Annotated in this window: 57 protein-coding genes (1 of these 57 running past the window's edge); 32 read left to right on the forward strand and 25 right to left on the reverse strand. The window is 46.2% G+C overall.

Annotated features, from left to right (window positions below; genetic code table 11):
• Positions 1-182: 182 nt before the first annotated feature.
• The 3 genes from NC996_RS01250 to NC996_RS01260 are packed head-to-tail and all read right to left on the reverse strand — an operon-like array spanning position 183 to position 1,981.
• A complete protein-coding gene (locus NC996_RS01250) occupies positions 183-1,124 on the reverse strand; it encodes a putative 2-dehydropantoate 2-reductase (protein ID WP_190685480.1) in 942 nt (313 codons plus the stop codon).
• Between the two features lie 6 nt (positions 1,125-1,130).
• Positions 1,131-1,307, reverse strand: coding sequence for a hypothetical protein (locus NC996_RS01255; protein ID WP_190685483.1), 177 nt, complete (start codon positions 1,305-1,307; stop codon positions 1,131-1,133).
• Between the two features lie 35 nt (positions 1,308-1,342).
• Entirely contained in the window at positions 1,343-1,981 is a 639-nt protein-coding gene (locus NC996_RS01260; protein ID WP_190685486.1) for a hypothetical protein, read from the reverse strand.
• 131 nt (positions 1,982-2,112) lie between these two features.
• On the opposite strand from NC996_RS01260, the gene NC996_RS01265 reads away from it, so the two are divergent.
• Both NC996_RS01265 and NC996_RS01270 read left to right on the forward strand, forming a co-directional pair.
• Positions 2,113-3,093 (forward strand): ABC transporter ATP-binding protein, encoded by a 981-nt coding sequence (locus NC996_RS01265; RefSeq protein WP_190685489.1) that lies wholly within the window; start codon positions 2,113-2,115, stop codon positions 3,091-3,093.
• Positions 3,094-3,269: 176 nt separating this feature from the next.
• Positions 3,270-3,686 (forward strand): fasciclin domain-containing protein, encoded by a 417-nt coding sequence (locus tag NC996_RS01270; protein ID WP_190685492.1) that lies wholly within the window; start codon positions 3,270-3,272, stop codon positions 3,684-3,686.
• Positions 3,687-3,888: 202 nt separating this feature from the next.
• On the opposite strand, the gene NC996_RS01275 is transcribed toward NC996_RS01270, so the two are convergent.
• Complete coding sequence (locus NC996_RS01275) at positions 3,889-5,349, reverse strand: glycoside hydrolase family 13 protein (protein ID WP_190685494.1); 1,461 nt, start codon at positions 5,347-5,349, stop codon at positions 3,889-3,891.
• Between the two features lie 773 nt (positions 5,350-6,122).
• On the opposite strand from NC996_RS01275, the gene NC996_RS01280 reads away from it, so the two are divergent.
• Entirely contained in the window at positions 6,123-6,296 is a 174-nt protein-coding gene (locus NC996_RS01280; protein WP_190685496.1) for a hypothetical protein, read from the forward strand.
• Positions 6,297-6,471: 175 nt separating this feature from the next.
• Positions 6,472-6,870, forward strand: coding sequence for a response regulator transcription factor (locus tag NC996_RS01285; protein WP_190410507.1), 399 nt, complete (start codon positions 6,472-6,474; stop codon positions 6,868-6,870).
• Positions 6,871-6,945: 75 nt separating this feature from the next.
• On the opposite strand, the gene NC996_RS01290 is transcribed toward NC996_RS01285, so the two are convergent.
• Positions 6,946-7,128, reverse strand: coding sequence for a hypothetical protein (locus tag NC996_RS01290; protein ID WP_190410508.1), 183 nt, complete (start codon positions 7,126-7,128; stop codon positions 6,946-6,948).
• A 42-nt stretch (positions 7,129-7,170) separates the two neighbouring features.
• Positions 7,171-7,431: a hypothetical protein gene (locus NC996_RS01295; protein WP_190428356.1), complete on the reverse strand. Its 261-nt coding sequence runs from the start codon at positions 7,429-7,431 to the stop codon at positions 7,171-7,173.
• Positions 7,432-7,731: 300 nt separating this feature from the next.
• Between NC996_RS01295 and NC996_RS01300 the strand changes: the two genes are divergently transcribed.
• The gene (locus NC996_RS01300) at positions 7,732-8,283 is read left to right on the forward strand and encodes a DUF2854 domain-containing protein (RefSeq protein WP_190685500.1); all 552 of its coding nucleotides are present in this window, start codon (positions 7,732-7,734) and stop codon (positions 8,281-8,283) included.
• 19 nt (positions 8,284-8,302) lie between these two features.
• Here the strand turns inward: NC996_RS01300 and NC996_RS01305 are convergent, their stop codons facing one another.
• Positions 8,303-8,560: a chlororespiratory reduction protein 7 gene (locus NC996_RS01305; protein WP_190410511.1), complete on the reverse strand. Its 258-nt coding sequence runs from the start codon at positions 8,558-8,560 to the stop codon at positions 8,303-8,305.
• Positions 8,561-8,836: 276 nt separating this feature from the next.
• Entirely contained in the window at positions 8,837-9,349 is a 513-nt protein-coding gene (locus tag NC996_RS01310) for an Hsp20/alpha crystallin family protein (RefSeq protein ID WP_190685503.1), read from the reverse strand.
• Between the two features lie 31 nt (positions 9,350-9,380).
• Between NC996_RS01310 and NC996_RS01315 the strand changes: the two genes are divergently transcribed.
• Complete coding sequence (locus NC996_RS01315) at positions 9,381-9,560, forward strand: hypothetical protein (protein WP_190667526.1); 180 nt, start codon at positions 9,381-9,383, stop codon at positions 9,558-9,560.
• Between the two features lie 45 nt (positions 9,561-9,605).
• Here NC996_RS01315 and NC996_RS01320 read toward each other — a convergent pair whose 3' ends face one another.
• The gene (locus tag NC996_RS01320; protein WP_190667528.1) at positions 9,606-10,139 is read right to left on the reverse strand and encodes an Hsp20/alpha crystallin family protein; all 534 of its coding nucleotides are present in this window, start codon (positions 10,137-10,139) and stop codon (positions 9,606-9,608) included.
• Positions 10,140-10,443: 304 nt separating this feature from the next.
• Between NC996_RS01320 and psaC the strand changes: the two genes are divergently transcribed.
• Together psaC and glmS are read left to right on the forward strand one after the other, a co-directional pair.
• Positions 10,444-10,692, forward strand: a complete 249-nt coding sequence (gene psaC / locus NC996_RS01325) for a photosystem I iron-sulfur center protein PsaC (protein WP_089128523.1) — start codon at positions 10,444-10,446, stop codon at positions 10,690-10,692.
• Positions 10,693-10,875: 183 nt separating this feature from the next.
• Positions 10,876-13,029 (forward strand): glutamine--fructose-6-phosphate transaminase (isomerizing), encoded by a 2,154-nt coding sequence (glmS, locus tag NC996_RS01330; RefSeq protein WP_242030476.1) that lies wholly within the window; start codon positions 10,876-10,878, stop codon positions 13,027-13,029.
• Between the two features lie 346 nt (positions 13,030-13,375).
• Here the strand turns inward: glmS and NC996_RS01335 are convergent, their stop codons facing one another.
• Positions 13,376-15,982 carry a type I restriction enzyme HsdR N-terminal domain-containing protein gene (locus tag NC996_RS01335; RefSeq protein WP_190685511.1) on the reverse strand — a complete coding sequence of 869 codons (2,607 nt, stop codon included), beginning with the start codon at positions 15,980-15,982 and terminating at the stop codon, positions 13,376-13,378.
• A gap of 95 nt (positions 15,983-16,077) precedes the next feature.
• On the opposite strand from NC996_RS01335, the gene NC996_RS01340 reads away from it, so the two are divergent.
• A complete protein-coding gene (locus NC996_RS01340) occupies positions 16,078-16,887 on the forward strand; it encodes a methyltransferase domain-containing protein (protein ID WP_190685514.1) in 810 nt (269 codons plus the stop codon).
• Between the two features lie 35 nt (positions 16,888-16,922).
• On the opposite strand, the gene dxr is transcribed toward NC996_RS01340, so the two are convergent.
• Entirely contained in the window at positions 16,923-18,119 is a 1,197-nt protein-coding gene (gene dxr, locus NC996_RS01345) for a 1-deoxy-D-xylulose-5-phosphate reductoisomerase (protein ID WP_190440443.1), read from the reverse strand.
• Between the two features lie 176 nt (positions 18,120-18,295).
• Between dxr and NC996_RS01350 the strand changes: the two genes are divergently transcribed.
• The 4 genes from NC996_RS01350 (at position 18,296) to NC996_RS01365 (ending at position 23,153) form a co-directional block, all read left to right on the forward strand.
• The gene (locus NC996_RS01350; RefSeq protein WP_199303074.1) at positions 18,296-19,585 is read left to right on the forward strand and encodes a mannosyltransferase family protein; all 1,290 of its coding nucleotides are present in this window, start codon (positions 18,296-18,298) and stop codon (positions 19,583-19,585) included.
• Positions 19,586-19,923: 338 nt separating this feature from the next.
• Positions 19,924-20,904: a methyltransferase domain-containing protein gene (locus NC996_RS01355; RefSeq protein WP_190685517.1), complete on the forward strand. Its 981-nt coding sequence runs from the start codon at positions 19,924-19,926 to the stop codon at positions 20,902-20,904.
• A 134-nt stretch (positions 20,905-21,038) separates the two neighbouring features.
• Positions 21,039-22,442, forward strand: a complete 1,404-nt coding sequence (locus tag NC996_RS01360; protein WP_242037535.1) for a DUF2079 domain-containing protein — start codon at positions 21,039-21,041, stop codon at positions 22,440-22,442.
• 30 nt (positions 22,443-22,472) lie between these two features.
• Positions 22,473-23,153, forward strand: a complete 681-nt coding sequence (locus tag NC996_RS01365) for an acetoacetate decarboxylase family protein (protein WP_190440412.1) — start codon at positions 22,473-22,475, stop codon at positions 23,151-23,153.
• 269 nt (positions 23,154-23,422) lie between these two features.
• Here the strand turns inward: NC996_RS01365 and NC996_RS01370 are convergent, their stop codons facing one another.
• Positions 23,423-23,902, reverse strand: coding sequence for an orange carotenoid protein N-terminal domain-containing protein (locus NC996_RS01370; protein ID WP_190410531.1), 480 nt, complete (start codon positions 23,900-23,902; stop codon positions 23,423-23,425).
• A 236-nt stretch (positions 23,903-24,138) separates the two neighbouring features.
• Here NC996_RS01370 and NC996_RS01375 point away from each other — a divergent pair, with 236 nt between their 5' ends.
• Entirely contained in the window at positions 24,139-24,330 is a 192-nt protein-coding gene (locus tag NC996_RS01375) for a hypothetical protein (RefSeq protein WP_190685520.1), read from the forward strand.
• Between the two features lie 12 nt (positions 24,331-24,342).
• On the opposite strand, the gene NC996_RS01380 is transcribed toward NC996_RS01375, so the two are convergent.
• A complete protein-coding gene (locus tag NC996_RS01380; RefSeq protein WP_190440419.1) occupies positions 24,343-25,776 on the reverse strand; it encodes a 1-acyl-sn-glycerol-3-phosphate acyltransferase in 1,434 nt (477 codons plus the stop codon).
• 78 nt (positions 25,777-25,854) lie between these two features.
• Between NC996_RS01380 and NC996_RS01385 the strand changes: the two genes are divergently transcribed.
• The 3 genes from NC996_RS01385 to NC996_RS01395 all read left to right on the forward strand — a co-directional run bounded on the left by NC996_RS01385 (position 25,855) and on the right by NC996_RS01395 (position 29,416).
• A complete protein-coding gene (locus NC996_RS01385; RefSeq protein ID WP_190440422.1) occupies positions 25,855-27,663 on the forward strand; it encodes a proline--tRNA ligase in 1,809 nt (602 codons plus the stop codon).
• Positions 27,664-27,857: 194 nt separating this feature from the next.
• Positions 27,858-28,676 carry a DUF2993 domain-containing protein gene (locus NC996_RS01390; RefSeq protein WP_190440425.1) on the forward strand — a complete coding sequence of 273 codons (819 nt, stop codon included), beginning with the start codon at positions 27,858-27,860 and terminating at the stop codon, positions 28,674-28,676.
• An 89-nt stretch (positions 28,677-28,765) separates the two neighbouring features.
• Complete coding sequence (locus tag NC996_RS01395; RefSeq protein WP_190440428.1) at positions 28,766-29,416, forward strand: GerMN domain-containing protein; 651 nt, start codon at positions 28,766-28,768, stop codon at positions 29,414-29,416.
• A gap of 8 nt (positions 29,417-29,424) precedes the next feature.
• Here the strand turns inward: NC996_RS01395 and NC996_RS01400 are convergent, their stop codons facing one another.
• The 3 genes from NC996_RS01400 to efp form a co-directional block, all read right to left on the reverse strand.
• Complete coding sequence (locus tag NC996_RS01400; RefSeq protein WP_190410537.1) at positions 29,425-29,778, reverse strand: metalloregulator ArsR/SmtB family transcription factor; 354 nt, start codon at positions 29,776-29,778, stop codon at positions 29,425-29,427.
• A gap of 327 nt (positions 29,779-30,105) precedes the next feature.
• Positions 30,106-30,624 (reverse strand): acetyl-CoA carboxylase biotin carboxyl carrier protein, encoded by a 519-nt coding sequence (gene accB, locus NC996_RS01405; protein WP_190534991.1) that lies wholly within the window; start codon positions 30,622-30,624, stop codon positions 30,106-30,108.
• Positions 30,625-30,769: 145 nt separating this feature from the next.
• Entirely contained in the window at positions 30,770-31,327 is a 558-nt protein-coding gene (gene efp / locus NC996_RS01410; protein WP_190410539.1) for an elongation factor P, read from the reverse strand.
• 195 nt (positions 31,328-31,522) lie between these two features.
• Here efp and NC996_RS01415 point away from each other — a divergent pair, with 195 nt between their 5' ends.
• The gene (locus tag NC996_RS01415) at positions 31,523-32,659 is read left to right on the forward strand and encodes a peptidylprolyl isomerase (RefSeq protein WP_190410540.1); all 1,137 of its coding nucleotides are present in this window, start codon (positions 31,523-31,525) and stop codon (positions 32,657-32,659) included.
• A gap of 36 nt (positions 32,660-32,695) precedes the next feature.
• Positions 32,696-33,070 (forward strand): hypothetical protein, encoded by a 375-nt coding sequence (locus NC996_RS01420; RefSeq protein ID WP_348259965.1) that lies wholly within the window; start codon positions 32,696-32,698, stop codon positions 33,068-33,070.
• Positions 33,071-33,424: 354 nt separating this feature from the next.
• Here NC996_RS01420 and NC996_RS01425 read toward each other — a convergent pair whose 3' ends face one another.
• The 4 genes from NC996_RS01425 to tyrS all read right to left on the reverse strand — a co-directional run bounded on the left by NC996_RS01425 (position 33,425) and on the right by tyrS (position 37,532).
• Complete coding sequence (locus NC996_RS01425) at positions 33,425-34,279, reverse strand: exosortase-dependent surface protein XDP2 (RefSeq protein WP_190685526.1); 855 nt, start codon at positions 34,277-34,279, stop codon at positions 33,425-33,427.
• 604 nt (positions 34,280-34,883) lie between these two features.
• A complete protein-coding gene (locus tag NC996_RS01430) occupies positions 34,884-35,507 on the reverse strand; it encodes a hypothetical protein (protein ID WP_199300529.1) in 624 nt (207 codons plus the stop codon).
• Entirely contained in the window at positions 35,504-36,256 is a 753-nt protein-coding gene (gene pyrF, locus NC996_RS01435; protein ID WP_190685529.1) for an orotidine-5'-phosphate decarboxylase, read from the reverse strand. Before pyrF ends, NC996_RS01430 begins: the two co-directional genes overlap by 4 nt.
• Before the next feature lie 67 nt (positions 36,257-36,323).
• A complete protein-coding gene (tyrS, locus tag NC996_RS01440) occupies positions 36,324-37,532 on the reverse strand; it encodes a tyrosine--tRNA ligase (RefSeq protein ID WP_190530204.1) in 1,209 nt (402 codons plus the stop codon).
• 324 nt (positions 37,533-37,856) lie between these two features.
• On the opposite strand from tyrS, the gene NC996_RS01445 reads away from it, so the two are divergent.
• Positions 37,857-39,776: a PBP1A family penicillin-binding protein gene (locus tag NC996_RS01445; protein ID WP_190410545.1), complete on the forward strand. Its 1,920-nt coding sequence runs from the start codon at positions 37,857-37,859 to the stop codon at positions 39,774-39,776.
• Positions 39,777-39,819: 43 nt separating this feature from the next.
• Here NC996_RS01445 and NC996_RS01450 read toward each other — a convergent pair whose 3' ends face one another.
• Both NC996_RS01450 and NC996_RS01455 read right to left on the reverse strand, forming a co-directional pair.
• Positions 39,820-40,143: a DUF1825 family protein gene (locus NC996_RS01450; RefSeq protein WP_190410546.1), complete on the reverse strand. Its 324-nt coding sequence runs from the start codon at positions 40,141-40,143 to the stop codon at positions 39,820-39,822.
• Between the two features lie 107 nt (positions 40,144-40,250).
• Positions 40,251-40,565, reverse strand: coding sequence for a hypothetical protein (locus NC996_RS01455; protein WP_190685532.1), 315 nt, complete (start codon positions 40,563-40,565; stop codon positions 40,251-40,253).
• Positions 40,566-40,823: 258 nt separating this feature from the next.
• On the opposite strand from NC996_RS01455, the gene NC996_RS01460 reads away from it, so the two are divergent.
• Positions 40,824-41,207, forward strand: a complete 384-nt coding sequence (locus tag NC996_RS01460) for an NINE protein (protein WP_190429123.1) — start codon at positions 40,824-40,826, stop codon at positions 41,205-41,207.
• 31 nt (positions 41,208-41,238) lie between these two features.
• Entirely contained in the window at positions 41,239-41,787 is a 549-nt protein-coding gene (locus tag NC996_RS01465; RefSeq protein WP_190436667.1) for a ComEA family DNA-binding protein, read from the forward strand.
• A gap of 76 nt (positions 41,788-41,863) precedes the next feature.
• On the opposite strand, the gene lepB is transcribed toward NC996_RS01465, so the two are convergent.
• A complete protein-coding gene (gene lepB, locus NC996_RS01470) occupies positions 41,864-42,388 on the reverse strand; it encodes a signal peptidase I (protein WP_347277787.1) in 525 nt (174 codons plus the stop codon).
• A 589-nt stretch (positions 42,389-42,977) separates the two neighbouring features.
• Between lepB and NC996_RS01475 the strand changes: the two genes are divergently transcribed.
• The 9 genes from NC996_RS01475 (at position 42,978) to thiL (ending at position 54,035) form a co-directional block, all read left to right on the forward strand.
• Positions 42,978-43,823: an XDD3 family exosortase-dependent surface protein gene (locus NC996_RS01475; RefSeq protein ID WP_190685537.1), complete on the forward strand. Its 846-nt coding sequence runs from the start codon at positions 42,978-42,980 to the stop codon at positions 43,821-43,823.
• 182 nt (positions 43,824-44,005) lie between these two features.
• Entirely contained in the window at positions 44,006-45,469 is a 1,464-nt protein-coding gene (locus tag NC996_RS01480) for an S-layer homology domain-containing protein (protein WP_348259966.1), read from the forward strand.
• Positions 45,470-45,780: 311 nt separating this feature from the next.
• A complete protein-coding gene (locus NC996_RS01485) occupies positions 45,781-46,824 on the forward strand; it encodes an SGNH/GDSL hydrolase family protein (RefSeq protein WP_190685543.1) in 1,044 nt (347 codons plus the stop codon).
• 808 nt (positions 46,825-47,632) lie between these two features.
• Positions 47,633-48,757 (forward strand): SGNH/GDSL hydrolase family protein, encoded by a 1,125-nt coding sequence (locus NC996_RS01490; protein WP_190685545.1) that lies wholly within the window; start codon positions 47,633-47,635, stop codon positions 48,755-48,757.
• A gap of 87 nt (positions 48,758-48,844) precedes the next feature.
• On the forward strand, positions 48,845-49,918 hold the full coding sequence (locus NC996_RS01495; RefSeq protein WP_190685548.1) for a M20/M25/M40 family metallo-hydrolase: 1,074 nt from the start codon (positions 48,845-48,847) through the stop codon (positions 49,916-49,918).
• Between the two features lie 70 nt (positions 49,919-49,988).
• Positions 49,989-50,453 (forward strand): CBS domain-containing protein, encoded by a 465-nt coding sequence (locus tag NC996_RS01500; protein WP_190410554.1) that lies wholly within the window; start codon positions 49,989-49,991, stop codon positions 50,451-50,453.
• Between the two features lie 96 nt (positions 50,454-50,549).
• Positions 50,550-51,215: a phycobilisome degradation protein NblB gene (nblB, locus tag NC996_RS01505; RefSeq protein ID WP_190429129.1), complete on the forward strand. Its 666-nt coding sequence runs from the start codon at positions 50,550-50,552 to the stop codon at positions 51,213-51,215.
• A gap of 710 nt (positions 51,216-51,925) precedes the next feature.
• Positions 51,926-52,768: an exosortase-dependent surface protein XDP2 gene (locus NC996_RS01510; RefSeq protein ID WP_190685550.1), complete on the forward strand. Its 843-nt coding sequence runs from the start codon at positions 51,926-51,928 to the stop codon at positions 52,766-52,768.
• A 250-nt stretch (positions 52,769-53,018) separates the two neighbouring features.
• On the forward strand, positions 53,019-54,035 hold the full coding sequence (gene thiL, locus NC996_RS01515; protein WP_190685553.1) for a thiamine-phosphate kinase: 1,017 nt from the start codon (positions 53,019-53,021) through the stop codon (positions 54,033-54,035).
• On the opposite strand, the gene NC996_RS01520 is transcribed toward thiL, so the two are convergent.
• A complete protein-coding gene (locus tag NC996_RS01520; protein WP_190410558.1) occupies positions 54,032-55,045 on the reverse strand; it encodes a type I glyceraldehyde-3-phosphate dehydrogenase in 1,014 nt (337 codons plus the stop codon). The genes thiL and NC996_RS01520 overlap by 4 nt on opposite strands.
• A 920-nt stretch (positions 55,046-55,965) precedes the next feature.
• Positions 55,966-56,604 (reverse strand): nicotinate (nicotinamide) nucleotide adenylyltransferase, encoded by a 639-nt coding sequence (gene nadD / locus NC996_RS01525; protein ID WP_190436699.1) that lies wholly within the window; start codon positions 56,602-56,604, stop codon positions 55,966-55,968.
• 329 nt (positions 56,605-56,933) lie between these two features.
• On the opposite strand from nadD, the gene murC reads away from it, so the two are divergent.
• Positions 56,934-57,671, forward strand: the 5' portion of a protein-coding gene (gene murC, locus NC996_RS01530; RefSeq protein ID WP_190410561.1) for a UDP-N-acetylmuramate--L-alanine ligase. It continues 804 nt past the right edge of the window; 738 of the gene's 1,542 nt are visible here — the first part of the coding sequence; the start codon lies at positions 56,934-56,936; its stop codon lies beyond the right edge, outside the window.

Consider the following 57,671-nt stretch of genomic DNA (forward strand, 5'->3'; position numbering starts at 1 on the left):
TCATCGACAGAGCAAAAAAGTTCTTCTAGACTAAGCATGGGACGAGCCTGTAAAGCTGTTGTGTGATGACTTTTAGCTTACTCGCTTGTCCCTTCCTTATCCCGAACTCAGGTTATTTAAGGTTTTTTTTCAGGGTGTCAGGTATATTTAAGTCATGAAAAATCGGATGCCAAAAGAACATACTATTTGTGGCGATTTCTAGCATCCAAGAATTTTAGCTGCTGGTAAAGCATCGCAATTTTTGGCAAATCAACACCTGCTGCTTGTGCAGTTCGTAGGGGATTACCGAACATGGTTTCCACCTCTAGAGGACGCCCTTCGTCATAGTCGATTTTCATACTGGTGCGGTACGGCTTCATCTTTGCCGTGTGATCGAGCATCTTTTCGACAAAGCTATCAGGAATCTTCCGACCAAAAGCAGATGCACCTACCAGCACTTCACTCATTAACTGCTCGACTAATAATCGCGTGTGAAGATCGCTCATCAGCTCATCTGTTGTGGCGTCAAGAACCACAGAAAGCCCGTTGTATGGGATATTCCACACCAATTTCTGCCAACGAGCAAACAGCAAGTCTTCAGCAAGTTGGATAGGGATGTCAGCACTTTCAAAGTCACCCGCAATCTGACGCATTCGCTCGGTAATCCCGGCGGGTTGATAATCGGGGGTATATTCGCCGAGTGTAATCGCTTTATAGTCTAGATGGCGGATGTGTCCTGGTCCCACTTTATTAGAGCAGAGAAAGCACAAGCCTCCCATTACTCGTTCCGAACCAACAATTTTGGCGACTTTCTCTTCAACGCCTAGACCATTTTGCAGTACCAAGACGACGCCACCTTCCTTGATCGCAAATGGCAGCATTTCTGGTAGCAGGTGGTTTTGCGTCGTTTTCAGCGCCACAACCACCACATCGCAAGGTGGCATTTTGTTAGCGTCAGGGTAGGCGTTAACGTGGGGGAGGGTAAAATCGCCGTCTGGGGACTCAATGACTAAACCCTGTTGACAGACTTGTTCGTAATCGCTGTGCAACAGGAAGTGGACATTCAGCCCCGCTCGTTGTAGTTTAGCTCCGTAGTAGCCCCCCAGCGCTCCTGTTCCGAGGATGGCGTAACTCCGATTAGACATTGCTCTCTATAAAAGCTGAATCGCGGATATTTGGGCAACTTGCACGACTGGCGGCAATTGACTTGTGGGCGCGGGTATCATTTCACCCCGGAAGTCTAGTAACTGAACCAGCAGCAGATAGGCGATCGCTAAAATTATAGAAATTGCCCCAGTGATAATTGCAACTATTTTGGGTCTATCCATTCGTTTCTCTTCCATTAAAAACTCCTAAATCCAGTCTAAGTGAATAGAAGTTCAGAACTGTATTTGCGCCAGATAGACTTTAAGCCTGCTTCTCTGAGCATGGTTTTTGCGGTTTCTCGTCCGTAAATCTGCGTTAATAATCCCGGTAGCCAAGTTACATCAGCACACTGACCTTGGCTATACCAGTATTTCCAATAATCGAGGAAACTATACACCTGGCGATCGAGGTCTGGTATGAGCCGACGAATTTCTCCCATAAACTCGTGCGTACCAGCCAGTAAACCGTGATGCTCGTGAGACATCATAACTCCCCATTTTCCTTGGGGCGAGTAGAGAACATTCTCCGAAACTAAAGCATTGTTAAACACTTTGCCATCGCCTGCGATGTAAGCTGAAATCTCGGAAAAAGGGATATACCAGTGATTGGGGCGTTCGGGTTGTTCTTTGTTACGCCATAGATTTGAGAGGTAACAACCAGTGTCTCCCACACGGGAAGCAGCCGCAACTACAGCATCTAGGAGCGGTGGCTCTATGCGGTAGAAATACTCGTAGATTATCCTTCGCGCTGGGACATCCGGTGCAAAACGCTGGTTAAACGGGTCGTCGTTCAGAAAAACCCGGCGCAGGGAGGATTCTGCCGATTCTCGAAACTCGGCTTCCGTTAAGATAAGCATCCGCCTAGTTGATCCCTAAGAACTAGAACAGGTCGAGGACTCATATCATCCATGATTCCAAACTGATAAGAAACTCGGCAAAATAGGGAATCAATAATATTGTAGAGAATGCGATCGCTTGCCGAACTAATATGAATTCTGTTGAAGATAAGTCAGGGGAACCGATTACCGTTTACCGTCAATCGGTAGTACAGACTTTTGAACTGCGAAAGGTTTATCGCACCGGATTTTGGCTAAATCAAAAAATTGAATCTCTCAAAAGCTGCACGCTGTCGGTGTTTGAGGGGGAAACATTTGGACTGCTAGGACCGAATGGGGCTGGGAAAACGACGCTGTTAAAGACGCTTTTGGGAATAGTACGCCCTACAGGTGGACGAGGGGTACTACTGGGAAAACCTTTGGGCGATCGCGAAGTGAAACAACGCATCGGTTATTTACCAGAAAACGCCTATTTCTACGACTTTCTCACCGGCTGGGAGTTTTTGCAATTTACGGCTGGATTATTTCAAATCCCGAAATCAGTGCAACGCCAACGCATCCCCCAACTACTGGAATTAGTCGGATTGGCTCAATCTGCTGCCCGTAAAAAGCAGATGCGTCAGTATTCTAAAGGGATGCTGCAACGGGTGGGCATGGCTCAAGCGCTGATTAACGATCCAGAACTGGTATTTTTGGATGAGCCGATGTCGGGTCTTGACCCAATGGGGCGCTACCAGATGCGAGAGATTATTCTATCCCTCAAGAAGCAGGGAAAGACGATTTTCTTTAATAGTCATGTTCTGGCGGAAGTGGAGCAGATATGCGATCGCGTCGCTATCCTTGCCCAAGGTGAGCTAATTTGCGTCGGCTCCCTCGATGAACTCCTTGGCACCGCTGAATCCTACCACGTCAAAGGCAAAGACGGGAACCTGGAGGTTCTCAAACGCTGGATACCAGATTTGGCTTTTGAGCATAATGGCTGGCATGGTCACTTACAAGGCGAACCCCAAGAGTTTCTGGCTAGCCTCCGTTTGATGGGTGCTCATCTGACGACAATGAACCTCTCCCGTCCTTCTCTAGAAGACTTTTTTATTCAGCAGCTACAACAACGTGGCATTCGTTCCAGTAGTTGAGTTGTGTAAGGGGGTTGGGGGATTCTGATGAGTGGCTGCACGCTAGCGAAATGAGATTGAATGGGTAGCGGTGCTAACCTAATAGCGATCGCGTCTTCAATACTTTTGAAGGATGCACTGCCGCTCTCCTAGCGAGTATCCCTAAACAGGACACTCATTTAAAATTATCAAAACACATGGCTGACCTTTTAGAAACTGCCACTAATGAAGGCTCTTTCAAAACTCTGGTTAATGCTCTTGAGGCTGCTGGTCTGTTTGAGATTCTCAAGAGTCCAGGACCTTATACTGTCTTTGCTCCAACCGACGAAGCATTTGCCAAAATTCCAAAGGATACATTAGCTTCTTGGATGGACAACATCCCCAAGCTGAAGCAAATTTTAATGTATCACGTCCTGTTTGGGGATGTTAGAACCGATAACTTCGTCGAGATAGATTCCGCTGAGACAGTTGAGGGCGGCATTCTGGGGATTGATAGCACCGACGACGGTTTTAAAGTGAATGATGCAAAGGTGCTAAAAACAGATATCCTTACCGATAACGGCGTCATCCATGTTATTGATTCCGTACTTACACCAACGATAATGTCTAAATAGGCACTAATTTTTGCTATTGCCTGCTGTCTTTAGACAGAATTTATTGGTCAAAAACTGGGTAATGGTAAGACAAAAGCAAATTTGGAGTCAGTGCGATCTAAACGACATCGTAAAAATTTAAAATTCGATTTGCTGACATAAAAAAGGAGGCACCTTTGCAAAGGTGCCTCCTTTTGATTTGGGCGATCGCTTAGCGATTCGTTCAACCCAGGATGCATCCACTACGCGCTGGCAGATGCAAGGACAGATGGTTGGATTCTCCCTCACTGCTCCATGACACCTCGGCGGTACCATACAGTAGCTGATTCGGCTTGGATTGTAGCCCCGCCACCTCAAAATTCACATGATCTGCCGGTGCCGTCCCCACGTTAATAGCAACAATCAGTTCCTCATCTCCCAATTTCCGAGCAAAGACGTAAACGGTTCCTTCAGCAAACAGAACGTGGTAAGAACCTGTACGCAAGGCAGGATATTGGTGACGCAGGGCGATGAGTTGCTTGTGATAATTTAGAACATCACGTTCCCAGTGAGCTTCCATCGGAAAACCCCGACGCGAGTCCGGATCGAGTTTTCCCGGTAATCCCACTTCATCACCATAGTAGATGCTGGGCGCACCGGGATAAGTCAATAGCAGCAATGTTGCTAGTTGAACACTCTCCTTGTCGCCGCCTGCAATAGAAATCAGCCGCGCCGTATCGTGGCTAGCTAGCAAATTCAACTGAGTCAGTTGAATATCCCACGGATAAAATTCCAACAATTGCTGGATTTTTTCGGCATACTCTGGCGCAAAGAGGGGAGGATAAGGATGGTAAGAGCGATCTTTCACTTGGTCAATGTCTACGCGATCGCCTGCGGCAAAAGCAATCGTCGGCGCAGCAAATAAATAGTTCATTACCCCGTCAAACTGAGTCCCATCCAGCCACTCGCGGGAATCTCCCCAGACTTCCCCCACGATGTAGGCTTCCGGGTTAATGGCTTTTACGCGATCGCGAAATTCTTGCCAAAATCCTTGAGCCTTAATCTCAAAGGGCACATCCAAGCGCCAGCCATCGATGCCGAATTTAATCCAATATTCGGCAATCTCCATAATATATTCCCGCACTTCCGGATTTTCATGGTTGAACACTGGCAGCGCCCGATTTCCGTCCCAGCCCTCATAATTCGCCGGAAAATCGCCGTTATACGCCGATAAAGGCCAGCCTTCAATCTTGAACCAATCCACCCAAGGCGAATGGGGGCCATTTTCCAGAACATCGTGGAAAAAGAAAAAGCCCCGGCTAGAGTGATTAAACACCCCATCCAGTACAACTTTGATATCCCGTTCGTGGGCAGCTTCCAGCAACTCCCGAAAAGCGCCATTCCCCCCCAACATCGGATCGACTTGGTAATAGTCGTGGGTGTGATAGCGGTGATTGCTAGCCGATTGAAAGATGGGGGTAAAGTAAATCGCATTAATCCCTACATCCTGCAAGTAATCCAGCTGTTCCATCACCCCCCACAAATCACCGCCCTTGTACCCTTGAAGCGTCGGTATTTCGTGCCAATCTTCCCATCGGGTATCCTTCAAAAGCCGCTTGTGAGAATGCTTCGTTTTAGCAAAGCGATCCGGAAAAATCTGGTAAAAAACCGCGTGTTTAACCCAATCTGGCGTCTGTATCTGCATAAACTCCTTCCTAGCCCTTCACCGCTAAGTTACAGCCCCTGGCAGCTTTTCGCTTCTCACCTCTGGAAGATAATCCTTAGTTACAGAATGCCCAACAGCGAAATCCAACTTTATCCTTTTTGTACTCTTTAGGCATCAGATATTTCTGCCTAAATTTTAATATGCGTTACTAAAATACAAAATTCCTGTTTGATTTTAAGCAGATTTTAGTTTTACCAAGTCTCTATTCAACCTTAAAAAGCCAACATCTCATTAAATTAGCAGTGGAGTTGAAATAATGGAAATTACAGGAAATAATATCGGTGGGGACATAGCTAGTAGGGATGAAAGACATAAAACAAGGTAGATAAGGTCACGAGTGGTGGCGATTTTACAGGTGCTAGCATTGTGGACAATGTTATCGTTCAGGTAACAAATACTATTCCGCAACTCCAGGAAATTAATACTGCTGATAGCAATAATTTGGAGAAGATTTTGGCAGAATTGTAACAATCAATTAAAACTGATTTCACCCTTTCTAACAATGCAAAGAAAGATGTTTTGGACGCTGTGGGAACTATAGAATAAGAGGCGAACAAGCCACCGGAAGACGGGGGCTTAACTTTGCTCGATGGCTGTGAATGTCCTTAAGGGTGTTGCTAGTGCTGTTACGGATGCCAGTAAACTAGCTGAAGTCCTCAAAACTTATCTGCCAACTCTTACAGGAATTCTAAGCATTTAGACTATTTTGAAGTTCCTGTCAGTTTTGAATTCTTAAATCAGAAACTTCAAAGATGCGATCGCACTCTCTACCCAATCAAGAGCGCGATCGCTCTTTCAGTCTATCCCTCCAGATGGAGAGGACAGCCCGAAAAAGTCTTGGTATCCTAGAGAGCGAATGGCTGAAACTCAAGAGCGATCGCGTTAGAAAGTCAAACGCGAAATGGGTGGCTGTTCAATTTGTATAAACACATAAAAACTAAAATTCCGTATTCCTTTATAAATATTTAAACTTTATAAAATTATCTACTTTAGTTTGGAGGTAAAATGAGTATTTCTTGCAGCAGTTCGCTCGGATGGTAGAGGGACATTTGTATCCTATGCCCCTAAACTAGAACCGTCAGATGATATAGTTATCCTCTTATGTTGTCCTGTCAGCACCCCCTTCTTCGTGTTCTTGTTGTTGATGACCACGAGCTAACTCGTTTTAGCCTGAAATTAGCATTCCAGAGTCAGGCAAACATCGAGTTAGTTGGATTGGCTAGTAACGGTCAAGAAGCCGTTGAGATGGTCGAGCGTCACCACCCTGATGTGATTATTCTCGATCTACAAATGCCAGTTTTAGACGGTTTGAGCGCATCTACCCAGATCAAGCACATCGATCCGCACGCTCAGATTATTGCCTATTCCTCAGTCGAAGACCCGCAGATTGAGGTGATGAGCCAAACCGCCAGAATTGATGCTTTCTGTAAAAAAGATACCGCTACTCAAGAGCTGATTGCTCTAGTCAAGCAGCTTGGGCAGCGGGCAGTCAGTCATTAGAAAGGGGCGCAATTAGTGATTGGTGTCCTTGCCGTAGCCTCTTGGCTAGAGTTTAGCTCGGCAAGGCGTTAGTTTCTAGTTGGCATCTGCCTCTGGGAAGGTGCGCCGAAATTCATCAATCAGGTCGTCAATTTCTTCGAGTGCCTGATTAACATCAATTCGTAGAGTTCCCAGGTTTGGTTCCTCCAGGAGCCTTACCAGTGACTCACGCTTGAGTTCAATCTGGCTAATCCATTGCTTGAGTGTTTGTGGGTCCATTATTTGCTTCCTCTGTCGATTATTTATTTACAATAATTAATCCTAGCGAAGGAAAGGAGGACGTTTCGGATCGGTAGGCTTATTTTTAATCACTTCAGAAATAAACCGCTTCAGCGCCTTCTCCCGATTTTTCATAAAAGCCGACCAAAATCCTGGTTGAAACTCATCCATTGTTTTGGCTAAAGCCCAAACATCTACAGCCAAGATGTTATAAAGCGTTTCATCTTCCTGCTTCAGCGTTTTGAGTTGATCCAGGATGGCTTTACTCTTTTTTGTAGCCCCGGAATTGTCTTCTTGAATCATTTTATTATCTCAGTTATGAATTGATGGCGGCGGACAACAGCGACTTATTTTGATAATAGGGGTTCCTTTTGTAAACGCCCTGAGTTCTGAATTACCGTTGGTTGATGGGCTACTTTACAGACTCTGCACTCATTCGTCAAGAGCTATCAAATTAGCGAGACTTCTTCAGCTTCGTGCTTCCCAATCGCGACCCAAAGCAAGGCACGTAGTTTTATCAAAAATCTCACCCATACTAGAGATGTTACCCAGCGCCAAGGATAATAAAGCTGAAGAGATTGTCAATTGGGTATCCTAATTAAAATGTTACGTCAAACTTCTTTGGGAACATTGGGTTTAAGTGTTGGTGGCGTTTTATTTCTGGCGGGACTGGTCGCTTACGTTACCGACAACCCAACGCTGAATTTAGCCGGATTCTTTTATGGGGTTCCCCTGTTGCTGGGAGGACTTGCCCTCAAAGCCTCAGAACTTACGCCTGTACCGTTCAGCAAACCGACTTCCAAGGACATACTGGCACTCCGAGAACAGCAAGCAACCGCAACTCAAAACCAAATTCGTCTAGATGTCACCCGCTATCGCTACGGTCAAGATGCTCATCTCGATAGCTCTTTGAGCAGCTTGGGGCTGAGTCCAACCGATGAAGAAAGACCTGTGCTAACAGGATTACACGAAACTGCGATCGATGGGGCTTACGCTTTGGTGTTGGAATTTGAGTCGCCGCTCTTCCCTCTAGAGGTTTGGCAACAGAAGCGGGAGAAAATAGAAGGGTTTTTTGGCCCTGGTGTGCGCGTAACCGTGACTCAACCAGCTGAACAACGTGTTGATGTGGCGCTAATTGCTACACCCTCAACGTAGGGGCGGAGGAACTCCGCTCTTATTTTTCTAAACGCACGACATACCACTGTAAAAATTGTCCTGGCCCCATATCTAATTCGCAGGACGTTTCTAGCAGGTATTCAGCTTGAGCTTCTACTGAAGGAAATTTTTGCAAATCTGGCGGTAGGTTATCTTGGCGAGTTGCCAAAATTGCCTTCAGTTTTTCTAACATTTCTGCGGGAGTGAGGAATTGCTCTGGTTGGTTGGGTTCCAGAACAACGAAGGCATCTTGTCGATACATCAAGGAATCTGGCATTTTGAGTTTTTTCCCAAAGAAGGCATCTTGCACAAGTGTATCGTCCTTGACGATAGCTAAAAAGATGACATTGTCCAATTAGGAGATGGTTTTTCCTAGGGGCAATCTACTGAGGGATTGTCTCTAAAATAAATAGTTTTTCAAGGTGCAACGCCAAAAAAATAGCCGCTGAGTGGAGGGTAGGATTCTACTGAAGACCACTCAGCGGTTAGATAACTAAATTAAGCTATTGTTTCTTACCTCGGCTCAAGACCCTTCAGGAGGGCAAGGGCAAGATTAGTTCACGCTAGCGTGGTTGGCTTCAGGAGTTGACTGACTGGTCAACTCTGGAGTCGTATTGGTGCCGCCTAAATTGAGTTTGACGACGGTACGCCGCGCTTCTGTGACTTTCGGTAGGGTCAAAGTCAGAATGCCATTCTGGAAGTCAGCCTTGGCTTGGTCGTTTTGAATGGGCACTGGCAGCGGAATCACGCGCTGGAAACTACCATAGCGGAACTCGGAGCGGAAGAAGCCTTTTTCTTCATTCTTCTTCTCAAAACGATGTTCGCCGCTAATGGCGATCGCTTCACGAGTGATTTGGACATCAATGTCCTTGCCTTCTACGCCTGGAATTTCAGCCCGCAGGATCAGATGGTCTTCAGTGTCTTGGAGTTCAATGGCAGGCTTCCAAGTTTTGCTGTACTGGCGAGAAGCTACGCGATCGCTTCCGGCAAGTTCATCAAACATTTGATCCATTTGACGACGTAGAGTTTCCATTTCTTGGAAGGGTTGCCAACGAATCAGTGCCATAAAACAGTTACCTCCAATTTGCAGTGACTAAATGCTTGAATTGAAATTTGTTCAATGGGATGAAGCTTTTAGTTCCCACGTTTTTATAATGTCAAAACAGTCTGGTTACGTCAGTGAGGAAAACCGAATTGCCTTTTGGGGGATTTTCCCGACTTCTAGAAGAAGGCGAAAAAATAACCGCCTTGCTGATGCTCAGCGGTTGAGTGGTTAGACTAAGAAGTTTTCGCGGCTACGGATTAACCGAAAATTATCTGGATTAATCCCAGACGCTAGCCGGTTCAGCACTCTCAGTTGCTTCGGGCTTCTTCACATCAGCAACGGGTGCGTCAGTGACTTCTGGAGTCGCGCTGGTACTATCTGCTAGATTGAGCTTAACTACGCGATCGCGAACTGACGTTACTTTGGGCAGCGTCAGCATCAGGACACCATCCTTAAATTCAGACTGGACGCGGTCGTTCTCAATCGCAACTGGCAGAGAAATCACTCGCTGAAAGTTTCCGTAGCGGAACTCAGAACGGACGTAACCGCCTTCTTGTTCTTTCTTTTCGTAGCGGCGTTCGCCTGTAATCACGACCGCTTCACGAGAAATGCGGATATCAAGGTCTTTGGCTTCGATACCAGGAATTTGTGCCCGCAGAATTAGGCTGTCCTCTGTATCTTGCAGCTCAATCGCAGGCTTCCAGGTGATTGGAGCATCCCGATTAACAGTTGCCAGTTCGCCAAACATTCGATCCATTTGACGGCGCAGGGTTTCCATTTCTTGTAGAGGTTGCCAACGAATCAGTGTCATAGTCGATTCCCCAGGATTAAAACTTCTGTGTGTCGAACGTTTGAATGAAATTTTGTTCACCTGAGTGAAGCCTTTTGTTCACACTTCTTTATGATGTCGGAGGCACCCTGGCTTTGCCGGTGAGGCAAACCGCCTTGAGACAGAGGGATTTCCCCGCCTCTGTCGGAAAGTCGCAATTAGGGGCAATCTATTACAGAGTTTGAAGTTCTGTGGCCTTTTGCAGAGGCGTCTATGCGCCTGCGGTAAACTAAGCCTTGATTCTAGTGTCATTAGTAGAGAACACTCAGAAAGGAGCCGTTTTTCGATGTCTCATACCGTTAAAATCTATGACACCTGCATTGGATGCACCCAATGCGTTCGCGCTTGCCCAACGGACGTCCTAGAGATGGTTCCCTGGGATGGCTGTAAAGCTCAACAGATTGCCTCATCTCCTCGGACTGAAGATTGTGTAGGTTGCAAGCGGTGCGAAACTGCCTGTCCTACCGACTTTTTGAGCATCCGAGTTTATTTGAGCAATGCTGAAACGACTCGCAGCATGGGCTTGGCATACTAACAAGCTGGCTTGAAAACACTTTTTATCATTCCGATTCCAAGGCATTGAGGGGGCAAATTGCTCCCTCTTTTTTACGGAATCAGAGCGCGATCGCCCGTAACCAATACAATGTTGTTGACCTTGACGTTCCTGGGATAGCCCAGTAGCTTTTTAGTTTAAGTGTGAACAGGAGTGTTGTGATATATGTGCGGAATCGTTGGCTATATTGGCACTCAAGCGGCGACAGAGATTTTGCTGGCAGGCTTGGAAAAACTGGAGTATCGGGGCTACGATTCTGCCGGTATCGCCACAGTCTTGGAAGGTGATATCCATTGCGTGCGGGCAAAGGGCAAACTCTACAACCTGCGCGAAAAGCTACAACGAGAAGTTAATCCGGCGACGATTGGCATTGGACACACCCGTTGGGCGACTCACGGCAAGCCAGAAGAATACAACGCCCATCCCCACACAGATACGGCGAAGCGAATCGCGGTAGTCCAAAACGGGATTATTGAAAATTATCGGGAATTGCGAGAAGAACTCAAAGCCAAGGGACACGAGTTTCGCTCAGAGACGGATACCGAGGTGATTCCCCACTTAATCGCCGAATTAATGGCCCAGCAAGCGCAGCAAGCAGCGGCGACCGCTCAACCGTTTCCGTTTTTAGAGGCGGTGCGGCAGGCGGTGACGAAAACTGGGACGGACACGGAGTTGATTCCCCAGTTAATCGCTGAATTAATGGCACAGCAAGTACACAACTCAGCTTCGATGCCTCAACAGTTTCCGTTTTTAGAGGCAGTGCGGCAAGCAGTCACGAAGGCGGGGACAGACACGGAGGCAATCCCCCAATTAATGGCTGAAGTGATGTCACAGCAGGTGCAAAACTCAGCGGCGACAAGCCAGCATTCTTCCTTTTTAGAAGCGGTACGGCAGGCAGTGAATAAACTGGAGGGAGCGTTTGCGATCGCGGTTATCTGTGCCGACTATCCCGATGAATTGATTGTGGCACGGCAACAAGCTCCCCTCACCATTGGTTTCGGTCAAGGAGAATTTTTCTGTGCCTCTGATACCCCGGCACTGGTTCCCCACACTCGTGCCGTCCTGACGCTGGAAAATGGCGAATTGGCAAGAATGACCCCGATTGGGGTTGAGGTGTACAATTTTGCAGGCGATAGGCTCAAAAAAAGTCCCCGGACGTTGAGTTGGAATCCCGTACAGGTGGAAAAACAGGGATTCAAACACTTTATGCTCAAGGAAATTTATGAGCAACCGGGAGTGGTTCGCGCTTGTTTAGAAGCTTACCTAAACGCAGACTGGAACGCCGACTCTGGTCAATCTCCAATCAAACTGAATTTACCCGCGTCACTCTACGAAAATTTAGAACACGTTCAAATTCTTGCTTGCGGTACCAGTTGGCACGCCGGACTGGTAGGTAAATACCTGCTGGAACAGTTAGCGGGAATTCCGACCATCGTGCAGTACGCCTCTGAGTTTCGCTATGCACCCGCGCCTCTCACTGCGAATACGCTGACCATTGGCGTAACCCAATCTGGAGAAACAGCGGATACGCTGGCGGCTTTGGCAATGGAATCCCAGCGTCGTGCCACTCAGCCGTCCCAATTTCAGACGCGATTGCTGGGGATTACCAATCGTCCAGAAAGCACTTTGGGGACGATGGTGCCCCAGATTATCGAAACCCATGCGGGAATTGAAATTGGAGTGGCGGCGACGAAAACTTTTGTTGCCCAGCTGATGGCGTTTTACTGTTTGGCGCTAGATTTAGCTTATCGGCGTCAGACGGTATCGGCAATTCGGTTAGAGCAAATTTTAATTGGCTTACGACAGTTGCCAGCGCAGATTGAACTGATTTTAGAAAGTCAGGAGCGTTATATTGAGCATCTGACTCACGATTTTGCCGAAACAAAAGATTTTATTTTTTTAGGACGGGGGATTAATTTCCCGATTGCCTTGGAAGGGGCGCTGAAACTGAAAGAAATCAGCTATATCCACGCCGAAGGTTATCCGGCTGGAGAGATGAAACACGGCCCGATTGCATTGTTGGATGCGAAAGTGCCCGTAGTAGCGATCGCCATGCCGGGGACTGTCTACGAAAAAGTCCTCTCGAATGCCCAGGAAGCGAAGGCGCGGGATTCCCGCTTGATTGGCGTGACGCCCATGAATGACCCAGAAGCAGCGGAAACGTTTGATGATTTGTTGCCCGTTCCTGCTGTGGAAGAGTTGCTGTCTCCCATCCTCACGGTCATTCCATTACAACTGTTGGCTTATCACATTGCGGCGCTTCGTGGCTTAGATGTAGATCAGCCTCGTAATTTGGCGAAGTCAGTAACAGTTGAATAAGCTGTTATAACGTTTCTTAGTCTTGTGTACAACAATAAAAAAGTCGTATAAAAAATAAAAAAGTCATACGACTTTTTTGTTATTGTACACTTCAGTGCGATCTCCATATTTACGATCTCCACTGCTAGTCTTAAGGCTGAATGGTTTGTCGTCTGGTGCGATCGCTTCTTTGTAGGAAAGGCAATCGCCGGAGGTAGCTGAAGTGCCTGGAAGACGGCTGTGCCAAGTTAAAGGGACACAAAGTAGTGTCCCATAAAGATGTTGAACATTAGCAAATGAAGTTGGTGTGAGCAGCAAAGCGACGAAGAACTTGCTGCTGATGAATGGTTGAAGCTAACCTGAGTCCTCAAGCATTTCCATTAGGCTCCAAATCATCAAGTGGTAGACTCAGTTGAACTATATTTTCATCAAACACACTTTGACCTGAATAAGGCCTATTCTCAGATGCATTCTCATAAACTGTTTCATCTGGTGCAATTGAATTTAAGAACTCTAAAAGCTTTTTTCCACATTCTTCTTGCCAATAGAACTTGATTATTGGCATACAAAGTTTATACATTTCCTCATGCTCCGCAATATGCTCTTCAGGTGCGGAGTTGAGTAGGTATTCTAGATGTCCTGGACACATCGAACCGTAATATATTTCACCAATACTATCTAAGGCTAGGTCTAGACCACCTATGTAATCCTTTGCGATTTCATATCCTACTTTGTATAAGCCAATTTTATAAGTTAATGTCTGAAACAATAGCTTAGGTTCAATATAGCCAAGAGCTTTCGCAGCTCCAATTCTGACAGTAGATGAGTAATGTTGCATTAAATGACTTAGAATATCTGTTATCTCTGAGCCTTCATCTGAACTAGCTTCCCAATGCAGTTGCCTCAGAGCATCAAGAATAATTTGCCCTACATTACCTAAACTTAAAGAATATTCTTCATCAACTTCTAATAAATCGACAACTAAGTTTCTTAAGTCTTGTACGTCAGCAAGAATCGAAGCTAGCCAGTCTTCATTGTAAGCTAGCTTTGTTATCAATTTAGCAGTTTCTGCTCTAACAAGCTTACTAGAGTCATTTGCACTTTTTTTAATAATATCTGTCAACACTTTGTCAGTGAACCGAGTTAAATTACTATGTATTAATGACAGGATACCTCTTTTTATAAGAGGGTCACACTGTTCATGAAAAATTTGTGCAGTAAACTCAAGATAAATAAAATTTTGTGGTTGTTTTAAAAACCAGTATATAGCATCAATTTCAACTGAATTGCAAACTGAAGTGGCAAGCTTAGACATAAAAACATTGAATTCATGCGGTGACTTTTTGAACCAATTTCTCATCCAGCAAGCGATGACAAAATCTCTCTCTCGACCATAGTAAAAGTCTAATCCTGGCACATTTTTTTCAGTATATACTTTAGACAGTAGTGCTGCTTCAAACAAGCCTTTCGGTAACTCGCTGGCAGTGGGAATATTCCATCGTTTTCTGGCTAAGACTTGACTAACTGGAGCATCATGTACAACCATTTCATCCGCAAGCTCTGATAGAAGTGAGATGGCAACATCTTCGCTTAAATCTACAGCACGAGATATTTTGGAAAATATACTCTTTTCTAGTAGCGAAGGTTCATCGAGAGATTCGGGCAAGGACTTTTCAGTAAAAAGCTCCATTCCAATCCTAAGTAGGAAGGGATCGTTTACCTGTTGATGTGAATGAGGTACTTGAACTTTATAAATATTTGAATAGGTGTCATAGGCTCTTTTAATTTCTCCAGGGTTGTACTTCCTAATCTCCATGACACTAGAGTTGCTATACTCTAACTTTTCTGGGCTAATCTCAAGTAGTGGAACTGAACCACTATTAAGCAAAGCGGATTCAGCTATATGAGAGGGATTGCCTACTTTATCTAGTAACAAGCGACGTGCCGCTACGTCAGTTAAACTGATAATTATTTGAATCTCATCGCAAGAGAGCCTTGCACTACTAGAATCGATTGTTTGTGCTGACTCTTGGCTAGCTTCATTCCAACCATCAATGAAGATATTAAGACTTTGATTAGTGCGTCGAAGAATGTGAGTTAACTTATTAACTATTTGATGAGATGCACTACTATCTTTGAAAATCCAACCAAAGTCTTCGTTGATTTCATCAACTAAACTTCCTTGCATTCCAATAGCTGGATAGAAGAGACAAGGAACTCCTTTCTCAAGTCTTTTCTCTACGGCATGACAAATAAAGTTTGTTTTGCCAACTTGTGGTGAACCAAATAAAACTAAAGTTTGACGCTTTTCCTCATCTATAAGGTGATTTAGCTGCCTTTTTGCATCCTCTCGTTCTATATACAAGCTAGGAATATACTTCTTGCCACTAAACGGATCATCACTTCGCAAAAGCCGCATTCGATAACTAACCTGAGTCCGGCAAAACTCAAGTAAGTTTTCTGAAGAAAGAGAAACAAATGTCTCTAATGCCTCTGTTCGCAGGTCAATATCATTAACATTGACTCGGAAACCATTCTGTACATGACGATGATTCGTGGGGACTTGAGTATCCCTAATTAATTCGCCAGAGATGCTGTCATAGATTCGGGTTTCATGACCGTTGGTTAAGACTACAAACGGGGCAATCCCTCCATTTCGTAAGAGACGAGCGTAGGAAATACCTTGCTCCTTAGCATCATCGTTTAGAATTTCATTGGGTGCTTTGACTTCGACTATCAGCAAATTGCGTCCATCACAGCTACGCACCAAAACATCTGCACGAGGTCTACGCACTGACGAACGAATAGGTGCATTCTCCCCTACCCTATAAGCGTTTCTACCAAGCCGTAACTCGAAGGAAAACTCAACAGAAATACTCTCAGCAGTAAAACCGTGATCGGCTAACCAAGTAGCTACGACCCTTGTCCTAATGTCCTCTTCCGAAAATTGAGGTGGGTGGCTGTTTGATGTCATACCTTGCGTTGTCTGAGCCTTTAAGGGTGATTGAGGTTTGTGGCTTGAACTTCACATTCGGTTATACTCGCATAAATTACCAATTTCATTAAATTATGAATATTTATAAGCAACAGGTAATTGAATTTTATAATTCTAGAACTACCTACGATTTCGAGGAAGGGACTCGCCATCCACTTGAAGCCAATATCCTACTGGAATTCGTCCCAATTCAAAAGGGAGATAAAATTCTTGATGTTGCCACTGGAACGGGTTTAGTAGCGATTCCTGCCGCTCAGAAAGTGGGTTCGGAAGGCAATGTCATTGGCATAGATATGTCTCCGGGAATGCTCTATCAAGCTAGAGTTAAAGTTGAAGCAGCTTGCTTACAAAACATCGAGTTGATTGAGGCGGATGCAGAATCCATCGACTTTAATGAGGGTAGTTTTGATGCTATTTTTTGCTGTGAGGCAATTGTACTTTTTACTGATATTCCTGCTAGCTTGCAAAAGTGGTATCGTTTCCTGAAAACTGGAGGGTTTGTTGCGTTTACGTGTCCTCCTGAAACAGCTTATCTGGGAGCTATTTATCAGAATATCTGCGCTAGAGTGTTGGGGATATCGCTACCACACATCCTCGAAACACTCGGTACTCCAGAAAAGTGCCGCAATTTGCTACAACAAGCAGGTTTTAGAGATATCGAAATCAAAATTGAGCCGTCTGGACGGTATCGCCATCTAAGGGATGACGAATTATCCTGGAAGGGGATGAATTTAAGTTTTAAAGGCAATCCGCTGCTGGCAAAACTATCACCGGAACAATTAGAGCAGTTCCAAGTTGAGTACAGAGCGGAAATTGATAAATCAGCAACCGAGCGAGGAGTCTGGGAAGATACGACAAAATTCTTCGTTCGGGGTAGAAAATGAGCTGGTGAGTGATGAAAGGAAGGCTAGGAAATCTCCTAACGCACGACTGCGGCGCTACTACCTTTGTGCAACTGCTGACTCACCTCAAGCGCTTCCTGCCTTGCCCATTTGTCTGCGGCAATGATGTCATCGAGAGTAGGCGTTGAGCGATTTTGGGAAGTAAAGCGATCGCAAACTGATTCGATGCAACGGGGAATATCCAAAAATTGAATTTTTTCTTCTAAAAATAGCGCCACTGCCTGTTCGTTCGCTGCATTCAAGACCGCAGGCATCGAACCCCCGGCACGACCCGCCGCATACGCCAATTGCATACAAGGATACTTCTCATGGTCGGGTTCCTTGAAAGTGAGATTCCCAGCTTTCACTAAATCTAGCTGTTCCCAGTCGGTATAGATTCGCTCAGGCCAGGATAGGGCATAGAGTAGCGGCAAACGCATATCAGGCCAACCCAACTGAGCTAAGACTGACGTATCTTGCAACTCAATCAGCGAGTGAATAATGCTTTGGGGATGGATGACAATCTCGATGCCATCGTAATCCATGCCAAAGAGGAAGTGCGCCTCAATCACTTCCAGCCCCTTATTCATCAACGTGGCGGAGTCGATGGTGATTTTGCGACCCATCGACCAATTGGGATGCTTCAGGGCGTCTGCAACCGTGACTGAGGCTAATTTCTCGACAGGCAAATCGCGGAAGGAACCACCAGAAGCCGTGAGCAGAATTCGTCGCAAGCCGCCTTTGGGGACGCCTTGGAGACACTGAAAAATTGCAGAATGCTCAGAGTCCGCTGGCAACAGCTTCACGCCGTGTTTCTCTACCAGCGGCAGCACTACGGGGGCACCCGCAATCAAAGTTTCCTTATTCGCCAAAGCAATATCTTTCCCGGCTTCAATCGCGGCAATGGTCGGTAATAACCCCGCACAGCCGACAATTCCGGTAACGACCGTTTCCGCATTGCCGTAGCGGGCGACTTCAACGACCCCAGTTTCCCCACTTAACAGGATTGGTTGGGGGTCGAGGTCTGCGATCGCTTCTTTCAGTTCAGACAATTTGTCTTCTTGACAGATAGCGGCTATTTCCGGTCGGAACTGCCGAATCTGTGCGGCAAGCATTGGCACGTTGCGCCCTGCTGCCAACCCCACGATTTTGAACTTTTCCGGGTTTTGAGCCACAATATCTAGCGTCTGAGTCCCGATAGAGCCAGTGGAGCCAAGGAGAGTAATCGCTTTCACAATCATTTAAGGATTCAGGGGCAATTCCACTATAAATTGCTTGGGGTTCATCCTTAACATCTCATCTGAGCGGATTGATAAAGATCGGGGTATTATTACTGACCATAAGCCCTCAATAGGTGGGCTGGGTGAGTGTTAATCAATAGGATTGGGAAGATCAACTGAGTGGGGCATCTATGCAAAAATACGCTGCAACTGTGGAAACCACTGCTGTTGAAAAAAAGGAGATATGGGCGAATGGGTTCGTCTTTGCAACGGCAATGTGGCTAAGCAGCCGACTCATCATTGCGATCGCAATGATGGCTGTCGCGCCTGCACTTCCAAGTCCCTCAAACATAATGCCTACATCTGGCTGGGGAGTTTTTGAGGGCTGGGATAGCATTCATTATCGAGCGATCGCTGTCTCTGGTTACGAATACGCGAATGACGGACAAGGACATAATGTTGCTTTTTTCCCCGTTTTCCCTTTACTCATCCGGGGAGTGATGACCCTCGGCTTGCCGTTTGAAGTCGCAGGCACGCTCGTAAATAATTTGGCATTATTAGGAGCGATCGCTCTTGTATACTTTTGGGTTGAAGAACGTCATGGTAGAAGTGCTGCACGCTGGGCAAGTGCCGTATTGGCTTGGTGTCCGTTTTCCCTCTTTGGAACGGTAATTTACACGGAAGGGCTATTTTTATTCTTCAGCACTGCGGCTTTACGAGCCTTCGATAAACGCCAATATGCCTGGTTATCCCTGTGTGGTGCATTAGCAACTGCCACCCGTCCCACCGGAATTGCCCTCATCCCCGCCTTTCTGATTGCAGCGTGGAAAGAACGCAGACCTCTTATCGCCTACGTTGCCAGTCTAGCGACTGCGGGAGGGTTGCTTCTATTTAGTTTGTATTGCTGGATTCGATTTGCAGACCCTTTCGCGTTTATTCAAGCACAGCGAGGATGGCGACCTTCAGTTGGTTTCGATTGGCAGGGTTGGTGGAAAATGCTGATGCAAATTTCGATTGGTACAGCGAATTGGAAGTATGGCGGGATTAAAGATCCTTGGCATCCGCTACTGTTTTTAATCCTTGTCGGCTGTGCCTATTTGCTGTGGCGATTCCGTCAAAAATTAGGTTCGGTTAAAGTCGGATACGGCTTTTGTGTTTTATGGTTAATTTTGTGGTTACAAGCAGGCGATCCGTTGATTAATACGGTTTCGTTAGTAGGGGGTGGCTACTTGTTATGGCACTTCCGGAATCAACTCAGTTTAGTGACCGTAATTTATGGATTTTGCGGCTTGGGGTTAATTTTGTCCTCCGGAGGAACTTGGTCGATTGGGCGGATTGCTTACGGCATTGTGTCACTTGCGATCGCGCTTGGCTTATTACTTTCCCGTCACCCGCGTTGGGGATATGCCACGATCGGCTTCTTTACCGTCTTACTTATTCCGCTATCGATTCGATTTGCCCAACACCTTTGGGCAGGATAAGAAAAAACCAAAAGGCAAAAGGAGGGGTGAAATCTTCGCCCTTACAAATGCGATCGTCCAGCTATTAAGTTTCCCTAAAATGCTGTAATTTTTGCACTATCAAAATCAAATCAACTTTCACTAAACCAAGTTTTACAAGAACCACGACCAGTATGCTAAATTCACAATAAACTAATCCGATGGCTTTATATAGCAATCCTGAAAATTTGCGACCTTCTATAGAGATGCGATTAATCGCGTCTCTATTAAGGCGAATATTAGCGTACAACTCAAATAAAGTTGCTATATATCTCTAATTTTCATTCTAAATTATTTTCGATTAATATTTGATTCAAAATATGGAAAACTCATTACAAAACAAAAAGCTTCTAGCGTTTAAAGTTTTTAGGTATGTAATATTTTATCCCTTCGACTTACTTTTAATTTCAATTTTTTTAATGGTTAATTCCTTATATCAGCTAACTAAAATCAAAGTAAATAATGAAAACTATATAATTAACCTTTATAAATATTTGATTAATTCACCTCCTTTAGATGAAGAAGTTCAATTTTATTTAAAAAAGCTAGATTCCGGTGAAATAACACGGACATCATTAGTCTTTTCATTTTTGATGATTCCTGCTGAAACTGAAAGAAAGTTATTCAAAACGAATGGAATTCTTTCCCACCATTTAGCGCGTTTAACCCTTGTCCGAGAACACCTTCCTCCTGCTAAGGTCATATTGGATCTTGGGGGTGCTGCTGGTCATCTCATAGAAGGAAGCTTACTAGCGATGGGGTATCCTTCTATTCCCGATCGAGTCCACATTATTGATTTGCCTCCTGAACAAAGAATGTTCGGTTCCGCTATCCTACCTACAAATGAAGTAACAACGCTTCAAGGCACTAAAGTAACTTATTATTATCAATCCATGACGGATTTATCTAATTTTGAAAATGAAATAATTGATCTCGTTTGGTCAGGACAGAGTATTGAACACATTACAGAAAACGAAGCGGAAAAAGTATATATGGAGGTTCATCGGGTCCTAAAACCGGGAGGCTATTTTTGTCTAGATACTCCCAATCGAAAACTTACTCGTTTACAAGTTAGAATGGGTTTTGTTCATCCAGAACATAAAATCGAATACTGTCCAGAAGAATTAATTAACGACATAGAAAAATTTGGATTTAAAGTCGTAGATAAAAAGGCTGTCTCCCCGATGCCTTTTAGTTTAAGAACGGGAAGATTTAGTCGCCTAGAACTGATTGATGCAGTTGGACTGAGTGAATCTCCTGATGAAGGATATTCTTTTTATTTAAAGTGTCAAAAGATTTAGCGTCTAACTAAGGATATTATTTCTATTTAAAATGTCAAAAAATTCAGCTTTTCACTTTTAGGTTGGGTTTAGATTAGGACGTAAAGTAACCAGCAATCGCTAATTCTCTGCGTTCTCTGCGGGAAAAATATCTTATGAAAGAAACACGAATCAAGCCGAGTGCCCTGTCATTGATGATTGGCACAAGTGCCGTAATATTATTCGCGTGCAGTAGCCTACGACACTCCATGTTTCAATCAGGAGCTTATGACTTGGGAATTTATGACCAAGTGGTTTATTTAATGAGTCAGGGACAGCCGCCAATTTCTTCGATTCTTGGCTTTCATCACATGGGAAACCATGCTGCTTGGGCAGTTTATCTATTGTCTTTCCTGTACAAAATTTATCCCAATGTTCATTGGTTGTTAGTAGTACAAGCCATCGCTTTGTCTTTAGGTGCTTTACCAATGTGGCACCTAGCGCGTCAAGCGGGATTGAAAGAATCGCAAGCAATCACAATATCAGCAGTCTACTTGCTTTACCCGCTGATTTTTAATGCAAATTTATTTGAATTCCATCCAGAAGTGATGGCGGTTCCCGCATTTTTAGCAGCGGTATGGTGTGCTAGACAAAATCGAATTGGCTGGTTTTGTGTCAGTATTATTTTTATTTTGGGGTGTAAAGCTGTTTTATCCCTTACTGTCACAGCAATGGGGATTTGGCTGCTGATGTTTGAGAAGCGGCGTTTATGTGGTGCATTTGCTCTTTCTGCTGGTATCGCTTGGTTCCTAATTGCAACTCAGCTAATTATTCCATCTTTCAGCGGTAGCGAAGTAGCTGCCGTTTCACGTTACAGCTATCTCGGTAACTCAGTTCTAGATATTGCTAGAAATCTCCTGTTTAAGCCTGAGTTGATATTGGGAAGAATTTTCTCATTTAAGACACTCGAATATCTGGCACTGTTGGTTTTGCCAGTAATTTGGGGACTTTCTCCCCGACACATGACTCCTCTAGTAAGTGCGATTCCCGCGTTGGCGTTAAACATTCTTTCCGACAAACCACACCAACGGGATTTACTCCACCAATATTCTTTGCCAATTCTGCCTTTTTTGATGCTGGCTGTCATTTCCAGCCTTGCCGCAAATCGAAGTTGGTTGCGAGACAAACGGGCAATAATTGTGTGGTCGATAGTGGCTTTCTTAGCATTAGGAAAGTATGGCTATTTTTGGTCGAAATATCAAAATTCTGTTGATACTTGGCAAGCAGCGCGAGAAGCGATCGCTCAAGTTCAAACGAAAGGCGGTGTGTTAACCACCAATCGGATTGCACCTCATTTAACTCACCGCCAGACGATCAAATTAGTGGACGATCTGAGTCCGCTCCCTGCCGATCTATCTCCTTTTGAGGATATATTGCTCAATGTGCGTTATCCAGGCGGTGCTGGCGGGACTGGTAGCCAAGAGTTCGCTGCCAAGCTGGCAAATCAACTAAAAAATACCCCAGGATTTCAATTAACCTATCAACGTGATGATGTTTATTTGTTTAGGAAAAAGTCTTAATAAAAATGAATATGATTGTAGGAGTTGAAAATGTCATATCCACAAGCACCTTGGACACTCCAGGGTTACGCGCTACAAACCCTGCACTTGATAGATGTTGAGCGATCGCGTCCCTTCATCCCTCCAGAGTTAGAAATTGTCTCAGTTTTTCCTGGCAAAACCCTAGGCGGGGTTTATCTTTCCTACTACGGATCGGGTTCCGTGTTGGAGTATAGCGAGTTAATTGTTATCCCAGCGATGGTCAAATATGAAGACAAGTTCGGCGGTTGGGTGTCCCACATCTATGTAGATAATGCCGATTCTGTTGCTGGTGGGAGAAGAATCTGGGGTTTACCGAAGGAACTTGCTGAGTTTACCTGGGAAAAAGGCGATCGCGCTGGTGTCACCGTCCGTCAAGGGGATCGGTTACTATGCAGTCTCAGTTACACAGACGCCCTATTGCCCATCTCTACATGGTGGCGACAGCCATTAATCGGAACTGCGTTTAGTAGCCAAAATTACGATTTGCTTTTCTTCAAAAGTCAGCTTGAATCTCAACTAAAGGCAATGAGTGGCAAGCTAGAAATCCCAGCAGAAAGCCCTTTTTCCCAGTTAAACTTAGGTCAGCCTTTACTAACTGTTTACTGCGACGAGATGAATTTAGTAGTCGGTGCGCCAGAAGCAGTAGGCACAACAGTAACAGCCAGGGAAGTTGAATTTAGCTACCCTTAAAAACTAAACTTCTTGCGAAACTTGCTGTAGCTCACACATTACAACTTGGAGCTACACAAACGAATCGGCCTCTCGGAATTCATCTGGGCTAAAATTCCAAAGTCTCAAAGCTTCAAGTCCATTTTGATGGACTTGAGCTGTTACCCCGGAATTTGAATTTCGAGTAGGCTACCGGATTCGTGCAAAATATCAGTAAAAAAACCCGCTAATTGCTTAACAACATAGCGGGGGTATAAAGGAGGAATTCAACAGGAAATTAAATATTCTTTCTAGATGTCAGAACCCCCAGCAGCCTCAGCACCCATCGGTAGCACCGCACCGCGTAGAAAATCGATTTGGTGCTGGAAGTCCATTCCTTCAATTTTCGCTAGCAAGTCTTTTCCAGCTTGGGAAAGTTCATAGTTAGGAGGCATCGGAATGATGGTACCACTATCCATTCCTTGCGCTAAAAAGTACCAAAACGCTAGTTTGGTTTCTGGACTCAGAGAACCATATTCGCGGCTAATTTGTGTATTCGCTTTAGAAGCAATGTCACGCTGAACTTGCAGCTGTTCTTCATGGGATAGTTCCTTAACTTGATTGAACAATCCCTGAGCAATCTCAGAACCAGAAGCACCTGGAGCGGCTGGTGTAACAGATTTACCCATCTTGGTGTACACAAACCACAGCACGGCAAGCTGCTGATCTACATCCATGCCTTGAAAAGCTTGTTTCCCTTGATCGTATGCGTGTAAAGTGCCTGATGTCATACTTAACCCTCCGGAAAATTAATAATTGCTTTGTCTCTTTTGTTCAAGAAACAGGTTTTCACTTACTTAAAGAAAATTAACGAATAAATCATGGAAGTTTAACCCCGCTAGAGACAGATATGATCCCCATTAGAAATCCATCAATAAGATGGCAAAGATATCACAAGATTTCTAACTAAAGGAAGACGTAAGCAGAGCAGTCGTCATTCGCTATTAAGTAGCCGGATGGAATAAACTTGGAGATTTTCGCAGGTTGGGAAAACACCAGGAAACTCAACGCTGAAATTCTTTTTCAGCATTTATTGCAAAAATTAATTGGGTTTGTCCTGAGTACAGCCGTTATGAATAATTTGGATGAAATTATTACTCGCGATCCGCAAGATTTTATAAATGCCATCCTGCGGATTTTTACGAGCCAACTTATTTAAGAACTGGGGATTTCATCCAGCCGAAGCAATCAAACCTTCCATCGCGTGTTGCAAATCTTTAGTCAAATCAGTTACTGCAAGTCTCGCACCGTGGCGATTTGCCTGATAGACTGGGTAGCGTTCTGAAACCGAGATGGGTTGCCCTACACTCATCTCTACCCGTTGCTTACCTAATCGAGGACGCTGGAAGGGATTGCTGCCTTTGATTCGAGTTACCATATCCCATAAAAGTAAGGTAGTTTCGGCAAAACGCTCTACGGTTGGTTTTTCTAGAACATATTGTCCAGTTACGGCTACAAAAGTTTCTACCAACCGCATATGCCATATCCGAAGGCTGGCTTCCTCAGCAATTCGATTCGCCAATCCGCGTTCTAAGGGAGACAGCGCTTTAATATTCTTCAGGTCTTCTCGATAGATATAATTCCAGCCAGCCGCCTCTAGACGACGACAACGGTCAATCACACTTCCCTTGGATGGCAGGTTAAAATACTCTTCTGCCACTTTTAACGCCACGTTCAGTAGTGCTTGAAGTCGAATCGCCAAAGCTTCATTCGCATTGTTCTGTGACGCTTCTACAGTTGGCAAATTTTGATGATAAAACCGAGTGTAAAACTCCTCCATCAAAGAGAGTAAATGTTCGCCTAGACGACACAGCCGCTGGTAGAGAGAAGCTTGGAAAGGTTGCAGGTTAGCAGATGAATTCAAACCTTCACCCTTCAACTCTTGTTCGCCCTTCAACTTCCCTTCTGGCAAACCGCTCGCTACTTCCAATTCGCCTAAAAGCTTTTCTATCTCTTTCCAGGGAGCTTCGACGTAACGGTATTTAATGCCCACTGGCACAATTAAAACTTGCTCCCCTCGTCCAGCCTTCTGCAAATCTTCAGCACACCAAAAGCCTAATTGTGCGATTCCGGGTTCTAGAGGGCTGATAATCTCATTGTGACCATTGGTGGCTCCTTCTGGGGAAGCGGTTATCGGAAACCGAGCATTGGTAAACAGGTCACGCGCCGAACGCAATCCCATCCAGTCTGCCTTACCGCGATGGATAGGGGTACCACCTAAGCGAGAATAGAGCCAGCCCATGTGCGCTCCCGCCCATAAAGGAATCCCTCGGTCATAAAGAAAGTGGGCATGAATCGGGTGCTGTAGTGAGATACCCTTTTCTCGTGCCAGCCGCGGTACTAATTTCCAAAGCAGATAGCTCATGCACAGCGGATCTTCAACTCTGGGATGGCGAAATGCCATCATAAAGCGGATCTTCCCATCCTGAAATTGGCGATATAAATCGACTAAAATCTCAACGTTTTCTGCTTGAATTTGGGTAATCGCTGTTTGGGAACGTATGCAGCCAGGTAGCACTTGTTGGGCGGCTCGTAAAACCAGGGGGTTGAGCGCCGGTGGAATAAATTCTAGAGGAGGCTGAGCCGCACTCATTAAATCGGGCAAAGTGGTTTTCTTGTGAACTTGTGGACATTCTAGACTTAACTGAGATATCGATTATCCAATCTGTAGAGGGAACCAGCGATGCGACTGTCACAAATGTTTTTTGTCACTCTGCGGGAAGAACCGGCGGAAGCGGAAATCCCCAGCCATAAATTACTGCTCCGTGCAGGCTACATTCGTCGCATCGGGAGCGGTATCTACGCCTATTTACCCTTCATGTGGCGGGTGTTGCAAAAAATCTCTCAGATTGTGCGGGAAGAGATGAATGCAACCGGCGCACAAGAGTGTCTACTCCCGCAACTACAACCCGCTGAATTGTGGCAGCAGTCGGGGCGCTGGGATACTTATACCAAAGCTGAAGGGATCATGTTCGCCCTGACAGACCGCCGAGAGCAGGAACTGGGGCTGGGGCCAACGCATGAGGAAGTGATTACAGCGATCGCTCGTGATATGATTCGCTCCTACCGCCAGTTGCCTCTGCACCTCTACCAAATTCAAACTAAGTTTCGGGATGAAATTCGCCCAAGATTTGGTTTGATGCGAGGACGGGAATTCATCATGAAGGATGGCTATTCGTTCCACGTCGATGAAGAAAGCTTGAAAAAAACTTATCAGGATATGCACCATGCTTACAGCAAGATGTTAAGCCGGACTGGTTTAGCCTTCCGTGCTGTAGAAGCTGATTCCGGTGCGATTGGGGGGTCTGGTTCTCAAGAATTTATGGTACTGGCTGAAGCCGGGGAAGATGAAGTTCTCTACACCGAAGATGGCAAGTACGCCGCCAATGTGGAAAAAGCGGTTTCTTTACCTGCTGACATCGAACCATCTCCGTTTAACACTTATGAGAAGCGGAAGACGCCGGACGCCGATACCATTGATAAACTCTGTCGATTCCTCAAGTGTTCGCCGACTCAAGTGGTGAAAAACGTCCTCTACCAGGCAGTTTATGACAACGGCTTGACGGTGCTGGTACTGATTAGTATCCGGGGCGACCAAGAAGTTAATGAGGTAAAGTTGCACAACGCTCTGACAAAATTGGCACCGGAATACCAAGCCAAAACAGTGCTATCTGTAGAGGTTCCAGCGGCGGCGCTTCAGCAACTGTGGGCGACGAGACCTCTACCTTTGGGCTATATCGCCCCCGACATTGCAGACGATTACATCTGTTCGGCTAAAAATTTAGCTCCCCGGTTTTTGCGGTTTGTCGATAAAACTGCGGTCGAGCTAAAAAACTTCGTCACAGGTTCTAACGACTTGGAATACCATGTTGTCGGTGCTAATTGGGGCAAGCAGTTTAAGTTACCAGAAGGAGTCGTAGATATCCGCAAGGCACGACCGGGCGATCGCGCAACTCACGATCCCGCTCAAACACTCCGTACTGCCCGTGGCATTGAAGTGGGGCACATTTTCCAGCTAGGTAACAAGTATTCTCAAGCAATGGGAGCCACTTACACCAGCGAACAAGGTGAGGAAATTCCCCTGATAATGGGTTGTTATGGTCTGGGTGTTTCGCGGTTAGCGCAGGCAGCCGTAGAGCAATCTTATGACAAAGATGGAATTATCTGGCCTGTTGCGATCGCGCCCTATCACGTCATCATCTCAGTTCCCAACACCAGCGACGCCCAACAAGTGGAAGTTGCCGAAAAACTATACACCCAGCTGAATCAAGCGGGAATCGAAACCCTTTTAGATGACCGCGATGAACGAGCGGGAGTAAAGTTCAAAGATGCCGATTTAATCGGGATACCCTATCGAATCGTAACCGGGCGATCGCTCAATAGCGGTAAAGTGGAAGTCGTTGAACGGGCGACTCGCAAATCTCAGGAAATTCCTGTGGAGGAAGTCGCGACCACTTTAAAGCAGCGGATTGATGCTGCTTTAAATCAATAACAATTCACCCCAAAGGCACAAAGACACGAGGTTCTCATTCTGTGTCTTTGTGCCTTTACGCTTCAAAAAAACCTTGGATGAGCATTTGATGCCAAGGCGCTTTTATCACTTTTATCACTCCTAAAAACTTTGCGTCTGTGCGCGTGAATTTAGAAAATCACGTAATTGTGCACCAGAAAATTTAAGCGACAACTATGGAATTTATAGCAATTTTTTTATCTGGTTTGCTTGTTCTCGTTTCCCCTGTTAATTTTGCCATTGACCGCATCGCTGCAAATGCCATTCGTTCACGGTTTGATAAAGTGGAGCAGTTGCAAGTCCGCGTTGACAATGCTCCAAATTTCCAAATCGTGCGAGGAAAAGTTGAGCGAGTGCGGATTGGTGGGCGAGGGTTGTGGGTAACGCCAGAATTCCGGATTGCAGAGCTGGAAATAGAAACCGACCCCATTAACCTGGATGTGGCGCGTCTCCGGCAGAAGCGAGTGCGACCGACCGAATTGTTGAAGGAACCTTTACAAGCTGGGGTGCGTTTGGTGATTACCCAGCAAGATATTAATCAAGCTTTACAGTCACCCGCCGTTAGCGCTCAATTGCGTAAACTGGGAAGCCGCATTCTTGGCAGCAACGCTGATATGCTGGTTCAGCGCTATGAGTTTGTCAATCCTCAAGTGGAATTTCTGGGAGATAACCGGCTGCGTTTCCAGTTGGAATTGCAGGAGCCGGAAAATGCAGATAAACTGGTTGTCTCGGTGGAATCAGGGCTAGGTATCGTGTCTGAGCATCAGTTGCAATTGATCGAGCCAAATGTCTTGGTCAATGGGATGCCAGTGCCACCCCTCCTGGTTGCCTCCTTCGTGTCCGGTCTCAATAGCCGCTTGGATCTACGCACCTTGGAAGATAGAGGGATTGCTGCCCGACTCCTAAAATTAGATTTAAATCAGGAACAACTAGAGTTAGCTGCATTTGTGAGGGTAGAAAAGCCAGACACAGCTTCCGCATCTACGCCGCGTTAGAATTATCCGGAGCAGCGCTCGTCTTCACTGTATTCCTCAACAAAACCTCCTCACCAGCATCCAAATAAATTTTAAGGAGGGAAATTGATATGAAAATTCAACAACCAGGCCGTCGAATCGGGATTGGCATCGCCGTTAGTGTTTTGGCGATGGCTTTGGCGGCTTGTAGCCCAGGGGAACAACAGGCAGCAAAGAGAGACTCTTCACCAACACCATCAGCTACGGCTATCCAACCGACTACTTCGCCTCAGGCGTCTGTGCAGCCATCTGTGCAACCCTCTGTGCAGCCGTCCGCTCAGCAACTATCTAGTCAGAAGACGGTTCAAGTTTACTGGCTCAAGAGTAGTGGTAGCAAGATTGAGGTGGTGCCCGCTCCGGTCAAAATACAGGCAGGAGTTAAGTCTGAGAACATTCTAGAAGGTGCGTTCAATCGTTTGTTGGCAGGCCCGAACGATCCGGCTTACAGCAGCACGATTCCCAAGGGAACGCAGCTACGAAATCTGGATGTTCGGGAGGATGGTGTTCACGTAGATTTGTCCCAAGAATTTACTGCTGGTGGCGGTAGTGCCTCGATGACAGGTCGCGTGGCGCAAATCCTCTATACAGCCACCAGTATCAATCCCAATACCAATGTTTGGATTGATGTAGAGGGAAAAAGGTTGGAAGTTTTGGGCGGTGAAGGGTTGGAACTCAATCAGCCTCTGACTCGCCAAAACTTTGAGAAAAATTTTGATTTATAGGGCTTTGTTTACTTTCTCGCGCTTAAGCTAAAGTCACGGAAGTGACGGGCTTGCTGTTCAATCCGAGCGGCAAGGCGATCGCAAACTAAGTTACATAATTCAAAAATCAACTCATCTTCCACTTTGTAATAAGCCGATGTCCCTTCGCTGCGGCGACTCAGGATACCGGCTTGCAGCATCACTTTTAAATGCTTAGAAACGTTAGCCTGACTGGTTTGTGTTGCCTCAACCAATTCTTGTACGCATTTCTCGTCGTCGCGCAGGAAGTTCAAAATCCGCAACCGCATTGGTTCGCTCAAGATGCTGAAATACTCTGCAAGTTGTTGTACAACTTCTGGTGGTACAGACAAAGCTTGTCGCATGAGACTAACCAGAAATGATAGTTCATCCTGATTATATATGATGTTTTTTGCTTAATAACTATTTAGTAATTGTTAAATTTCTTTTGTTGATTAATATTGTAAACCGGGTAACTTTAGATACGATTTCTTAAAGGAAACTTCGTAGAATTAAATAATGGAAATATGCGTATTTAGCAAAATTAATCGATATTTCCATTATTTAGAAGGAATTTTTTAGACAATTAAATTATACAAAAAAGTTTACTCCAAAAATAGAAAAATTTTGGAAATAAACTTTTTGGGCGATTCATGGCAGATGCCTCCGCGCAACGTTGACAAACGCTAAAGTTATTCGGGGTTAATCCGCATCAGCGGTTGACCATACTCAACAGGTTCGCCGTTTTGAACCAAAACTTCTATCACCGTACCGGACACCTCGGCTTCAATTTCATTCATCAGCTTCATTGCCTCAATGATGCAGACGGTTTGGCCGGTACGGATGCGATCTCCCACTTCCACAAATGGAGAATCATCCGGTGAGGGAGCGCGATAAAACGTCCCCACCATCGGTGATTTGACATCTTCGAGTCTTCTATCAATGGGAGAACCAGCAGCGGTCGGCGGGGCAGTTCGTGGCACCGCCTCTAAGTTCGGGCTGGACGGCATGGACGGAGATGCCTGGGAGGGGGGAGCCGAGACTTCGGGACTCCCACTCCCTGCCAGGGCGGGTGGCAAGACCGGCAAACCCCCGCGCGGATCTTTCCGCACGGTGAGTTCAAAATCAGCGCTTTTGAGTGTCAACTCTGTAATATCGGTTTGCGCGATCGCTGCCAGCAGTTCACGGAGATCGTTGAAGTCTATGGACATGAGAAAAAGGATGTCAGTGGTCAGTGATTAATTGTTGCTTGGTAGAGACAAGGGTAAATCTCGTCTCAAGGTCAGTGTCAGTTGTTGGTTGTTGGTTGTTTCTTCTGTACCGCTGACCCCTGACCACTGACTAAAAACTTTTGCATTATTCTCGACCCAGATAGGTATCGGTACGGGTATCAATCTTGATCCGCTCTCCGACCGTGATAAACAGGGGAACCATCACCTGGGCACCTGTTTCCACGATTGCGGGTTTCGAGCCGCCAGTGGCGGTATCGCCTTTGAGACCGGGATCGGTTTGCGTCACTTCCAGCACTACGGAGTTGGGCAGTTCCACTTCCATGATCTGCTCGCCCCAGCTGATGACGTTCACTTCCATCCCTTCCTTAAGGTACTTTACGCGATCGCCAATCTGAACCGCATTCAGGCTTGCTTCTTCATAGGTTTCCATGTCCATAAACACGAACTGGTCGCCTTCTTTGTAGGTATGCTGCATCGTGCGCTTTTCCAGATTTGCCTGGGGCACCGTTTCTGCGGCCCGGAAGGTTCGTTCCACAACGGAGCCTGACTGCACATTTTTTAGCTTAGTGCGGACAAACGCAGCTCCTTTCCCTGGCTTAACGTGGAGAAATTCCACTACCCGCCACACAGCTCCATCTAATTCAATGGTGACGCCAGTTCTAAAGTCGTTACTCGAAATCATGAATCTTTATCTAGGGGAGAACAATCGGCACCTCATTTTACCGCGAGCGGAGGTTCTTCCTATTACTCGTAGATCGATCGGCTGCGTCTAATGTCGCTGGGTCGGGACACCCGTGTGGCAAGATTAAAAATGGAGTTTTTGGTAAGCGTGAAAGCTTCAACCGCAGTCGGGAAAGCAGCATGCAGGAATTAATTTATGCTTGATTCAAACCGTTCCACGCTCGATTGGTTCAAACGCTTGGCTTTAACAGGCGTCTTAGTAGTGCTGATGATGACACTCTCAGCAGGACTCAGCGCTGCTTGGTGGGATTCTGGCAAAACTGCCCGTGATAGTGGATTGCCATCGGGAAATGCCATCACAGATGGTAAAGCTTTGTTACGGTATGCCCTACCCATTGACAATCAAGCAGTGCGGGAAATGCAAGCCGATTTAGAAGATATTTCCATACAACTGCGAAGTAAGCGTTGGAGTGCGATCGCCAGCGATGTTAGCAAGGCATCTCGAATTTTAAGCGATCGCTCCTCCGACTTGCTCGCGGGCGTCTCTCCGTCGCAAAAATCTCAAGCAGAAGCCCTAATTGCGAAGATGGAAGAACAATTTGGGAAGCTTCGAGAAACCGTAGAAGCCAAAGATAAAGACCAAACTCAGGCGGAACGGGGCAACGTTCTCGATCTCGTGGGTCAGCTAGAAGAGCTAATGGTGCCGGGATTCCCCTTCGAGGTGCCCTCAGCGTACAGTAATCTGCCTCAACTCAAGGGACGCGCCACCATAGAAATGACAACCGAGAAAGGCCCCCTGACCCTAGTAGTAGACGGTTACAGTGCGCCCGTGACTGCGGGTAACTTTGTGGATTTAGTCCAGCGTGGCTTCTATGACGGGCTAGAATTTGTCCGCGCCGAAGACTCCTACGTGCTGCAAGTGGGAGATCCTCCCGGCCCAGATCAGGGGTTTATTGACCCAGAAACCGGCAAATACCGGGCGGTTCCGTTAGAAGTGCTGGCGAGAGGGGATAAAGAACCCACCTATGGCATCACCTTAGAAGACGCGGGGCGTTACCTCGACCTACCCGTGCTTCCTTTCTCAGCTTATGGTGCCTTAGCAATGGCTCGTCCGGAAACAGAACCCAACGGAGGTTCTTCTCAGTTCTTTTTCTTCCTGTTTGAGCCAGAACTAACCCCAGCCGGTCGTAACCTGTTGGATGGGAGATATTCAGTTTTTGGCTATTTAACGAAAGGCAAAGAAGTTCTGGAAAAACTCGATGCAGGCGACAAGATTGTCTCGGCTAAAGTAATCCAGGGCGTGGAGAATTTAGTCCAGCCACAAGCCGCATAAACATCACAGGGCGATAAAGAGCTATTAATAGGGTGGGTGGGACGGCAATGCCAGCATTGCGCGATCGCCCACCCTCTCTGCTATAAGGTCGGGAAATTTATGGCAATTGTTGAGGTAATTTTTGTCGTTACCGTCAGTGTGATGGCGGGTTGGTTGTTTTACAATGCCTCCCAGCAACGACAGCAGCAGATGCAGCTAGAAAATTCTTTTTATCAATTGCTGGAAGCTCAAGATAGTTGTATTTCACTCATTCAATTGACAGCAGCAGCAAGAGTAGATGTCCCATTAGCGAAGGAATACCTGGATCGTCAGGTGCAGATGTTTGGGGTGCTGCCAGAAGTAGATGCTGATGGAGATACCTTTTACCGCTTTCCTAAGCTGAAGCGGGATTCTGCTTCAGATAGAAATTAGCGTGAAGTGAGGAAATAGAGCGATAGCGAAGCGCTGACTTGTCAGTTCGCGTTTTTGTGTGGAATAGATGAGAAGCAATTTGATTCCCTTTGCTCTCTTATTTTCTGGCAAATCCGCTTTAAGTTTTTGCGCCTCTATAGTAATCCGATTAGAGTTGTCAGATGCTTGCGGTTTGGATACCCGGCTTCTCCCTCGAAGTCGGGTATTTTGCCTTCAGGAGCAATAATGGTAGGTGTAGCTCCAGACGAATTCTAGTATCAGCAACTAGACAACGAGGGCTAGAAGCGTTATCCACTTTCTAGCCCTCATTTTCATGTTCACTCAGTCTTTATGAACGTAAATCTTCTCTAAAGCCTAGCTAGCTTTACGGCTTCGACGGCGACGAATTGTCATCAACGATCCAGCTACCAATCCCAAGCCAGCAAGCGTGGCTGGTTCAGGAACTTTTTGTTCTCTAGCCATTACTTTAAAGTCTGGGCCATCGTAACTCGCGTCTGCTGTTACTCGGATACCTGCTAGAGAAGTAATTCCTAATTGCGCTAAGCTAACTCCCCAAGAACCAACCTGTTGACTTCCACTAATTTCCATTGTGTCAATGCTATAACCTGCGGCAAACTGATCGGTTCGCTTGAGTTTTAGAAAATTACCAATGAGGTTGCCAGCTTTGTCAATTGCTTGAATACCTAGATCGCTGTTCTTGCCTCGTTCCCAGAAAAAGAGGTTGTCTAATCCTGTCTTATCTGCACGAACTAGGTTATTGAAGAAAAGGTTGATACTAAAGGAACCTTTATCCTCAGTATCAATAATGTTGTTGAGGTTTTGGTTGCCTAGATAAGTAGCAATATCAGTATTGGTTGGGTTCTTAATTCCAGATACTTCAACACCGTTTGGCTTACTAGCTTTATCGCCTTTCTCTGTGCTAGCAGCCCCCGTATTATTGTTGTAACCACCGGCTTCTGGATTGGCAGTTTCTCCCTTCTTGCCTGTGAGAGTAATAGCAGTATTGGAGATTATTTTAGCCTCTTTAACCAGATTAAAACTATCAATTGTGACTTTATTCTGAGTAATCGACTGAAGCCAAATATCTGCCTCAGAGTTACTTTTTTGGCTAACGTTGGTTTGGAAGCTTGCAGCTTGCGCTGAACTAGAAATCGTGAAGGCTGTTCCAACGGCTAAGCATAGAAAAGTTGATGTACGCTGAAAATTCATTCTTTTAATCCTCTGGTAGGTGCTCATGTAGAAACGTTGTTGAAAGGTATTAGTTGAAGGTTTTCAGTGACAGATTCTCCCAATCCACAGCAACTCGTTAAGCCAAACTTTAGCGATGTAGGTTTAAGCTAAAACTTTAGTCATTTAGCTAAAGTTTTGCTTTTCTGCTATTTCATCTAAATTAAACTGCCAACTTTCTCAAATAATTTAGTTCTTTTAGCTAAATCCTTGATAAATCGGCACTATTTCATCCTAAGAGTAAAGATTAATTAAGTCATCCTTGAAGCTACGGAAATTAAAATTAGAATGCTTCTTGCTGTGCGTAAAATTTCGGATACCTTGAAAATGTTGTTAGAGATACAGAAGTTTTATTAAAAGGAATTACGTATAAAAGTAAGACTTTAGATAGATAGCGATCGCACTTTCAAAAGCTAGAATTACGCACTCAAGTAAAAACTTGCAGATAATGATGAAATTACTGAGAAAAAATTACTGAGACGCATTAGAAATTAACCATCATTTAAGTAAAAGATGGATGAATTCCCGTTGAAGTTACGGAAGTGTCAAAAAAATGCTCGCTTCTTATGCGTGAGAGTTCGGAGATTTAGAGCGATCGCACTTTTCCCACCCGGCAATCTTGCAACCAATTCCGAACTGCCTGACCAATGATGCCATTACTGCTATCGCGCGGCGGTGTAGGGGGTCGTCCTCCCGGAGAAGGGCCAGTACGGGAAAACATGAGTGCTAGGCTCCAACCACTGTCAGTTTGAGCCAGAAATAGCCAGTGATACTGCTGTAATTCAATTGCCTTGCCAGCCGTATATTGTCGCTCCAAGGTGGTAATGAATAGCTGCTTGGGGGCTGCGGCCAGTTCGGCTGGAGTCGTTGGGGTATATTGACCGGGACCCAGGCTAAGCGGCTCAAATTCCGGGCGTCCAGCGATAATCACCGAACTAGAAGAAATATCAACTTTTCTGCTGCGGCGTCGAGCACGTTGATTGACCCGATTCGCATAACTGGGTAAATCGCGCAGGAGTAGAAGTGTGAGGTTTTCTAAATTATTGGGGCAAGCAGAAAGCTGCCGGGGCAGAGAAACCCTGTTACTGTTGAGTGCAGGGGCGGACTTTCCTTGTCCCGGTTGAGTGCTGAATGCAGCGAACAGCGAACAGCCAGAAATCAGAAGTAACTGCCTAATTTCTAACAACTGACGCTTTCGACCTGAGTTCATGAAACCCCTGTTAGCTCGTCGCAAATTCTTGCCCAAGCCGCAACAGGGTCAGAGGCGGCGGTAATCGGACGTCCGATTACCAAGTAATCAGCGCCTGCTTGGAAAGCTTGGGTGGGGGTGAGCGATCGCTTCTGATCTCCCGCTTCTGCCCAAGAGGGGCGCACACCCGGACACACCAGCAGAAAATCATCGCCGCAAGTCTGCCGCAGCTGGTCTGCCTCTTGGGGGGAACAAACTGCCCCAGCCAGCCCTGCTTCTTTGGCTAGCAGCGCCATCTGTAAGGCATACTCTGGCAGTTCTAGCGGTATTTTTAGCTCAAAGGCTAGCTGGCGCGAGGTGAGACTGGTCAGCAGCGTAATCGCAATTAAATTGGGGGGTGTCACCCCTACCTCCTGTGCGCCCTCCTGTGCCGCTGTTACTGCCCCCTGCAAGGCACCGCGACCGGCAGTTGCATGAATTGTCACTAAATCCACCCCGTAGCGCGCAGCGGCGCGACAAGCCCCAACAACCGTGTTGGGGATATCGTGAAACTTCAGATCCAGAAAAATTCGCTTTTGCCGGTCTTTGAGCGCCGTTAAGATTTCCGGCCCACTGCTGACAAATAGCTCTAACCCCACCTTCCAGAATGACACTTGGGGCAATTGATCGACGAGAGCGATCGCGGCTTCCTTTGTCGGCACATCCAGCGGCACGATGATGCGCTCTGTGACTGACTTAGGGGATTCTAGGCGAGTAGGATTTGGGTTCACGGGTAGGAGTAAGGCTGAAAAAATCGACTTGGCAACCAGAGTGAATTTTTCAATTCACTCGCTCACCTTAGCTTACAAGGCGGACAAATCGCTTTTTCCCCACACTCAGGATGCGTCCGGCTAGTTGTTCGGGCGTGTCAAAGACGAGATCGATCGTGTCAACGCGATCGCCATCTAGTCGCACGCCACCCTCTTGTATTCGCTGCCGTGCTTCCGAACTACTTTTACACAGACCGCTGGCACTGACAATGTAGAAAAACTTAGCCGGAAATTGCACGCTCGAAAGCGAAAATTCCGGTACATCGTCAGTTTTTCCCTTCCTTGCTTCCTCAGCTGCTTGCTGACCGTGGTACTGCTTCACAATCTCGAACGCAAGTTCTTGCTGGCGATCGCGCGGAGTTTCTGGCAACCGATCCAAAGGCAGATCCGTCAGGAGTTCAAAATACTGCTCCAACAGCTCATCTGGAATCTTTTCCAGCTTCTGATACATCGGAGTCGAGCGTTCCGATAGCCCCACATAATTGCCCAGAGACTTCGACATTTTCTGGACGCCATCTGTCCCGATCAAAATCGGCATCAACACCCCAAACTGAGGCTTCTGACCAAAATGCCGCTGTAAATCTCGCCCCACGGCAATATTAAATTTCTGATCGGTGCCTCCCAACTCCACATCCGCTTCTACCGCTACAGAATCATAACCCTGCATTAATGGGTAGAGAAACTCATGCAGATAAATCGGATTTTCTTGTTCAAAACGGAGAGCAAACCCCTCCTTCGCCAGCATCTGTCCCACCGTCATCGTGGCGAGTAATTCCTGAATTTTTGCCAAATCTAGTTTGCCCAGCCACTCGGAGTTGTAACGAATTTCCAACCGTCCCGGCGTATCGAAATCCAGGATTGGACGCACCTGATCCAGATACGTCTGGGAATTTTGAGCCACTTCCTCCGCCGTCAGCTGGCGGCGTACTTCAGACTTCCCCGTTGGATCGCCAATCCGAGCCGTAAAATCCCCCAGAATTAGAACAGCCGTGTGACCAGCATCCTGAAGCGATCGCAACTTTCGCATGGGGATAGTATGACCGAGGTGAATCTCTGCACCTGTCGGATCGATCCCATACTTCACCCGCAAAGGTCGGTCAGTCTGCGCTAACCGTTGAGCCAAATTCTCCGCCGGGTCAGAAGAATCAGGCTGATTGGGAAAAATTTCGCTGACGCCGCGATAGAGCCAACTGAGGGCTTCTGGAGGCGTTTTTGCCGATGATACACTAGCGGTCATGCTTTGCCAAAACTCAATCGGGTATGGTAACTAATCACTATATTTGTATTTAATGCAAGTTCAAGGCAAATCAGATTAGTATAATTTGCAAAAATTGTTAAAATCTCCATGCCCGATTTCAAAATTTTAGGAACAGGCTGCACTTATGATGCTATAGCAGATCAGTTTCCTCCCCGGTCTAACCTCCCGATCGCATTCCCGGACAGATTTTAAAATCGTCCCTCCGGCTGCCCCTGGAAAGTCTTTGTAATTTCAATCAGCAAAGCCCTATCCAGTCGCACAACATCCAAGTCCCACATTTTTTAGTGAGGAAGTGAAATCCCCGTGTCGTCTAGCACTATTCAAGACAAACACTCGCGAGAGCCAGTCCCACCGATTTTTAAGTTCATGCAGGGAGTCGGGAAAGCAACGGGCGGAACCCTCCTCGGCATCACCATGCTTACCAGTTCGGTAGCTGCTGGTGGACTGGTTGGATTAGCAATTAGCTTCCGTAACCTGCCAGATGTGCGCGTTCTCCGCAGCTATGCGCCTACTGAAACTTCTTACATCTACGATGTTAAGGGCAAGCACCTCACCAGTCTCCACGGCGAAGCCAATCGCGAAATCGTCCCCCTTGACCAAATTTCTCCTGAACTGAAGCGGGCGGTTCTCGCAATTGAAGATAGCCACTTTTACTTCCACCAAGGCATCAACCCCAACAGCGTTGGTCGTGCTGTCCGAGCAAACTGGCAGAAGGGTTCGGTTGTTGAGGGCGGCTCGACGATCACCATGCAGTTGGTGAAAAACCTATTTCTCTCTCGCAAGCGTACCTTTAGCCGCAAAATTGCTGAAGCTGTGCTGGCAATTCGTTTGGAGCAAATCTTTAAGAAAGACCAAATTTTAGAAATGTACCTCAATCAGGTGTATTGGGGTCACAACAATTACGGTGCCCAAACCGCATCTGAAAGCTACTTTGGCAAAAAAGCTGCCGACCTCAACTTGGCAGAGGCGTCAATGTTGGCAGGGATGATTCAGGCTCCAGAAGACTACAGCCCTTTCACCAACTACAAGCTCGCCAAACAGCGACAAGCGCAGGTGTTGGGTCGGATGAAAGAGTTGGGGTGGATTACAGCCCAAGAGGAAGCAGCCGCCCGCAAGCTAACCATTAAAAAGGGTCAGCTGACTTCTTGGCAAACCAGCGAACTACCTTACATCACAGATGCAGTCGTGGCTGAGTTGAAAGAGCGCTTTGGCCCGGATGCAGTGCTAAAAGGGGGAATGCGAGTCCAAACTACCATCGACTACAAATTCCAGCGGATGGCGGAACAAAAGGTCAGTCGTTGGCATAGAAGACTTCAGGGTTGGGGAGTTTATAACAACCAAATTGCTCTGGTGGCAGTCGATCCTCGGACGCATTTTGTGAAAGCCTTGGTTGGCGGGGTTAATTACAAAAAAAGTAAGTTTAATCGGGCAACCCAATCGCTACGCCAGCCAGGATCTGCCTTTAAACCATTTGTTTACTATACGGCGTTCGCGACTGGGAAATATTCGCCCTATTCCACGGTCTACGATTCGCCAGTCAGCTATCGAGATGGAGGGGGCTATTACTCTCCTAGAAACTACGGCGGCGGCTACTCCGGTGCGATGAGCATTCGCCAAGCCCTCGTCGTCTCTGCGAATGTGCCTGCGGTGAAAATCGGACGGTCTGTGGGGCTGGATAAGGTAATTGAAACCTTGCGGACGATTGGCTTTAAGAGTCCGATTGAGCCGGTGATTTCCTTGCCTCTGGGAGCGATTGGTGTAACGCCGTTGGAAATGGCTGGCGGCTATGCCACGTTTGCCAGTAATGGCTGGCATTCTGACACCACGCTGATTGTCCGGGTAACAGACAGCCGAGGCAATGTGTTGCTCGATAACACTCCTAAACCCCGTCTGGTTTTAGACCCGTGGGCGACTGCATCTCTGACTCAAGTGCTGCAAGGGGTGATCAGTGGCGGTACGGGGAAAGCTGCACAGATAGGTCGTCCGGCGGCTGGTAAGACGGGTACGACTTCTTTAGAGAAAGATGTTTGGTTTGTGGGCTATGTCCCGCAAATGTCAACGGCTGTGTGGATTGGCAAGGATAACAACCGCAGCTTAGGCGGTGGTGTTACAGGGGGCCAGTACGCCGCTCCGATCTGGCGCGATTTTATGTCAACGGCTATGTCTGGCGAACCCGTGCAATACTTCCCATCGCCTTCCAAATTTGAGCGACCCCGCTCATAATTTGAGATTTTGGATTTTGGATTCAATCCAAAATCCAAAATCTTTAGGGTTGCTTGGACAGTTCGGATTTCATCCGCTCTAGGGTGAGGTTCATTTGGTCAAACATTTGAGCTGGAGTGATGCCAAATTGACCAAGCTGGGTATGTAGCTGCTGTACTGTCATTTGAGCCATGAAGTCATCAGATAGCTCGAATCGCTTCATAAAGACGCGATAGCGATCCATCATGGCTTCCATTTGCTCAATGAAAATCTTTTTTCCTTCGAGATCGAATTTGCCGTAGTGGCTTCCCAGTTGGATCAGGGATTGATAATCTTCAAATAGCTGCTTGGCTTCTTGCTGAACAATTTCTGAATCAAAAAATCCCATAGCCTTTTCTTTTTCCCGTTAATGGGCTTCCCCGCCGAGGAGAAGTTTACTGCTTTGAGTATCATTTTAGTGCAGCCCAATGTTTCCGTTATATTCGGTTTTCCGTATTAACGGCGATCGCGCTCTAAATCCTCGATCGCTTTTTCCCAATACCATTCCTCTGATTTACCTGGATGCCTCTGTTTTAACCGCTCCACTAGCCGCATTGCAGCTGCCCTATCCCCACTCAACAGTCTCAGCAGCTTGTTTTGTCGTTTAGTTGTGGGTTGGCGACGCTGATGTCTACTTTGCTTAATGGATGATTGTTTGGCAGATGATTGTAAGTGATGAAACTGCCAGAAAAAATAGCTAGCAGCAAAATGAAGCCGAGTCTGATAGCAATACCGATTGTCCAAGATGGCATCCGATCGCCTACTTACCATTGACAAGTTTTTAAGGAAAGTCTATCCAGGTTCTCAGTAATTATCAGCGCCCAGCATCTGCAAGCCTTCTCAAGGAAAAAAATCAATATTATGGAAGAAGACAATTGCTTCCATCGCAAGTATGGTCTCGATAGGAAAATTCTCTGCTTTCCCTAAGCTTTTTTCTGGAAAATTTGGCAGTAAAATTTGGCAGCAGCTTCAGGAAGCAGGAAATCAGTCTGCAAGCAAGAGCCAAGGGGTCATGGAGTGGTGCGGTTCATGTTAACAAAGGCAAAAAATCGAAAAGTTGCAGCTATCTTGGCGTTGGTGGGGGCAGTGATACCCGTTGCTGGATTCCACAAGTTTTATATGGGACAGCCGGTATGGGGTCTGGCTTATTTGCTCTTGTCGTGGGGGACACCGATTCCTCGGATTGCTAGCGCGATTGAAGGGTTTTGGTATTTAGTCCAAGATGGGGATGAGTTTGACCGAAATTTTAATTTGGGCGTGGAACCGGCTGTCTCCTCCGTCGGCGTCGATCCCAATCGGGTGGGTGCGATCGCAGATGCATTGCGCCAACTGGACAGCCTGCGGGAAGAGGGACTGATCTCAGAATATGAATTTGAGCAAAAGCGCCGTCAATGGCTCGATCGCATCGCTTGACATTTATGGCACTTTTTGATGGCACTGGTTTATGGCACTTTTTGAATGGCTACCACCCGCAGCTCGATTAAATCCAAATTTGCAGTCAATTCGGGGCAGGATTTTGAACGATCCCTACTACCGCCTGCAATCAACTCAAGAAATTGCGATCGCAGCGGAACTTGGTATCAAGATTGATGCAAATCAGGCAAGTGTAGACGATTGGCTGAGATTACCAGGCTTATCAATTCATCAAGCGCGATCGCTCGTTTCCCTCGCTCGATCTGGCGTTCAGTTTTTCTGCATCGAGGATATTGCAGCAGCACTAGGAATGCCACCCGCTCGGCTAAAACCTCTAGAGGCAGTGATTAGATTTTGTTACTACGACGACTCTAGTTTGGCAACGCCGCAACTCATCAACCCGAATACGGCGTCTGTCGAAGAGTTGATGCAGATTCCATTGATTGACGCGGTTCTCGCCGTAACAGTAGTGCAAAATCGTCTCGTTGCGGGGTCGTACCGCAACCTAGTTAATTTCCAGCAACGCCTATCGCTTCCTGGAAATCTAACTGCCCAATTAATGCATTATTTGCGATTTTGAATAAGTTATCGGGAAAAGTGATGAGTTTTCAGTTTTGAATTGAACACACATAAAACTCATCACTCAAAACTTTGACTTAAGTGCGGCTAATCCGGCTAAGAGGCCAGAAGCGGAAGAAGGCGCGACCAATGATATTTTCTTGGGGTAAGAAGCCCCAAACGTGGGAGTCGTTGCTGTTATTACGGTTATCTCCCATGACTAATACCTGGTCTTCAGGCACCAGCGCTGGTCCCCACTGATATTCTGGGGGTTCTGCGATGTAGTCTTCCTGGAGGGGCGAGTCGTCCACGTAGACCTTACCATTTTGAACTTTAACGACGTGACCCGGTGTGCCAATCACTCGTTTAATAAAGGCTTGGTCTTTCGCATAGCCCTGAATTTGCAATTTTTGGGGAGGGTCAAAAACTACGATGTCGCCTGGGTGGGGTGCCCGAAAGCGATAAGAGATTTTTTCCACTACCAAGCGATCGCCCACTTGCAAGGTCGGCAGCATAGAATCAGAGGGAATATAGCGGGGTTCGGCAACAAAGGTTCGGATAAAAAGGGCTAAACATAAGGCAATCAATAGAATTTGCAGGTTTTCTCTTAATTGTTCCCATATTCCCCCTCCTGCTGCCTTTTTTTCTTTATGTCCCCCGGAATCTACGCCTTTGGGTTGCCCCTGTTTTGTCTTCTCAGCAACAACTGCCCCAGTTTGATTGACTCCGTCCTGGGAAGAAGCATCTGCCTGAATCTCAGACGGAAGTCCCAGTTGGGTCGAGTTTGAGGTAGCAAATTGTGGAGATTCGTTGACGGCTGCTAAATCCTTTTCCTCAGATGCCATAGAAGTTTCAACTAAAAATATCTGGCGTTGTTAGCCACAGAGATAGTCTGGTTTATTTCAGCTCTCAGCCAAGATACCATGCGACCTCTGGTTTAGATCCATTGGATTTCAGGAGGGTGTAATATTTCTCAATCTTTAAAACTTATCTTTGTTCTAGTTTAACTAGGTTTACTGACTCTAAAAAGTTACCTTTATATTTTTATAGAGAAGTACTGATTTAATAGATCCATCTTTATGAAATTTTCTTGCTTTTAGGATTTCCGCAAAATCTCAAAGTTACGAGAAATCATCTAGAGACAATCCATAAGGTTATTGTTACAAATTAAGGGGGATTTAATTTAGGGTAAATAGAAGGAGCTTTCATAATATGAAATTGCGTAATTTTGCAACCTTAATGGCTGGCGCTGCGGCGGCTCTGTGCTTGGTATCTGTAACTGGGCAGCAGGCTAACGCAGGAACGATCTACAAAGATTGGAACTATGGAATTGATGCTTTTAATGATGGCTCTGGTGGATCGGGTTATGAAATTAAAGGGATGGCAATCAAGGAAACCAGTGACAGCATTTTTGTCGCTCTGACTGGTGGTACGTCCTTGACAGGAACTTACGCGAGTGGCGCTGCTGACAAAAACATTGGTTGGGGAGATTTATTCTTTAATTTCACTGATAAAACTTTTAAAGCTGCTAGTGATGCAAAGAGTTTGTTTGGAATTCGCTTTGCAGCAACTAATGATTCAATGGTTTCCAGCACTGGCGTCTACCAAAATGTTCAAGCTGCTAGCGTCACTGCAACAAACGACGGATATAGCAGTTTGAAGCAATATTATAATTCTGGATGGGATCGGGAGAATACTCAAGGCACGGATTTGGCTACCAAAACGGATGCTTATGCATACTTCGGGGAAGGTTCCATTCTTAATGTAATTGGTTCAGGGACAAAAGTGGGTGACATTACCATGCTCACTGCCTCTGCATTGAGTACTGCTGGACTTGACTTCGCTAAATTCTCCGCAAGTGGTTCTCAGACGATTGGGTTCCAGTTTAGCAAGTCTCTGTTTGAAGGCGGTAACTACATTGCTAATACTTTTATTGAGTGCGGTAATGATGGGGTTGTCCTGAAAGGAAATCTTAAGGATGTACCAGAACCTTCTGGAATCGCTGGTATCGCTGTAGTAGGTCTGGTATTGGGCAGCAAACTGCGTAAGCGCCGTTGATTTTCGGGTTTATTTCGCGTTCATATGCAAAGAAAAACTTAGTGTATGAGCGCGAAATTATCATCCGTCCAATGTGCAACGCCCCTTGTTTGGGTAAGGTACATCTAGACAAGGTGCTAAAAAATGATATTGAACTGACTGGGAACACGTTTTACTTTCTGCGCTAGCGTAGAAAGTAAAACGTGTTCCCAGTTTGCCCTGTGTTGTCTAAACGTCCTGTTATACTTACCGGATTTATTGGTTGCTTGCTGATTTCCTTAAGTGCTTGCGCCAATAGTACCAACAGTGAAGCACTAGAGCGATCGCTCGCAGCAGACCCTAAACTTAAGGACAATCCGGCTGCGTTTGGGTTGCCATCTCAAAATAACTCTCCGAACGAAACGCTTGTTGCACTCCCCTCTGATTTCCCATCGGAGATTCCCGTCTATCCAGCGGCTCAGCTGCAAGAAGTCACGCCATCAACATCCGATCCCAATCAAGGACAGACCCTTCGTTGGACGACTTCTGACCCCAGCAACTCTGTCCAAACCTTTTACCAGAAGGAATTTCAATCGAATAACTGGGAAGTTTTGAGTCAGCCAACTGAGACTACTGAGACTGAGGAGGGTGCTGTTCCCCCAACCGATATCTTAGTGGCTCGCCAGAATAACCTGAAAGTTACCGTCTCCATCCAGTCAGGTTCGGGTAGTAATAGTTTTATCTCAACACCCTCACCGACTCCAGCGACTGCTGCTAATAGTCCAGCGAGTAGTGCAGCTAGTACTACACAATTTACGATTCAGTATGTCCGCGACGGCAGCGCAGCAGCAGCACCGTCATCCAGTAACTCAGAGGTCGCCAGTCAGCCAACGACTGAGGCAACAACAGACAAGCCGGGGTCTCCTTCTCAACCCTCTGTATTTACAGATATCAACAAAGCACCCCAAGAATTACGTCAGTACGTAGAAAACCTGGCAGCATTGGGGGTACTTTCGCTCAACTCTGGTGGTTCCAAGAGTAATTCAGCCGCAGGCGAACAGTTTGAGCCAAATAAAACCATCACCCGCCGCCAGTATGCGCGTTGGCTGGTAGCTGCGAATAATCAGATTTATAGCAATAGTCCGGGCAAGCAAATCCGTTTAGCATCAACAGATGTCCAACCGGCTTTCCAGGATATTCCCCGCAGCGACCCTGATTTTCCTGCAATTCAAGGTTTAGCGGAGGCAGGTTTAATTCCCAGCCGATTGACGGGTGATGCTACCGCTGTGTTGTTTCGCCCCGATGCACCGCTTACCCGCGAAAACTTGATTCTCTGGAAAGTGCCCCTAGACACCCGCCAAACCTTGCCCACCGCTTCGGTTGACGCGGTGAAGCAAACGTGGGGATTTCAGGATGCAGGTAAAACTGAGCCGAAGGCGTTGCGGGCGGTATTGGCAGATTTTCAAAATGGGGAATTGGCAAATATCCGGCGGGTTTTTGGGTATACAACGCTGTTCCAGCCGAAAAAACCCGTGACGAGGGCTGAGGCGGCGGCAGCTGTCTGGTACTTTGGCGCTGAAGGTGAAGGGGTATCTGCTCAAGATGCTTTGCAGAGCCAGCGTCAACAGAGCCAGCCATCAGCGACATCTACGCCGGAGCCTACACCGTCAAGTTCTGCTAATCAATAGCTTGACAATCAAAAACAGTCAATGAAGCGATCGCAATTAGGCAAAGCCCTTGCTGGAGGTAAGCGATCGCTTCGCGCATTTTTTGGAATACAACAGCTCCCCTTGAAAAGCGTAAGTGGAGGCAGCTTCAGTATCTATATAAAAAACTCTTAAAAAAATAAATTATAGTACTACCGCCTTGAGTTTTTACTGAATTTATCCTTAAATTCACAGAAACTTCACACTATTTTGGGAGAAGTTTGTAAGAACTTTATACAAAAGTTTATACAGTTGAGAAAAATGTAGCAGAAACTACGGAGAAAGAGATCACTATGAAAAAACAAATTCTAGCCACAGGATTTGTTCTTTTTTCTTTCCTATTGCCACTTAAGGCAGTAGCGGCATCCTTTGATAGAATTTACGTCTTTGGTGACAGCCTCTCCGATACTGGAAATGTTTTCAATCTAACGGGAGGATCTTCTCCCAAAGCTCCACCCTACTATCAGGGACGCTTTTCTAATGGCCCGATTTGGGTAGATGCTCTGGCAAATAAGTTGGGATTAGCTCCGGCTCTGGTCACTGCGGGAGGAGCTAACTCTAGTGACAGTATTAACTTCGCTTTCGGTGGTGCTACCTCAGGAACCAATAACGTCGCTGGTCCGTTACCGGGATTGCAAACGGAGATCGATTGGTTTAAGAGTGATTTGGCGAAAACCAAGCAGTCTGCTGACTCAGAAGCTCTATATATAGTATGGGCTGGTGGTAATGATTACCTCGGTGGTGGCGTTACAGATCCAACTGAGCCTGTCAAGAATATATCGGCAGCGGTAACATCGCTTTTCAAAATCGGCGCTCGAAATTTCCTCGTAGCTAATTTACCAGATTTGGGAAAGGCTCCTGTCGGTCTTAGTGGCGGTATTGCCATGTCCAACGGTCTCAACCAGTTGACCGAATTCCATAACTCGGGCTTGAGCTATAGTCTTGGTGAATTGAGCAAGTCATTAGACGGAATCAAGCTCAAATCTCTCGATATCAATTCTTTATTTAACAATGTCATCACAAATAAAGAGACATTTGGTTTCACAAATGTGACTGACTCTTGCCTAACCAACTACGAGGGTCCCCAAGATTCCACCTACGATATATGCGATAACCCAGACAGTTATTTGTTCTGGGACAACATCCATCCCACAGCCGCTGGTCATAAGCTAGTGGCAGACTTAGCATTTGCAGCGCTGACACCCGCATCCGAACCTCAAAAAAGCGTTCCGGAACCGGCTTCTGCATTGGGTGTATTAGCAGTCGGTGCTTTAGGAGCAGGTTCGCTGAAGCGGCGCAAACCGAAAAAAGCCAGCTCAATAAAGACTGAAGTATAAAGGATGAGGACTCAAGGATGAAGGCGTTCCTGTTAAAGCCAAATTCACCGTTCATCCTTGATGTTTTACACTTGATACTTTTTAGATTTTAGGGACTTCTGGCCTCAAATGATAGATTTTCTAAGTTGAATAAGTCTATCAATAATTTACACAATTAGTATTGGTTTTAAGCGAGTGCTGATAGGTCTTTAACTCACGGCAAGTGTTAGATACTTGAATAGGAAAATTATTTAGTGAAGATAATTGGCAGAAGAAGGAAATTATACAATGTTTCTCATCTCCAAGCAGATAGAGCGGTTGAGGCATCGATGATTTGAATTAATTTAACGAGTTTTAAAGGGACGAGGAATCATTCTAATAATTCTAATAATTGATCAAACAAGTGACCGCAAAAAAAAGGACGAGATGGATGATATATAGCCAGTCTTGCAGTGGAAAATTAGGCAATATTGAAAAGAGATTGTGGCAGTCACATCTGATGGATTAATTGACATAATTCTCCTACCGTTGGCATTTGAAGCCTATAAAAATTGCAGAATTTCTCCAAGCTGGATATAGCTGGAGATAGATAGTTGAACTAACTGAAAATTGCCACTCATATAATTTAATTAAAAAATTACAAGTTTTGGGCGTTCCCACACCTCTACAAATGTAAAAATTCCTATTGTCTGCTACCTAGAAAGACAGAAGGATGATAGTAGAGAAATGTATCTTTAGAGGGAAAAGTTTTTAGCTGTCAAATAGCAATTTAGTAAAAGACTAACTGACAAATAAACTTATTCGCTAGCCTGACTACAGAAAAAACACAATGTCCTTCCAAAGAGTGTTTTCTAGCCTGAGGGCAGTATTTCTTGTGAGTGCGTTACCCCTCAGCGCGATCGCTGGGTTGCCAACAGCAGTAAAAGCAGCAAGCTTATCGCCTCAGAATTTTAATGAAATTTATGTTTTTGGTGACAGCCTTTCAGATGATGGAAATCTGTTTGATGCTACGAAAGGATATATTCCGCCAAGCCCGGTTTACTCTGATGGACGTTTTTCCAATGGTCCAGTTTGGGTAGACTATCTCGCCCAATATTTAGGATTAACTTCCAATTCAAATATTAATCTGGCTTACGGTGGTGCAACTACGGGAAACAGTAACGTCTTGAACGATATCGTTCCTAGCGTAGTGCTGAATTTACCAGGCTTGCAGCAGCAGATTAATAACTTCAAAAAAGCCAATTTATCGGCTAATCCGGATGCATTATACATCGTATGGGCGGGTGGCAATGACTACATCGGTGGTGGCGTAACCAATGCTGCTATACCAGTCGGAAATTTATCGACAGCAGTAACGTCGCTTGCTACATTCGGCGCTAAAAATATCATGGTGGTCAACTTGCCAGATTTGGGGGAACTTCCGGACACCCGGACAAGCTCGAATTCAGCCAACCTCAGTGTCTTGACGGCGACTCATAACTCCGGCTTAGCTGCAAGCCTCAATGGTTTGAGCCAGAACCTAGGTGACAGCATCAATATTATCTCCCTTGATGTTAATTCTCTCTTCGATCGGGTCATCGCTAATCCAAAGGAATTTGGTTTAGGAAATGTTACTGAGGCTTGTTTAGACAAATTAATTGCCTGTGCTGTTAATGCAGACAAGTTTTTGTTCTGGGATAACATCCATCCGACGACGACTGCTCATAAGATATTAGGAAAATATGCCTTTTCAGTGCTAGGGCAACAGACTCAGGCATCTGCGATCGCTAGTAATAATCAGCTATTGAGACAATCCGCCTCTGCAACGTTGACGCCTGCGCTGGTGTCCGACTCCCAGGAAAGCGTTCCCGAACCGGCTTCTACGTTCGGTATATTAGCGTTTGGTGCTTTAGGCGCGGGTTTGGTGCTGAAACGCCAACAGACGAAAGCCAGCTCAATCAAGACTGAAGTATAAAGGATGAAGACTCAAGGATGAACAGGTTCGTATTCAGGCTAAATTTCACCGTTCATCCTTGATATTTCACACTTCATACTTTTAGGCATGGCTTTGTTGGATTACGACAATCTGTTTAACACCATTGAAGAATTAGTGCTGCATCATTCTCCTAGCGGTGCGGAAGAAGAAATTGACCAATTGTTGATGAGTCGATTTAAAGCGCTAGGGGTCGAAGTTTGGCAGGATAATGCCGGGAATATCATTGCGAAAATTGCCGGACAAAAGCAAGACAGAGGCATCGCTATCACCGCCCATAAAGACGAAATTGGCGGAATTGTCAAACAAGTCGGCGACGAGGGACGGGTGGAAGTCCGCAGGCTGGGAGGCGCGTTTCCGTGGGTTTATGGCGAGGGCGCTGTAGATTTACTGGGAGATGAGCAAACCATTACCGGGATTCTATCTTTTGGATCGCGCCACATTTCCCACGAATCTCCCCAAAAATCCCAGCAGGAAGACAAACCAGTGCGCTGGGAAGACGCTTGGGTGGAAACCAAATGCACCTCCGAAGAATTAGAAATAGCGGGAATTCGACCGGGAACCCGAATGGTAGTCGGGAAGCATCGTAAGCGTCCGGTGCGGTTGAAGGATTGGATTGCCAGTTACACGCTGGATAATAAGGCGTCTGTCGCAATTTTGTTAGCGCTGGCTGAAACCGTAAAACAGCCCCCAGTTGATATTTATCTGGTGGCGTCTGCGAAAGAGGAAGTCGGCGCAATTGGCGCAATGTACTTTACTCAGAAGCAGCGTGTGGATGCTTTGATTGCGCTGGAAATCTGTCCTTTGGCTCCGGAATACCCGATCGCTGATGGGAATGCGCCGGTGTTGCTTTCCCAAGATGGCTATGGAATATACGATGAAGCCTTAAATCGTCAGTTGCGGCAAGTTGCGAAGAATCTGAAGATCCCCGTGCAATTGGCGACGTTGAGCGGTTTTGGCAGCGATGGCTCAATTGCGATGAAGTTCGGTCATGTCGCCCGTGCTGCGTGTCTGGCGTTTCCGACGCAAAACACGCACGGCTATGAGATTGCCCATTTAGGCGCGATCGCAAACTGTACGCATATCCTCCGCGCCTACTGCGAAACCGACTTTAGCGATTCGTCAACAGCAACTGATAACTGACAAAGGACAATTGATCCCTGCAATTCCTTACAATTAAGCCAGTTATCCTGTGACAGCAGTTAAGCCTTGTATGCCCAAAACTGTAGCCGATGTTATGAGCCGCGACCCTATCGTGGTACGGCCTGAAACGCCTCTCAAGGAGGCCATCCAAATCTTGGCAGAACGACACATCAGCGGTCTGCCAGTAGTCGAACAAACTGGCAAATTAGTGGGCGTTATCTCGGAAACTGACTTGATGTGGCAAGAAAAAGGGGTGACTCCCCCGGCTTACATCATGTTTCTAGACAGCGTGATTTACCTGCAAAATCCAGCCACCTTTGAACGAGACCTGCACAAGTCTCTGGGGCAAACGGTTGGGGAAGTAATGACCCACGATGCCATTACCATTACAGCCGAGAAACCTTTACGGGAAGCTGCGGCGCTGATGCACGAGCGAAATGTTCGCCGCTTGCCGGTGATTGATAAAAATGCTCAGGTGATTGGTATCCTCACCCGTGGGGATATTGTGCGGGCAATGGCATCTGAGGTGGATTAATCTTGGTCATTAGTCATTGGGAGTTTGCTGCAAAGGACTCATGACTAATGACTCATAACGAGTGACAACTGAAAACTAATCAATAATCAAATAATAATGAGCATTACCCCTGAGTCTGTTAAAGAATTACTGGGTTCAGAAAATTTTGGCGATCGCATTCGCGGCATTAACCAGCTGCGCCAGCTGGAAAGGGCGATCGCGTTTGAGCTGGTGCAACCCGCTGTGACAGACAGCAACACCCGCGTTAGATATGCCGCAGTCAGCCAGATGGATACTCTGGGACAAGAAGATTTACAAACATCTTTGAGTGTTTTGCGCGATCGCTTATTCAATGACTCGGAAGCAGATGTCCAAGCTGCCGCTGCTGATGCTTTGGGAGCGCTACAGTTAAAAGAAGCTTTTGAGGACTTGCAGCAAGTTTACAACCAAACCCCAGAGTGGCTCGTTAAGTTCAGCATTGTTGCTGCTTTGGGAGAAATGGGCGACAGCAGAGGGTTTGAACTACTAGAAGAAGCCCTTACCTCTGGGAACGAATTAGTCCAAACTGCTGCTATCTCTTCACTGGGAGAACTGGGAGATCCGCGTGCAGTTCCCCTGATTGTTCCGTACTCCACCCATTCGGATTGGCAGATTCGCTACCGGGTCGTACAAGCACTCAAGCGTCTAGGTGGAGCAGAAGCACGCTCAACATTAGAAGCTTTAGCGAATGATGAAGTCGAGCAAGTAGCCCAGGAAGCACAAAATTGTTTAAAATCCGCTTAAACAACTGGTTAAAGTATCTCTAAAATTACCATAGTCTGATACAATCCGTTTTTTTGGCTGGAAATTAAACGGGCGAAGCATTCCTTTCTTTAACTAGGGGTTTATCCCCAACGTGGAAAGGGCTTTGCCCGTTTTCACATTTATTTTTTAAGTATTTTCTCGTAATAACTATTAGCTTTAGCAAGTTTAAAAGTTAATTTTTCAGTATTTTCCGCACTTAAATTTTTAACGTCTCAGTGTTTCTTCGTATGTTTAATTTATTTTTAAATGGTATGAAATTAGTAAACCGTATTTTCCCGGAAATTCCAAAAATTGTTTTTATTTAATCGTTAAAAATCCGGATACATATATATTCGCGCTTCTAAAGCCTTACTTCACACCAACTTTACAAGTTTTTGGAGAAACTACGGCTGATGTTAAAGAGTCAGTAAAGATACGTCCGAATGATTGCTATCCCCTCGAATGATTCCCTATATTAGGAAGAACAAAGCCAAGCATATTTACGCGGTCTTCTGAGTTTGCTACTAAAAGTTAGAGTCATCTCTTAGGTAATTGGTCTTCGTTCATCAGGTGCTTAAGTAGTTTTCAACGCACTCATCCGTATCACTCAAGCAAACTACTAGGTTCAACAAAAAAATAGCAACACGGCTCAATCCCTAAATATGCGGACATTAAAAATCTTGAACTTCGGATCAATTAAGGTGAACCAGATGAAACTTCAACAGACTTCAGCCTTCATGAGCTTATTGGCTGGCAGCCTTCTAGCTTTTTCTGCGACTTCAGCTCAGGCTTTCGCTCCATTCACGTTCGACACCACCTTTTCTCCAAATCCTGCTGACCCCAAGAAGGATATCAAGCTAGAAGCAGTTACTATTAAACCTACACTCGAGGTCGTCAAAGACTTCTCGCTGGTTACAGGTGCCAAAATTGTCAAAAATGAGCTGAAAAAAACTGGTCCAGGCAGTTCCGACCACGGCGTTGATACTGTCAGCGATTCATACCTGCCAGAAGGCCCCAAAAAGGAAAACCCGACTGCTGCTGATATCGTTGCTAGCTTAGGCAACCTGAATCTCAACAGCATCATTGACACTGAAGACGACTATGGAACATCTATAATCGATGTTTTCTTCGGGAAGGCAACCGACACATTCTTCTTCTTTGAAAGAGGCAACCCTTTTACAAAAGATCCTAAGGTAGAAGATCTAGGCCCTGGGAACAGCGATCTATTGGTTGAGTCTCTGGATAAATATGGAAAAGTGCTAGAAACGTTCACGATTACCAGATATATGTGGACTAAGACTGGCTACAGTATCGCCACCAAAGAAATCGAAGGAACCGACCACGAAATTCAAGAAGTTGGTTCTTATGGTCTGAAGGCGTCAAAGAAGGCTATGGGTCTCCGGTTGACAAGCCACAAGGGCTTTAACGGGCCTGACTATAAGGTATTCGCTCAAAACGTGAGCGTGCCTGAACCAGCAAGCCTTGCAGGTTTAGGAATGGTAGCAGGTGCTTTAGTGGTTTCTCGCCGCCGCCGTCAAGCTGCTAAGTCCTAATTCTCCATTGTTTTAAACAATGCATATATTAATCGGGATTAGATGCTGAACAAGGCTTCTAGTCCCGATTTTTTGCCAATTTAGAAAAGATTGCGGGTGAGGTAGACTGCCAAACGCCAGATAATGTCATCTTGAGACTGAGCTTGGACAATTGCTGGTAGCTACGACAGATATGTTGCTGGATGAGTCGATTTTAGCGATCGCGTTTCTTCTAGCCGCTAAACTATCAGACACTGAATAGTTTAGATGCATGAAAATTCGAGATATTGGAGAACAAGGTTTATTAGAACGATTGCAGCGCTTTTGTCCGCCGGAAGTTGTGGGGGATGATGCGGCGGTGATGACCCTTCAGCCTGGTCAAGAATTGGTAGTGACAACCGATTTACTGGTAGATGGAACTCATTTTAGCGATCGCACCACTGCCCCAGAAGACGCTGGCTGGCGTGCTGCTGCTGCCAATTTATCCGATCTAGCCGCAATGGGGGCACTGCCTCTGGGCATTACTGTAGGTTTGAGCGTCACGGGTGATACACCTGTCACCTGGGTTGAGCGACTCTATCAGGGACTCACCGAATGCCTGCAACAATACAATACAGCGATCGTCGGCGGCGATATTTGCCGCTCATCGGTGATTACCGTCGCGATTACCGCCTTTGGTCAAGCTTCCCCAACTCAGATCCTTCGGCGCTCAAATGCTCAGGTAGGGGATGCCATTGTCGTCACTGGCGTTCACGGAACCTCACGAGCTGGTCTAGAATTACTGCTTCACCCAGAGTTTGGTCAACGCCTCAGTGAAACTGACAAGGCATCTTTAATCGAAGCTCACCAGCGTCCCAAACCTAGGCTAGATGTGTTGCCGCTTTTGTGGGAAATTTTAGATTTTCCATCCCACATCCAAAATCTAAAATCTCAAATTTCAGTGGCTGGCATGGACAGCAGCGACGGTTTAGCAGACGCCATTGTGCAAATCTGCCGGTGCAGCCAAGTGGGTGCCTATATCGAGCGCAGCGCAATTCCCCTTCCTCATGCCCTAACTCAGCTCGTGCCTGCCGAGCAAGCTCTGAATTGGGCCTTATACGGTGGTGAAGATTTTGAACTGGTGCTGTGCTTACCGTTAGAAAAAGCCCAGGCGTTAATCAAACGACTGGGCAAAGGAGCTGCTGTGGTCGGGAAAATTACTATCGGCTCAAACGTCTTGTTAGGAGACTCTACCGGCGTCTATCCCGACCAACAACTCACCCTAAGCCAAAGCTTTCAGCATTTTTAAGCTTTCCACTTCTGACCCACCAGTTCAGCCAAGTCTACAACCCGCTGAGAGTAACCCCACTCGTTGTCGTACCAAGAGACAACTTTAACCAGGTCTCCGCCCATAACCATCGTTAGACTAGCGTCCACAATGGAAGAAGCATCGGTACCCCGATAATCGCTGGAGACTAGCTCCAGTTCGTTATATTCCAGAACGCCTTGCATAGGGCCTTCAGCAGCAGCTTTCAGCGCTTGGTTCACTTCATCCGCGAAGGTTTGCTTCTCGACTTGAATCACCAAATCCACTACGGAAACGTTTGGAGTAGGCACCCGCAAAGCAATTCCATTCAGCTTGCCCTTCAGCTCTGGCAACACCAAAGCTACTGCTTTGGCAGCACCCGTTGAAGTGGGAACAATGTTGAGCGCTGCTGCCCGTGCCCGCCGCAAATCCCGGTGAGAAGCATCCAGTAAGCGCTGGTCGCCGGTATAGCTGTGGGTGGTGGTCATCGTGCCTTTAATAATGCCGAAGTTTTCGTGCAGCACTTTGGCAACAGGCGCTAGGCAGTTGGTGGTGCAGCTGGCATTGCTGATCACAACGTGCTTGTCGTGGTCATAGTCTTTATCGTTGACGCCTACCACAAAGGTGCCGTCATCGTTTTTACCGGGAGCGGTAATCAGAACTTTCTTCGCTCCAGCCTTGATATGCTTGGATGCCCCTTCCTTGCTGGTAAAGACGCCAGTTGATTCGATAATCAGGTCAATGTCCCAATCTTTCCAGGGCAAGTTTTCTGGGTTGCGATCCGATGTGCATTTAACCGTTTTGCCGTTAACAGTGATGGAGTTGTCATCGTAACTGATATCAGCGTTAAACTTCCCAAGCATGGAATCATATTTCAGCAAGTGGGAGTTGGTTCTTGGGTCAGAAGTGTCATTGATCGCGACGACTTCTATATGGCTATTTTCCCGACCCAGCCAGCATCGCATAAAGTTACGTCCGATGCGTCCAAAACCGTTGATCGCTACTCTAATCACAGCGTCTTGCCCTCTGTCTTGTGACCTACAGAATTTCCTGTTAATGACCCCAATCATATCGCAAAGGCTGAACAATTCTACCTAGTGGTTTGCAGCGATTCTCCTAAATCGAATCCGTTGTGGATCGAAACGAATCTTTGCTTGACTGGAAAAAGGACAAAATCTAGAGAAACCGCGCGATCGCTGACGTGCTCGTTTCCAGCGTGGCACAACTTCTACCGCTAGAGGCTATGGGAAGGGGCGCGAGTCGAAGCGGAAGTGAACCTATTTTGAGGCTTTTGCGAGCTGAATTTTGGCCTAGATAATTATTTTATTGGTTTTTTCTCCGATTTAGACGATTTAATTGCTAATTAAATCTATTTTCTTATTATTAATCCCTGTAAAAACTTGTGGCTATTGTTTGGTACGAATAGTGCCTAAAAGCATAAAGCGAAGAATTTCAATTTTTTGACAGTAGTAGCATTAGGTACTCTGAGAACTACAGAAATCGCAAGTTTTAGGGTACTCGATCTCATTCCAGCGCCTAGTCTAACTGGTTGTTCCATATCTACCCCGAAACTGGTTGCTTAAGTTAAAAGCACTGATTGAGTTGTTTAACCTCGCTTGCGAGTTACGGAGGCTAGGTTAAGTACAAAGAAGCGCTACCAGCTTTTGACCAAGTGCTGAAACTTAAGCGGAGACGACTTCATCGCCTGGTATTTACGAGGCTACACGCTTAGTAAAGGACAGTATCAAGAAGCGATCGCCCACTCGCTAACTATGATGAAGCCATTCAACCCCAGCCAAATTACCTATTAGCGTTGTTTGAGAAAGGGAATGCTCTGCCTGAATCGGGACGTTCTGAAGCATTCAAGAATCATTAAAATAATGATTCAAAATTAAAACGGCTCGTAATTTTGAATCATTATTTTAATTCCAAATTAATTTAAAATCTCGCCTCCGTAGAGGTTGTGGATGGAAATATATACTCTGACAGCTTCTGGGACTAAATAACGAATCGAGTGTTTTTGGCGACAATAGTGGCGAATCAAACTTGATGAAATGCCCACTTTCGGCATTTTCAACAACTGCCAGCGAATCGTCAACTCTTGGGCGACAAGCTGTTGAACAATCTGCTGGCAGAGCAAATTTTCTCGGTTATCATCCACCGGGATCGGCAGTTCTTCTGGACGCGGTGCCACCAACCATTCACAAGCGGGTACAAGTTCCTGCCGTCGATGCCAACGAGGTAAGGTTTTGAAGGCGTCCGTGCCAATAATCCAGTGCCAGCGGCTATTCGGGTAGAGAATCTGGAGGTCTAAAAGGGTATTAATGGCATAATCTGGACGGGTGCAATTTGTCTCTAGAGGCGAGAAAACAAAGTTTGGATGGTCTGCGATCGCTTGTTGCACCATTTGAGCGCGATGCTCAAATTCCACCGCCACTTTGTAGGCAGGACAGCGACTCGGTACCCAAATGACCTGGTTTAGAGCCGCTTGAGATAAAGCAGTTTCCGCCATCAACAGGTGTCCACAGTGAATGGGATCAAAGGTTCCACCCAAAATTCCCAAGTTTTGCATACAAGATCCGTTGTGGCTTGTTTCCTATTCTCTAGGTTAAGCAGTAAAAATGCGGATGATCTGCTACTGTCTTGGTGTTAGTCTTTGCAGGAAGTTTCCGGACTGAAATGCATTTTGACGTGTAAAGATAAAAACCATCCCATGATAGAAGCCGCTCTATTTAGGAATGACCTAAAGTGCAGTTATAGCGACCGAAAGCGGATTCTGCGATCGCGCTCTGGGATTGTGCTGTAAATCTTGGCAAGGTTGTATCAAGAAAAATCAATTCTTGATATGATAGCGCGTGTTATCCGTGCAGCCTGGTGTGGTGTGGTGTGTAAGGAGCTAAGATGCCGAATACTGTTGATTTTACCGGGAGGCCGTTTCATTTCATCGGCATTGGTGGAATTGGAATGTCAGCTCTCGCCTACGTTCTAGCCAAGCGTAAGCTGCCTGTATCTGGATCGGATATTCATTCCAGCCATATTACTAAACGTTTGCAGGCCGTTGGCACTCATGTTTTTGGAAGTCAAGACGCCGCAAACTTGGAATTTTTTCAACCAACCGAGGACTCAGCCTACGAAGCATTACCAACGGCAGTCATTGGTATAAGCGATCGCCTGGAACCCTCCAGGGAACCTGTAGAAACTGGAGCAACTCGGTCGAGTAATCGAGGGTCATCTACGAACCTAAGGGCAATGGCTCTGCCCCAAGTGATTTGTTCAACTGCAATCAATCCGGCAAACTCTGAATATCGGGCAGCTATTGAATTAGGCTGTCCGATTTTTCATCGTTCTGATTTATTAGCAGCTTTGATTCAGGATTACCAAAGTATTGCTGTCGCTGGTACTCATGGGAAAACTACAACTAGCAGTTTGATTGGGTATTTACTGCTACAAGCAGGATTAGACCCAACAATCGTGGTAGGCGGTGAAGTGAATGCCTGGGGAGGCAACGCACGGTTAGGAGACGGTCCCTATCTAGTCGCGGAAGCGGATGAATCAGATGGGTCGTTATCGAGACTCTCAGCCGCAATTGGTGTGATTACAAATATTGAACTGGATCATCCAGATCACTATGAATCGCTC

Origin of the sequence: Trichocoleus sp. ST-U2 (genome assembly GCF_039961875.1) — a bacterium.
Lineage (GTDB): Bacteria > Cyanobacteriota > Cyanobacteriia > Cyanobacteriales > FACHB-T130 > FACHB-T130.

Coding starts and splice junctions, on each gene's coding strand:
- NC996_RS01250 (WP_190685480.1), bottom strand. CDS start 1,124: ATGTCTAATCGGAGTTACGCCATCCTCGGAACAGGAGCGCTGGGGGGC.
- NC996_RS01255 (WP_190685483.1), bottom strand. CDS start 1,307: ATGGATAGACCCAAAATAGTTGCAATTATCACTGGGGCAATTTCTATA.
- NC996_RS01260 (WP_190685486.1), bottom strand. CDS start 1,981: ATGCTTATCTTAACGGAAGCCGAGTTTCGAGAATCGGCAGAATCCTCC.
- NC996_RS01265 (WP_190685489.1), top strand. CDS start 2,113: ATGAATTCTGTTGAAGATAAGTCAGGGGAACCGATTACCGTTTACCGT.
- NC996_RS01270 (WP_190685492.1), top strand. CDS start 3,270: ATGGCTGACCTTTTAGAAACTGCCACTAATGAAGGCTCTTTCAAAACT.
- NC996_RS01275 (WP_190685494.1), bottom strand. CDS start 5,349: ATGCAGATACAGACGCCAGATTGGGTTAAACACGCGGTTTTTTACCAG.
- NC996_RS01280 (WP_190685496.1), top strand. CDS start 6,123: ATGCGATCGCACTCTCTACCCAATCAAGAGCGCGATCGCTCTTTCAGT.
- NC996_RS01285 (WP_190410507.1), top strand. CDS start 6,472: ATGTTGTCCTGTCAGCACCCCCTTCTTCGTGTTCTTGTTGTTGATGAC.
- NC996_RS01290 (WP_190410508.1), bottom strand. CDS start 7,128: ATGGACCCACAAACACTCAAGCAATGGATTAGCCAGATTGAACTCAAG.
- NC996_RS01295 (WP_190428356.1), bottom strand. CDS start 7,431: ATGATTCAAGAAGACAATTCCGGGGCTACAAAAAAGAGTAAAGCCATC.
- NC996_RS01300 (WP_190685500.1), top strand. CDS start 7,732: ATGTTACGTCAAACTTCTTTGGGAACATTGGGTTTAAGTGTTGGTGGC.
- NC996_RS01305 (WP_190410511.1), bottom strand. CDS start 8,560: ATGCCAGATTCCTTGATGTATCGACAAGATGCCTTCGTTGTTCTGGAA.
- NC996_RS01310 (WP_190685503.1), bottom strand. CDS start 9,349: ATGGCACTGATTCGTTGGCAACCCTTCCAAGAAATGGAAACTCTACGT.
- NC996_RS01315 (WP_190667526.1), top strand. CDS start 9,381: ATGCTTGAATTGAAATTTGTTCAATGGGATGAAGCTTTTAGTTCCCAC.
- NC996_RS01320 (WP_190667528.1), bottom strand. CDS start 10,139: ATGACACTGATTCGTTGGCAACCTCTACAAGAAATGGAAACCCTGCGC.
- psaC (WP_089128523.1), top strand. CDS start 10,444: ATGTCTCATACCGTTAAAATCTATGACACCTGCATTGGATGCACCCAA.
- glmS (WP_242030476.1), top strand. CDS start 10,876: ATGTGCGGAATCGTTGGCTATATTGGCACTCAAGCGGCGACAGAGATT.
- NC996_RS01335 (WP_190685511.1), bottom strand. CDS start 15,982: ATGACATCAAACAGCCACCCACCTCAATTTTCGGAAGAGGACATTAGG.
- NC996_RS01340 (WP_190685514.1), top strand. CDS start 16,078: ATGAATATTTATAAGCAACAGGTAATTGAATTTTATAATTCTAGAACT.
- NC996_RS01350 (WP_199303074.1), top strand. CDS start 18,296: ATGCAAAAATACGCTGCAACTGTGGAAACCACTGCTGTTGAAAAAAAG.
- NC996_RS01355 (WP_190685517.1), top strand. CDS start 19,924: ATGGAAAACTCATTACAAAACAAAAAGCTTCTAGCGTTTAAAGTTTTT.
- NC996_RS01360 (WP_242037535.1), top strand. CDS start 21,039: ATGAAAGAAACACGAATCAAGCCGAGTGCCCTGTCATTGATGATTGGC.
- NC996_RS01365 (WP_190440412.1), top strand. CDS start 22,473: ATGTCATATCCACAAGCACCTTGGACACTCCAGGGTTACGCGCTACAA.
- NC996_RS01370 (WP_190410531.1), bottom strand. CDS start 23,902: ATGACATCAGGCACTTTACACGCATACGATCAAGGGAAACAAGCTTTT.
- NC996_RS01385 (WP_190440422.1), top strand. CDS start 25,855: ATGCGACTGTCACAAATGTTTTTTGTCACTCTGCGGGAAGAACCGGCG.
- NC996_RS01390 (WP_190440425.1), top strand. CDS start 27,858: ATGGAATTTATAGCAATTTTTTTATCTGGTTTGCTTGTTCTCGTTTCC.
- NC996_RS01395 (WP_190440428.1), top strand. CDS start 28,766: ATGAAAATTCAACAACCAGGCCGTCGAATCGGGATTGGCATCGCCGTT.
- NC996_RS01400 (WP_190410537.1), bottom strand. CDS start 29,778: ATGCGACAAGCTTTGTCTGTACCACCAGAAGTTGTACAACAACTTGCA.
- accB (WP_190534991.1), bottom strand. CDS start 30,624: ATGTCCATAGACTTCAACGATCTCCGTGAACTGCTGGCAGCGATCGCG.
- efp (WP_190410539.1), bottom strand. CDS start 31,327: ATGATTTCGAGTAACGACTTTAGAACTGGCGTCACCATTGAATTAGAT.
- NC996_RS01415 (WP_190410540.1), top strand. CDS start 31,523: ATGCTTGATTCAAACCGTTCCACGCTCGATTGGTTCAAACGCTTGGCT.
- NC996_RS01425 (WP_190685526.1), bottom strand. CDS start 34,279: ATGAATTTTCAGCGTACATCAACTTTTCTATGCTTAGCCGTTGGAACA.
- NC996_RS01430 (WP_199300529.1), bottom strand. CDS start 35,507: ATGAACTCAGGTCGAAAGCGTCAGTTGTTAGAAATTAGGCAGTTACTT.
- tyrS (WP_190530204.1), bottom strand. CDS start 37,532: ATGACCGCTAGTGTATCATCGGCAAAAACGCCTCCAGAAGCCCTCAGT.
- NC996_RS01450 (WP_190410546.1), bottom strand. CDS start 40,143: ATGGGATTTTTTGATTCAGAAATTGTTCAGCAAGAAGCCAAGCAGCTA.
- NC996_RS01455 (WP_190685532.1), bottom strand. CDS start 40,565: ATGGTAAGTAGGCGATCGGATGCCATCTTGGACAATCGGTATTGCTAT.
- NC996_RS01460 (WP_190429123.1), top strand. CDS start 40,824: ATGTTAACAAAGGCAAAAAATCGAAAAGTTGCAGCTATCTTGGCGTTG.
- NC996_RS01465 (WP_190436667.1), top strand. CDS start 41,239: ATGGCACTTTTTGAATGGCTACCACCCGCAGCTCGATTAAATCCAAAT.
- NC996_RS01475 (WP_190685537.1), top strand. CDS start 42,978: ATGAAATTGCGTAATTTTGCAACCTTAATGGCTGGCGCTGCGGCGGCT.
- NC996_RS01485 (WP_190685543.1), top strand. CDS start 45,781: ATGAAAAAACAAATTCTAGCCACAGGATTTGTTCTTTTTTCTTTCCTA.
- NC996_RS01490 (WP_190685545.1), top strand. CDS start 47,633: ATGTCCTTCCAAAGAGTGTTTTCTAGCCTGAGGGCAGTATTTCTTGTG.
- NC996_RS01495 (WP_190685548.1), top strand. CDS start 48,845: ATGGCTTTGTTGGATTACGACAATCTGTTTAACACCATTGAAGAATTA.
- NC996_RS01500 (WP_190410554.1), top strand. CDS start 49,989: ATGCCCAAAACTGTAGCCGATGTTATGAGCCGCGACCCTATCGTGGTA.
- nblB (WP_190429129.1), top strand. CDS start 50,550: ATGAGCATTACCCCTGAGTCTGTTAAAGAATTACTGGGTTCAGAAAAT.
- NC996_RS01510 (WP_190685550.1), top strand. CDS start 51,926: ATGAAACTTCAACAGACTTCAGCCTTCATGAGCTTATTGGCTGGCAGC.
- thiL (WP_190685553.1), top strand. CDS start 53,019: ATGAAAATTCGAGATATTGGAGAACAAGGTTTATTAGAACGATTGCAG.
- nadD (WP_190436699.1), bottom strand. CDS start 56,604: ATGCAAAACTTGGGAATTTTGGGTGGAACCTTTGATCCCATTCACTGT.